Here is a 52,642-nt window from a genome sequence, read left to right as displayed (position 1 = left end):
ACTTTAGAAACCCTAGCTGAGAAGCTGGGGTTTTTTGCATTTAAGCTCCCCTGAGCCAGACGTCTTGGTCGCGGCACTTGCAGTGCGCGTTGACTCCCGTCCACTCCGCCACTACTTTAGAAGCCCTAGCTGAAAAGCTGGGGTTTTTTGTTATTGGGGCGTTGGGGCGATTTGCTTTATAAATAAGCGATCAAACGTCTGAAGAGTAATTGGTGGTGGTAATTTGTCGCGGGATCGCTACAATAGGCACCTATCTACAGGGGTATAGCTCCAATTGGCAGAGCAGCGGATTCCAAATCCGCGTGTTGGGGGTTCGAATCCCTCTACCCCTGCCAAATACCAAAGCATCGACATCGTCGGTGCTTTTTTGTATGTGAATCATCAAGCTTCTCGTAAGCCGATTAAGGGTAGGTGTGAACATACAAACGACAAAAAAGCGTGTTGGGGGCTGGGTCGCCAGCCCGGTCGAATCCCTCTACCCCTGCCAAACATCAAAGCATCGACATCGTCGGTGCTTTTTTGTATGTGAATCATCAAGCTTCTCGTAATCCGATAAGAGATAGATGAGAACATGCAAACGACAAAAAAGCGTGTTGGGGGCTGGGTCGCCAGCCCGGTCGAATCCCTCTACCCCTGCCAAACATCAAAGCACCGACATCGTCGGTGCTTTTTTTGTATGTGAATCATCAAGGTTCTCGTAATCCGATTAAGGGTAGATGTGAACATGCAATCTACACAAAAGCGTGTTGGGGGCTGGGTCGCCAGCCCGGTCGAATTCCTCTACCCCTGCCAAATATCAAAGCATCGGCATCGTCGGTGCTTTTTTTGTATGTGACTCATTATGCTTCTAGCACCCTTGATCCTTTTCCCTTTTTCTTCCTCCTGTTTCTTGTTCACATGTCGCGGTATGATGACTTTTTACCAATCGAAAGGAGCACCCTGTGGTAAGCATATTGTGGGTAGGACTTGGTGGCGCATTAGGGGCGTCTTCGCGTTTTTTAGTTTCAGAGTGGAGCGTCGCGGTGTTTGGTCGAGGATTTCCCTACGGCACCCTAATGGTTAATGTGCTGGGATCATTAGCGATGGGTGTCTTTTTAGCGGCGATGAGCCAAGAACTGATTGCCCCAGTGCCTTGGCGTCAACTGATTGCTATTGGCTTTTTGGGCGCGTTCACCACCTTCTCGACCTTTTCAGTGGATACCTTGCTTCTTTTTCAACATGGTGAGACGGTGAAAGCCTTGTTAAACGTGGGTCTCAACCTTGCGTTATGCTTAGGAGCGGCCGCGATGGGGGCTTGGCTGCTAGGACGCATTACTGGGTAGGTAAAAACATGCTAGTACGTCGCTTGTTGTTGCGGCGGTGATTTCTTATACTGGCGTTGAACTTGTCGGAGTGCCAATTGGCTGAGACCACGTTAAGTGGGATCCGTTGAACCTGATCTGGTTAGTACCAGCGAAGGGAACAAGAGATGCATCAGATCACAGACCGTACGCGTCTGCCAGTTTGCTCACATCTCAATTCAGCGTTTTCCGGCAAGCATTAATTCCCATAATGAACACCGGAGTAATGCTATGTCGACCCGTAAACAGGCCCGTCTTGAGGCCAAATCCTTTATCGATTCTCTCTCTGCGCAAACCTACCCCAACTCGGAAAAAGTCTATGTCGAGGGATCGCGACCCGATATTCGCGTAGGGATGCGAGAAATCCATTTGTCTCCGACCTTTGTGGGTGGCAGTAAAGACAATCCGCAGTACGAGGCCAATGAGTCCATTCGGGTTTATGACACATCAGGGCCTTATACTGACCCACAGAGTGCTATCGATATTTACCAAGGCTTAGCGCCAGTGCGCAAAGCATGGATTGATGAGCGTGCCGATACAGAGTTCCTTGATGCAGTGAGCTCAGACTATGCGCAGACTCGCCTTAGTGATGAAACCTTGGATGATCTTCGCTTTAGTGCCTTACCGTCTATCCGTCGGGCAAAACCTAACCAATGTGTGACCCAACTTCACTACGCACGCCAAGGCATTATCACCCCAGAGATGGAATTTATCGCTATCCGGGAAAATATGGGACGTCAGCAGTATCGTGAAGAGCAGCTAAACCGCCAGCACCCAGGAGAAAGCTTTGGCGCGCATTTACCCTCAAACATCACTCCCGAATTTGTGCGCCAAGAAGTTGCTGAAGGGCGTGCGATTATTCCGGCCAACATTAACCACCCAGAAGCGGAGCCGATGATCATTGGGCGTAACTTTCTGGTGAAAGTGAATGCTAATATTGGTAACTCGGCGGTGAGCTCCTCCATTGAAGAAGAAACTGAAAAACTGGTGTGGGCGACCCGTTGGGGCGCGGATACGGTGATGGATTTATCGACCGGACGCAATATCCACGAAACCCGCGAGTGGATTTTACGTAATAGCCCAGTCCCGATTGGCACTGTGCCTATGTATCAGGCGCTTGAGAAAGTGAATGGCATTGCCGAAGACCTGACTTGGGAAGTGATGCGCGATACCTTGATAGAGCAAGCCGAGCAAGGGGTCGACTACTTTACCATTCACGCTGGGGTGCGTTTGCACTATGTGCCCATGACTGCCAATCGCGTGACTGGGATTGTCTCGCGTGGCGGGTCGATTATCGCCAAATGGTGCTTGGCGCATCATCAAGAAAGCTTCCTCTATACCCATTTTCGTGAAATCTGCGAGATTTGTGCCGCGTATGATGTATCGCTGTCGTTAGGCGATGGATTGCGCCCAGGCTCAGTAGCTGACGCGAACGACGAAGCCCAGTTCAGTGAGTTACGTACCCTGGGCGAGCTAACCAAGGTGGCATGGGAATACGATGTGCAGGTGATGATTGAAGGCCCCGGCCATGTGCCCATGCACATGATCAAAGAGAATATGGACGAGCAGCTCACCCATTGCCACGAAGCGCCCTTTTATACTTTAGGCCCGCTGACTACCGATATCGCGCCTGGTTACGACCACATCACCTCCGGGATTGGTGCGGCGATGATTGGCTGGTTTGGGTGTGCGATGCTTTGCTATGTCACGCCCAAAGAACATCTGGGTCTGCCCAATAAAGAGGATGTTAAAACTGGGCTTATCACTTACAAGTTGTGTGCGCACGCCGCCGACTTAGCCAAAGGACATCCGGGCGCGCAGGTGCGAGATAACGCCATTTCCAAAGCGCGCTTTGAATTTCGCTGGGAAGATCAGTTTAACCTTGCATTAGATCCAGTGACGGCGCGTGCTTATCACGATGAAACACTGCCTCAAGAGTCGGGCAAGGTCGCGCATTTTTGCTCCATGTGTGGGCCAAAATTCTGCTCTATGAAGATCAGCCAAGAAGTCCGCGATTATGCCAAAGAAAATGGCTATGCCGCTGCGGGCGAAGCGATTGATGTCACCATGCTGGAAGACCCGTTAGCAGGCATGCAGCAAAAATCGCAAGAGTTTCGAGCAAAGGGCAGTGAGCTCTACCTGCAAAAATCCCATCATTCGTTACCACAAGGCGCTGAGGTAGCGGACAGCGATAAGGTGGAGTCATGAGCCTGACCCCGTTTGCATCTATGTCTGAAGGTATAGGCCCATTATATCCGGTGGTAGACGATGTGGATTTGCTCGAACGCTTGCTTTGCTTGGGGGTGAAAACCGTGCAACTGCGTGTGAAGCAGCCGGGGCATCCTCAATTGGCGGATTGGGTACAGCGTGCGGTGGCGTTGGGCCGCGCGCACCATGCCCAGGTGTTTATCAACGATCACTGGCAGCTCGCGCTTGAGGCTGGCGCCTATGGCGTTCATCTGGGCCAGCAAGACATACAAGAGGCGGATCTTGACCTGCTCGCACGACAAGGCGTGCGCCTTGGCGTATCGACACGCAGTCCCGAACAACTTGCTGCAGCGATTGCGCTCTCGCCCAGTTATCTCGCCATCGGCCATATTTTTCCCACTACCACCAAACAGCTCGCCGAGCCGCCGCAAGGCATTTCTGCGTTAGCGCAGCAGGTAGCGACTGTGGATGGCCGCTTCCCGACGGTGGCGATTGGCGGTATTGATCTCAACCGTGCTCCTGACGTTTGGCGCACTGGCGTGGACGCCATTGCGGTGGTCCGTGCCGTGACGCAAGCGCCTGATTTAGCGGCGCTCATTGACGCATTTAATCGCTGTCTTAATCCATCAAGACAACAAGGAGGGCGTGATGCTATCGGACAGTGAATACCTGCGTTATAGCCGGCAAATCATGCTGCCGGAGGTTGGAGAGTGCGGGCAGCAGGCACTTAGCAAGGCGCGCGTGTTAATGGTCGGTGCCGGTGGGCTTGGAACCACCGCGGGCCTCTATCTTGCAGGCGCTGGCGTGGGTAAGTTAGCGATTGCTGACTCGGACCACATTGAGCTATCTAACTTGGCGCGTCAGGTGGCGTATCGGGAGGCGCAAATCGGCACCGATAAAGCCGCGTCGCTAGCCGCTAACTTGGTCGCGCTGAATCCACATTGCCAGTGCCGAGCCATCAATGCCTATCTAGAAGGTGAGCGTCTGGCGCTCGAAGTAGCGATGGCGGATGTGGTCCTTGATTGCAGTGATAATCTCGCCACCCGTCATGCGGTCAACCAAGCCTGTGTAGAGGCTGGTACGCCGTTGGTGAGCGCAGCGGCGATCGGTTGGCAAGGCCAGTTATTGGTTTATCAACCGCATAGCGCATGTTATGCGTGCGCCTTCGCAGACGTGACGCTTTCTGAACCCACACGCTGTGCAGAATCCGGGGTAATGGGACCTGTGGTCGGCATGATGGCCACCGCGCAAGCGCTGGAGGCAATAAAGCTGTTATTAGGGCAGGCGGTCAGGACCAATCGCTTGTCACGACTGGATGGACAAACCATGACATGGCAGCACTTTTCGCTGCCCGTGGATCCGCATTGTGCGGTTTGTCAGCCAAAGCGGGAGGTAAGCGATGCAGTTAACCATTAATGACACGCCGACAGAGGTCAATGCCACGACCGTCGCGCAACTGATTGAGGAGATGAAGGTGCCAGCCGAGTCGGTCGCGGTCGCGCTAAATCAGACCATTATTGCGCGTGATGCTTGGTCATCCACGTCACTCACCGCTGGCGATAGCTTGGCGGTCTTTCAAGCGATTGCCGGAGGATAATTATGTTAACCATTGCGGATACGACGTTTTCATCTCGACTGTTAACCGGCACCGGCAAGTTTGCTAGTCGCAAGACCATGGCCGAGTCACTGGCGGCCAGTGGTACTGAACTGGTCACCATGGCGCTAAAGCGAGTCGATGTCCATGCCATACAAGATGATATTTTAACCCCGCTGCGCGAGCTAGGTGTGCACCTGCTGCCCAATACCTCGGGTGCGAAGAATGCGCAAGAAGCGGTCTTTGCCGCGCGTCTTGCTCGAGAAGCATTGGGAACGCATTGGGTGAAGTTGGAGATTCACCCCGACCCCAAATATTTGATGCCTGACCCGATTGAAACCCTTCAAGCGGCGAAAACCCTTGTGGATGAGGGGTTTGTGGTGCTGCCATATTGTCATGCTGATCCTGTGCTGTGTAAGCGTTTGGAAGAGGTGGGATGCGCGGCGGTGATGCCCCTTGGCTCACCGATTGGCTCCAACCAAGGGCTGGCCTCAATGGCGTTTCTCGACATCATTATCGAGCAAGCCCGTGTGCCGGTGATCATTGATGCCGGCATTGGCGCACCGTCAGATGCGGCGTTAGCGATGGAGCGGGGCGCCGATGCCGTCTTGGTGAACACTGCCATTGCCACCGCCGGCGATCCGATTGCCATGGGCGCGGCGTTTAAACAAGCGGTTGAAGCCGGACACTGTGCGTATCGCGCTGGGCTGGCGGGCTCACATAATCACGCCCACGCTTCTAGCCCCTTAACCGCGTTTCTTGACGCTAAGGAGGCGTGATGAGTTTTTCTGAGCGGTGGGCAGCACTCGATTGGGATCATCATCGCCTTTCGATTTACAGCAAAACGCGCCAAGATGTCGAGCGGGCGCTGGCTAACTCCTCGCGTAATTTGGACGACTTCGCTGCCCTGATCAGTCCTGCCGCTGAAGCCTACCTTGAGGCCATGGCTCAGCAATCTGCGGCGCTGACGCGGCAGCGGTTTGGCTACACCATGGGGTTTTATATTCCGCTGTATCTCTCCAATTTGTGCGCTAACGTGTGTACCTATTGCGGTTTTTCGATGGAAAACCGAATCAAACGGCGCACGCTGGATGAAGCCGAAATCGCCGCCGAGTGTGAAGCGATAAAAAAAATGGGCTTTGACAGTGTGCTCTTGGTGACCGGTGAGCATGAAACCAAGGTGGGGCTCGATTATTTTCTCCGCGCCTTACCGGTGGTGAAGCAATACTTTCATCATGTGGCGATGGAGGTGCAGCCGCTGGATACCGAGGCGTATCGCGCCTTGGTGGCACAAGGTGTGGATGCGGTGATGGTGTACCAAGAAACCTACCACGCGCCAACCTATGGAGAACACCACAAGCGCGGGAATAAAACCGACTTTCACTATCGGTTGCAAACCCCAGATAGGTTGGCACAAGCAGGGGTTGATAAAATCGGCCTTGGCGCATTAATTGGCCTAGAGGACTGGCGTACCGACAGCTTTTTTACCGCCCAGCATCTCGATTATCTGGAAAAGCAATACTGGCAAAGTCGCTACTCGCTATCCTTTCCACGCTTACGCCCTTGCGCGGGCGCCTTACAGCCGAAATCGGTGATGACCGACAAGCAGCTGGTTCAGCTTATTTGTGCCTATCGGTTGTGGAATCCGCAGGTGGAGCTGTCGCTATCGACACGTGAGTCACCGCACTTTCGCGACAATGTGTTGCCCCTTGGGGTCACGAGCCTATCCGCGGCGTCAAAAACCCAACCGGGCGGCTACGCGAACCCGGAGCCACAATTGGAGCAGTTTGCTATCAGTGATGAGCGCAGCGCGGCAGAGGTAGCCGCCAGCGTTCGTGCCCTCGGTTTTGAGGTGGTGTGGAAAGATTGGGATAACATCTACGATATCGCGCGTCAGGCGCAAATGGCTTCACAAACGGCAGCGGGTTAGCGACAATGCGGGCATGAAACGTATTACTGTATATGTAGGTCCGCGCTGTCCTCACTGTGAGGCGGCCAAAGCTTACTTGGATAAAAAAGGGCTGCGTTATCGTGTTGTCGATACGGCTACGCCCAAAGGCAAGAAGCTGCTGGCGGCAACAGGGTCGCGGGGTGTCCCGGTGATTTGCATTGGCGATACCACCTTGCGCGGCTTTTCGCCTAAAGCGGTCGAGAAAGCCCTGAAAGGGGAATAAAAAAAGCGTCCAATCGGACGCTTTTTGTTTTTTACACTCGGTGAAGACGCGACTTAACGACTTAACGGCGCGGTCGCTTGTTTTAACCAAGCTTGGTCTTGATCATCGAGGTGGGGACTGATTTCATCCCACACGGTTTGATGATAGCGATTCCACCACTGGATTTCCGCCTCGCTGAGTAAGCTCACATCGACCAAACGACGATCGATCGGTGCACGCGTGAGTGAGGCAAACCCGAGCATCGTCATGTCGCCCTCGGTGGGCTTTTCTTCAATCAACTCGAGGTTTTCAATCCGGATCCCAAACGCGTCGGCGCGATAGTAGCCCGGCTCGTTTGATACCACCATGCCCGGCAATAGCGCGACGCTATTGGGCGCTTTGGAAATGCGCTGCGGACCTTCGTGCACGTCCAAGAAATGCCCGACACCGTGACCGGTGCCATGGTCAAAATCATAGCCGTGTTGCCACAAATACTGGCGTGCTAAGGCATCAAGCTGGCTGCCTGAGGTGCCTTTCGGGAACAGCGCGGTGGCCAGCGCAATATGTCCTTTAAGCACCAGCGTGAAGGCTTTTTTGATCTCAGCGCTGCATTCGCCCACCGGCACGGTACGGGTAATGTCGGTGGTGCCGTCATAGTATTGACCGCCTGAGTCGACCAAGTAGACGTTGTTGCTCTCAATCACGCTCGGTTTGGGCTGATTGTTGTGGTTATAGTGACACATGGCCGCATTGCCACCGGCGGCGGAAATGGTATCAAAGCTTAAGTCGACCAGTTGATCGTCTTGTTGGCGGAATTGATACAGGGTGTCTGCGAGCACGGCTTCATCAGGGCGTTCACCGGCGTCGACTTGACGGTCAAACCACGCCAAAAAGCGAGTCACGGCAACACCATCGCGCACGTGACAGGCACGCATACCGGCGATTTCTTGCGGGTTCTTGGCCGCTTTTTCAAGCGCACATGGGTCTTGCGCTTCCACCACGGTGACTTGCGCTTGTTGGAGGGTATCCAGTGTCCACGCATTGGCACCGTTTGGGTCGACCAATACACGTTGACCGCTCAGCGCTTGCAGGGCATCAACCAGACTGTCTGGGTGCGCGACGCTCACGCCTTGGCCCACGTGTGCAGCAAAGCCTTCGGGGAGACGGTCAGGGTCGATAAACACCGTCACGTCACCGGATTGCTTGATAATCGCTTGGGTCAGTACCACGGGTAAACGTGGGATGTCGCGACCACGGATATTGAGCAGCCAACAGACGGCATCGGGTTGAGTGAGTACCGCGGCATCAAGATTCTGATCGGCTAACTGCTGGCCAATGGTTTGACGTTTATCCAAGCTGGCGCGGCCGGTTTTCTCTTCACCCAGTAAAATAGCAGGGCTATTAAGCGGGGCGGGGCGATTGTCCCACAAGCTTTCAATCGGGTTTTGCTCAACACTCACCAGTGTCAAAGCCCCATCCAGCGCGCGTTGGGTACGTTTGTACCAAGCAGCGCTATGCATGCGAGCGTCGATAGCCAGCTTGGCACCTTTTGGCAATTGTTGCTGGGCCCATTGTACCGGTGGCTCATCAATCAGGTGGCAGTAGTCAAACAAGCCGGCGGGGACTTGTTTACGGACTTGAACCACATAGCGGCCATCAACAAAAATTGCTGCCTTGTCGCGGGTGATCACCGCAGCGCCTGCTGAGCCGGTAAAGCCGGTCGCCCAGTGAAGGCGTTCGTTGTGCTCAGGCACATACTCACCGAGGTATTCGTCTTCATGGGGGATGAGTAGGGCGTCATAATCGTGTTGAGCCAGCCAGTGTCTTAGCTGCTCAATACGCTTGGTAAGGGTCGCGTCCATTATTCTTCCTTCTTTGTATGGGGTGAACTTGCCATGTTCGGCCACGCGTAAAAAACCAGTGGGTTAGACCCTAGCGCGATTGGCGATAGGCTGCAATTTTGCTGGGCTAAATTGCTGACAGCGTGAAATAATCAAGGCTTTCAGCCATTGGTGCCCCGGGTCATTTTCTTGATTTTGATGCCAAAACAAGGTGTACGCCATCGGCGGTATTGGCGTCGGTAACGGCCTTACCACCAAATTGAGCGACGCGGCAATATAATGCGCAAACTGGCTTGGTGAAGTAAACACCAGGTCGGTATAGGTACACAGGCTCGCCGCACTGTTGAAATCTGGCACGTACATGGCAATGTCACGCTCAATATTACGCTCTGCCAGTTTATAGTCCAACAGCCAGCGGTCATTCCCATYACACTTCACCTGTACATGTCGCAGTCCAAGGTAACGCGCTTCATCCCATGGACCCTTCAGTGCCGGGTGATCAGCGCGCATCAATACACACTGGTGATCTTGGCAAAGCTCTTGGTAGCGTACGCCTTTGGGCGGCATCATGGTCAGCATGGCATCGGCGGGATTTAAATCTTTACCGGTAATGCCAAAGTCGATATTGCCTCGCGCAAGCCCATCAAAGGTGGTTTGATCCCAAGCGGCGGTATTAAGGGTGATAGCTGGGGCCGCTTCTAGCATATCGCCAATAAACTGTGGCAGTAGTAATGGATAGGCGCTCTCGACGAGGGCAAAGCGAAAACAGCGATCGCTTAAGTGCGGCTGAAAGTGATCCGGCTCGGTCATCGCCGCAACATCATTGAGCAAAGCGCGTAATTTGGCCTGTAAGGCTTGCGCTCGAACGGTGGGTTTGAGCCCGTGGGCCGCTCGCGTAAAAAGCGGGTCGTTAAATTGCGCTCTAAGTCGGGCTAAGTTTTTACTCACTGCCGATTGGCTTAAATGCAGCCGTTTTGCCGCGCCCGTGACATTACACTCTTCCAACAATACATGTAAGCACACCAATAAATTAAGGTCGGTGCGCTGCAGCTGGTCCAAATCCATTACAGGTATTCTCCTTGGGAATAACTGCTTTTACTATAAACCATTATGGTTCATATCCTGAAGCCACTATACTGCGTGCCTGTATAGAGGAGTAACCAATGTCACACACTGATTCACCGACATCGAATCGCTTACTGGTCGCCTTAATGGTGTTACTGGTGCTGTTTAGCCCGATGGCGATTGATATTTATTTACCGGCGTTGCCGCATATGGCGGGGGACTTTAACGTTAACCCGACGCTGGTACAGGATACTATCACTTGGTTTATGTTTAGCTTAGGCTTAGGTCAGCTGTTCGCTGGCCCGTTGGCTGATCGCTTTGGTCGCAAACCTGTAGCCGTCATTGGCATACTGCTCTATGGGCTGAGTTCTTTAATGGCGTGGCTCGCCACCTCGATGGATATGATGCTGGTGGCGCGTTTGCTGCAAGGTTTTGGCGCGTGCGCGACTTCCGTGTGTGCATTTGCAGCGGTGCGTGACCGCTTTGGCGCGGAGCGCAGCGGCCACATGATTAGCTACTTAAACGGTGCCATTTGTTTTGTGCCAGCCTTAGCGCCATTATTGGGAAGCTGGCTTACCCAAGTCTTTGACTGGCGCGCTAACTTCACCTTTATGCTCGGTTATGCGGTATTAGGTTTAGTATTAGTCATGGTCTTTTTGCCCGAGACACGCCCTGCGCACACGGACACTTCGGGTCGCCTATTTAGCGTACGCCGCTATTGGCAAGTGCTACGTGTACCAACATTTACCTACCACATCATCCTTTGCATGCTGGCCATGGCGGTGATCTTAGCGTATGTCACCTCCGCGCCTGTATTGCTGATGGATAGGTACGGTATTTCCATGAACAGTTTCACTTTTTGGTTTGGTGCCAACGCGGCATTAAACATTGCCGCGGCGATGCTAGCACCACGCTATATGCAAAAATTTGGTAGCCGCCGTGCGCTCAATATTGGCTTGATGATGCTGGTCGGCTCGGGTGGGCTGATGCTGGCATTAAGCTCTATTGCGACGCCTTGGGCCTTTATGTTGCCGATTTTTACCTCGTCATTTGGCTTTGCTTGGGTGTTAGGCGCGTCAGCCGGCGCCGCTTTAGCCCCATTTTCTGACCGTGCTGGCACAGCGGCAGCCTTGCTGGGATTGTTCCAAATGAGTGGTGCAGGGCTTTTGGTCAGTTTAACCCAGCGCTTGGGGTTATCGGCCAGCGATCTGATGACCGTACATATGTGGCTCTTGTTGCCTGGCCTCGTGATTTTGTGGTCCCCAGTTGGGAAGCAATGGCATGCAGCAACGGTAAAACAGTAAGAAAATCAATAAAAACAACGTCTCAGWTGGCAAAGTATAATAAGACGTGCAAAACGCAGGGGTCTCGACAACCCATCATCCCTTTTCGCTGGCTTCGGCCAGCGTTTTTTTATTTTGCTAAAAGTGCGTGGTTCGGAGTATATTTACTAAGCAAATCGAATTAACGCTCATTCCTTTTCGTTTTTATCTCAAAGGTCAGTTACACACTATGTCATTATCGACAATCGAAATGGCGCGCGTCCTCGAACAACTTGAGGAATCGCCAGAAAAAATCATGTTTGGCAAATTACTGCAAGAATTAGGTAGCCAAAGTGAAGAGCGTGTACGCAGTGCTGCACGTCAAGTGCCACTGAAATACTTGCGTGAACTGGTTTACCAATTTAATTCTGTGATTGAAGAGCGCCGTTCTGAGCGCATTGAAGAAATCACCCAAGGCTTACTGCAAGATGGTCTCTCTGCTGACGAGCTCTATCAGTACATGACACAGCGTAAAGTTGGCTAACCCCTAGTCCACACTGTGTGATTGTGGCGCCCATAAGGTGACGCCACTGAGCTTTACATGAATGACTATGACGACGCACTGGCAGCGGACGGTTTGTCACGCTTGCCTGTGCGCTGTTGAATTAATAATCCCACCACAATACACATCAAACCAATTAAAGTGCTTAGATGAATGGTCTCACCAATAATGGTGGCGAGTAATAGCAGTGAAATAAACGGTGATATAAATATCAGATTACTGATCCGAGAGGTATTCTGAGTATATTTCATCGCGCTCAGCCACAGCATAAATGTCACGCCCATTTCAAACAGACCGACGTAACTCACGGCGAGCCACCCTTGCCATGGAATGCCTTGCCACGATGCGGTTAGCCCCGCCAAAGTAAGAGAAATGGGTAGCGAAAGGACAAAGCTTAATAATATCCCGACCACTGGATCGGCAGCGTTTTTAGTATTTAATATCCAGTAGCCTGCCCATAGTAGTGTCGATAATAATGCCAACCCAATCCCCAATGGGCTATCAAATTGCAGCGAAAATAGTTGTCCCTTGGTGGCAATAATTACCACGCCGAAATACCCCAATGCCGCAGCAATCCAATCTTGACGACGAATCGTCTGCCCTAAGAAAAGCGCTGCCATCAACGTTAAGGTAATGGCCCAGCTGTAATTTAAAGGCTGCGCTAATGAGGCAGGTAATAGATCGTACGCCTTAAATAGGACTAAGTAATAAATCAGTGGATTGACGAGTCCTAATACAAGGTAGTAACCCGGTCGCGCGCGAAAGGTTGGCCAGATGGCGCCCAATTTGCCTTGGAGCGTAGCAATGGCGAGTAGGATCACCACAGAGACGACACTGGCGGCGGCCAGCATCTGTATGGGCGACATATAGCGTAGCGTTATCTTAAATGCGGTGGCGACGGTCGACCAAAGTAAGACGGCTGATAGGGCGAATATCAGCGCCTTGCGCTCATCATGCATGCTGCGTCCTTGCGATTATGCCAGTGTTTTTAGGCAGTCTACGGGATCCCATGTCTCTGAGATAGACTGGACATTTATCCAGTGTGCGATTAGCCTTTGCTGACATAACTGACTGTAAAATAGAGACCTCGCTATGCTGGATGGCTTGTCGTTAACCTCATTGCATTTTATTGCGTTTTTACTCGGGGCGGGCGGTACCTGTGTGCTCGGTTATGCGGTGCATCGACGCGTGCTCGCGCAATACCAACATTGGTATCAGGCGCAGCAAGATCAGCAGCAAATAGCCTTTGAGGCACAACGCGAACACTGGCAACAACAACAGGCACATCAACAGCAAGAGCTGGATAACCTAGATGTTGAGCGCGACCGCTTAAGCCAAGAGCTACGCCACTATTACGGCAAGCTCACGTCGGCAGCTGAAAAATTGCGACAGTTGGAGCAGCTGCGGCAACATAACCAAAGTTTGGAGCAAAAACTTGATAGCTTGCGGGATGAAAAGGCCGAATTACTGGCTGAGCTTCGTGAAGTGAAAGCGAGCGCAGAACAACAATTACACGCTGCACAAGAAAAACAAGCGTTGCTCGAAAATGCAGAAGAACGCTTACGCGCCCAATTTGAGCAGCTTGCCAATCAAGTGTTTGAACAAAAAGTCCACTCCGTCGATGAGCAAAACAAAATGAGTCTCGAGACTTTACTCGGGCCGCTGAAATCGCAACTGGAAGGGTTTAAAAAGCAAGTGACTGACAGTTTTGGCGAACAAGCCAAAGAGCGTCATACCCTGATTCATGAAATCAAAAATCTGCAGCAATTAAACGCAGATATGACCCGCGAAGCCCATAACCTGACCCAAGCCCTTAAAGGGGATAACAAACAGCAAGGCAACTGGGGCGAAGTGGTATTGGCGCGTGTGTTAGAAGAATCTGGCTTGCGTGAAGGACACGAATACCATACTCAAGTGAACCTTGAGAATGAGCAAGGCAAACGCTATCAACCAGACGTGATTGTCAAACTGCCGCAAGACAAAGATGTGGTGATAGATGCCAAGATGGCATTGGTGGCCTACGAGCGTTATTACAATGCGGAGTCCATTGTTGAGCAAGATGCGGCTTTGAAAGAGCATGTGCAAGCGATCCGTGCCCACATCCGTGGCCTTGGACGCAAAGACTATCACCAATTGCATGGCGTGAAGACGCTGGATTATGTGTTGATGTTTATCCCTGTGGAGCCTGCCTTCCAAATTGCCATTGAAGCCGATCCGAGTCTGATTCGTGAGGCGATGGATAACAATATTATGTTAGTCAGCCCCACCACCTTGCTGGTGGCGTTACGTACCATCAATAACCTTTGGCGCTACGAATACCAAAACCAGAACGCCAAACAGATTGCAGAGAAAGCCAGTAAGCTCTACGACAAGGTGCGTTTATTTGTCAGCGACATGGAAGGGTTGGGGAGCGCATTGGGTAAAGCGAACGACAGTTATCATGGCGCGATGAATAAGCTCAGCCAAGGTCGAGGCAATATTCTTCGCCAAGCCGAGGGCTTTAAAGCCCTTGGCGTCGAGGTAAAGCGCGATATCAGTCCAGCACTTGCGAATGCGGCATTAACTTCTTTTTCTCCCCAAGGCGCAGACGAAGACGATCCGGTGTCTGACATCTCGTCTGTGAACAAATAGAAGAAACTTGGTCCCGCGCTTGGAGTCCGGATGGGCGATAAAGTAAACTAGGTCCAACACGTTAGGGGATTAACATGACAGATAAACAAACGCATCAGGACCAAGAGACCATCGACTTTGGCTTTCAGCAAGTTAAACGCCAAGAAAAAGAAAGCATGGTAGCCAATGTATTTCACTCGGTGGCCGCAAAATATGATCTGATGAACGACGTCATGTCGATGGGCATCCATCGGATATGGAAGCGTTTTACCATTGACTGCAGTGGCGTGCGCGCAGGGCAGAAAGTCCTCGACTTAGCCGGCGGAACGGGCGATCTGACCGCCAAATTCTCGCGTCTGGTCGGCGAGAGCGGTGAAGTGGTACTCGCCGATATCAATAACTCCATGTTGAAAGTGGGCCGTGACAAACTGCGTGATAAAGGCATTGTGGGCAATGTCAGTTACGTACAAGCGAACGCAGAAGCGTTGCCATTTCCCGATGATCACTTTGATTGCATCACCATCGCGTTTGGCCTGCGTAATGTCACCGATAAAGATGCGGCCTTGCGTTCGATGTTCCGTGTGCTCAAACCGGGGGGACGTCTGTTGGTATTGGAATTCTCTAAACCAGTCGTTGCGCCGCTTTCCAAAGTGTATGACGCCTACTCATTCCATGTCTTGCCGAAAATGGGCCAGCTTATTGTCAACGATCCAGATAGCTACCGCTACTTGGCCGAGTCGATTCGCATGCACCCTGATCAAGAAACATTAAAAGGAATGATGGAACAAGCCGGGTTTGAACAAACCAGCTACCACAACCTGACCGGTGGCATTGTCGCCCTGCACCGCGGATTTAAATTCTAAGGAGCCAGTATGGCCTTTGATTCTCTCGTGTGTGCCGCCTTGGAGACAGCATTAAATGGCGTGATCACACGCGATGCTGATAGCCAGCGCCGTTTGGCGCGCCTCAAAGGCCGTACGATTCGCGTTTCTTTGCAAGAGTGGAATAAGCAATTTGTCTTCGCGTTCAGCCAACGTGTGGATGTGCTCAGCCACTACGAAGCACAGCCTGACTGTGCACTCTCTCTCTCGCTTGCCGCGCTGCCTAAACTGCAACAAAAGGCCAATATTACCGCGCTGATCAAAGCCGATCAGCTGACCCTTGATGGCGATATCGATGTCGCACAGCAATTCTCGCAACTGCTCAGCGGATTGCAGTTTGATATTGCCGAGTGGCTCTCGCCCTATATGGGGGATGTGATGGCACATACTGTGGTGAGTCACGCCCAAAAGCGCTGGCAGCAAGCGAACCAACTCGCCTCGCGTCAGCAACGCTACCTTGGCGAGGTATTAACCGAAGAATGGTGCGTGGCTCCGGGGCCATTGGAAGTGGCCTATTTTTCGGATCAGGTCGATGAGATCCGCAGTGATGTTGCCAGACTTGAGGCACGTTTTAAGCAGTTGGCTGAACGGATGGAGTCCTAATGACGCTCAGTGAAATTCGTCGTTTATATTTTATTATTCGCACCCTGCTGCTTTATGGGTTAGACGCCTTGTTGCCTAAGCAGCCAATTACCCGCTTAGCACACTTGGGGCGGCAGTCTTTATTTTGGTTGAAAAACCAGCACCCCGATAAGCCGGTGGGTGAGCGACTGCGTTTGGCGCTGCAAAGCTTGGGCCCGGTGTGGGTGAAGCTTGGCCAGATGATGTCGACGCGCCGTGATCTTTTTCCCGCCGATATCGCCAACGAGTTGGCTCAGCTACAAGATAAAGTCGCGCCGTTTGATGGCCACAAAGCTAAGGCGCAAATCGAAGCCTCGCTGGGTGGGCCATTAGAGACTTGGTTCAGCGACTTTGATCCTAACCCGCTCGCCTCCGCGTCGATCGCGCAAGTGCATACTGCCACCTTAAAATCGAATGGGCGTGAAGTGGTGCTGAAGGTGATCCGTCCCGATATCTTGCCGGTTATTCAAGCTGACTTGCGCTTGATGTATCGCGTGGCACGGCTGGTGGCGCGTTTTCTGCCCGATGCCCGCCGGTTAAAACCGGTCGAAGTGATCCGCGAGTATGAAAAAACCTTGCTTGATGAACTGGACTTAATGCGCGAAGCGGCCAACACCATTCAGCTGCGCCGCAACTTTGAAAACGACCCCGCGCTGTATGTGCCCGAAGTATTCAGTGACTACWGCCGCAAAGACGTAATGGTGTCTGAGCGTATCTATGGCATTCAAGTGTCGGATATCGAGGCGCTGGAGGCCAATGGCACTGACATGAAATTGCTGGCCGAGCGTGGGGTTGAGGTCTTCTTTACCCAAGTATTCCGAGACAGCTTTTTCCATGCGGACATGCACCCGGGCAACGTGTTTGTTTCCTACGAACACCCGCATGACCCGCAGTGGATTGGGCTCGATTGCGGGATTGTCGGTACCTTAAATCGCGACGATAAACGCTATTTAGCAGAAAACTTTATCGCGTTCTTTAACCGTGATTATCGCAAAGTCGCTGAGTTGCACGTCGATTCTGGCTGGGTGCCGCATGACACTAATGTGGATGATTTTGAATTTGCCATCCGCACCGTGTGTGAGCCCATTTTCGAAAAACCGCTGTGCGAAATCTCGTTCGGTAACGTTTTATTGAACCTATTTAACACCGCGCGACGTTTTAATATGGAAGTGCAGCCACAGCTGGTACTGTTACAAAAAACCTTGCTCTACATTGAAGGACTGGGGCGTCAGCTCTACCCGCAGTTGGATCTCTGGACCACGGCTAAGCCGTTTTTAGAGTCGTGGATGAAACAGCAAGTAGGGCCACAAGCGGTGTGGGCGGCGGTCAAAGAGAAAGCGCCATTTTGGGCTGAGAAGCTACCCGAGATCCCAGAGCTGGTGTATGACGGATTGCGTCAAGGGCGACAAATTAACCAACGGCTCGATGCTTACTATCATGGTTATTTGCAAACACGGCAACGTCATTCACGCGCCACCTACATGCTCGGTATTGGCGCCACCTTGCTACTGACAGCAACCATACTGTTTGCCAATCAGGTAGAGGTCTTACCTTCGGTCGCAGCCGGCGGCGCGGTGATTTTTTGGTTGTGGGGTTGGCGACTTTGTAATAAAACCTGTAATAAATAGCAGCTACACTGCTGCGCTCAATTGATGTAAACCAACACGTGGAAGGGAACCAGTATGGGTGGAATTAGTATTTGGCAGTTGCTGATTATCGCAGTGATTGTGGTATTGCTATTTGGCACGAAAAAGCTTCGTAACATGGGCGGCGATTTAGGCTCAGCGGTGAAAGGCTTTAAAAAAGCCATGAACGATGACGAAGACAGCCAAAAAGGCAAAGACGCAGACTTCCAGCAAAAGACCCTCGATGATACTGGGGCTGAGACGTCAACAAACGAGCAAGCACGTAAAGATAAAGAGCAGGTATAACCGTGTTTGATATAGGTTTCTGGGAACTTGTGCTGATCGCCGTGATTGGCTTAGTGGTACTGGGCCCAGAGAGACTGCCCGTCGCGATACGGAATGTGTCGCGTTGGGTGGGGGCAGCGAAGCGTATGGCGGGCTCTGTCCGAGACGAGCTCGAGCAAGAGCTTAAAATTAAAGAGCTGCAAGACAACTTACGCAAAGCCGAGCAGGCTGGCATGAAAGACCTTGACCCTGAGCTGCAGCAATCGGTGGATACCTTGCGTCAGCATGCTGCGGATGTCCAACGCCCTTATGCATCGTCGACAGAGACACCGCGCCCTGAGGCACCGTCTTCAGAGCCGTCGCCGACCGATAAGCGATAAACGAGCAAGGCTACTATGTCCTCCGTAAATGATACCCAACCGCTAATTAGCCATTTGATGGAGCTGCGCAACCGCTTGTTGCGAGCGATCATTGCGATTCTCGTCGTCTTTATTGGCTTGGTTTATTTTGCTAACGATATATACAGCGTGGTGGCACAGCCGCTGATTGATAAGCTGCCAGAAGGCGCGAGCATGATCGCCACGGATGTGGCATCACCGTTTTTCACGCCGATAAAGCTGACGTTAGTGATATCGGTGTTCGTGGCCGTACCAGTGATTTTGTACCAAATTTGGGCGTTTGTGGCTCCCGGTTTATATAAGCATGAACAGCGGTTGGTATTGCCGTTATTGGTATCGAGTTCGTTGCTTTTCTACGCGGGGGTCGCGTTTGCGTACTGGGTGGTGCTGCCATTGGTGTTTGGTTTTTTCACCTCGATAGCGCCCGAGGGGGTGCAAGTGGCAACCGATATTGCCAGTTACCTCGACTTTATCTTGGCACTGTTTTTGGCGTTTGGAATCGCGTTTGAAATTCCCATCGCCATTATTTTGCTGGTTTGGACCGGCGCGACCAGTGCACAAAGCCTGCGTCAAAAACGCCCATACGTTATCGTCGCCGCGTTCGTCGTCGGTATGATGCTGACGCCACCGGATATGATTTCGCAAACCTTGCTCGCGATTCCCATGTGTTTATTGTTCGAATTGGGCGTGTTGCTATCGCGCTTTTACGTGCCACGTGCATCATCGGAATCACAAGAGGCCAGTGAATGATCGATATTGGCGTGAACCTGACCAGTGCGCGGTTTGATAAGGACAGAGACGCGGTGGTTGCGAGCGCGCAGCAAGCGGGCGTTACCGGTATGCTGCTGACCGGCACTAATCTGGAAGAAAGCCAAGCAGCGGCGGATCTCGCCACCCATTATCCGGCGTTTGCCTATGCCACCGCTGGCGTCCATCCGCATGATGCCAAGTCTGTCGACCCCGCGGATTTATTCGTTATCCGGCAGTTAGCGCAGCGCGCCGAGGTAGTGGCGATCGGTGAGTGTGGGCTCGATTTTAATCGGGATTTCTCGCCACGGCCGCAACAAGAAGCGGTCTTTGATGCGCAGCTTGCGCTGGCGGCTGAGCTGTCGATGCCTGTATTTATGCACTGTCGTGATGCGCACGATCGCTGGTTCGCGATTTTACGCCCTTGGCTCGATAAACTGCCTGCGGCGGTGCTGCATTGCTTTACCGGCGATGATCGCGCATTGCGTGAGTGTTTGGACGCTGGGTTATACATCGGCGTCACTGGATGGGTGTGTGATGAGCGTCGTGGACAAGCCTTGCAGCAGCAAGTTGGCTGGATCCCAGATGATAGGCTGATGATAGAAACCGACGCGCCGTATTTGCAGCCCCGTGATATACGCCCTCGGCCGAAAAGCAGCCGTAATGAGCCTAAATATTTGCCCCATATCGCACAAACTGTAGCACGACTTCGCCAACAGTCTGTCGAACATGTTATTGACTGTACAACAAAAAACACCCTGCGCTGTTTTTCGATTCAGTGACGGGGTGAACAACCCAGTGAGGCAGTCATCTGCCCCAAAGCCCAGGTCTGCAACATWAAGGAGGATACMGTGRSCGTATCCATTCAAGGCGCCTTTCCTGCTCGACGCCTGCGTCGTACACGCAAAACTGACTTTAGCCGCCGTATGGTGGCGGAACATTCATTGTCCGCGAGCGATTTGATTTACCCTGTTTTCATTTTGATGGGCAAAAATCGTCGTGAGCCGGTGGAGTCGATGCCCGGTATTGAGCGGATGTCGATTGACCTGCTGTTGTATGAAGCGGATTACTTGGCCAAGCTAGGCGTGCCGGCGATTGCACTATTCCCGGTGATCCCGAAGGAATTTAAAACCGCCTGTGCCTCTGAAGCCTTTAACCCCGAAGGGCTGGTGCCACGCGCGGTCCGCTTGCTCAAAGAGCACGTGCCACAAATGGGTGTGATCACCGATGTGGCGTTGGACCCTTACACCATCCACGGCCAAGACGGGATCATTGATGACGACGGCTATGTGATGAACGAGCCCACCACCGAAGTGCTGATCAAACAAGCTTTGTCACACGCCGAGGCGGGTGTGGATATTGTTGCGCCGTCAGACATGATGGATGGGCGCATCGGTCGTATTCGAGACGCACTAGAGAAAAACGGCCACATCAATACCCAAATCATGGCGTACTCCGCCAAGTATGCCTCTAACTATTATGGCCCGTTCCGCGATGCGTTAGGTTCTGCGGCGAACCTGAAAGGGGGCAATAAAGCCAATTACCAAATGGATCCGGCCAACAGTGACGAAGCGCTGCATGAAGTAGCGATGGATATTGCTGAAGGTGCAGATACCGTCATGGTTAAGCCGGGGATGCCGTATTTGGATGTGGTGCGCCGGGTGAAAAGTGAACTCAAAGTGCCAACCTTTGCTTACCAAGTCTCTGGTGAGTACGCCATGCACAAAGCGGCGATCGATAATGGCTGGTTAAAAGAGCGCGAGACAGTGATGGAATCACTCTTGTGCTTCAAGCGTGCGGGTGCAGACGGCATTTTGACTTACTTTGCTAAACAAGTTGCCGAGTGGCTTGCTGAAGATGCAGGTGCGCCGCTGCCGCCACGCCCTGAAGAAACCGTGGGTTAAAACGAACGCGCGATCAACCACGCCCTGGCTATTTGGTCAGGGCGTTTTTGGTTGTATGGCGGTTGCGTCATGATAGATACAGGGATAAAGCGTATCACCACGCAAAAAYTAGGGGATTACGTTGCGGTTGATGGGGTTCTGTAGTGAGATCAGCGTTTCGGTGGATTGGACTTCATCGATGGCTTGTAGCTTGTCAATCAGCACAAACTGTAACTCTTCAATGGAGCGGCACATCAACTTCACAAAGATGTTATAGGCGCCGGTGGTATAGTAAGCCTCAACGACCTCATCAAGCTGATTCAGCTTATCGAGCGCAGAGTGATAGTCCCGCGCGGCTTTGAGGTTGATGCCAATAAAGCAGCACACGTCGTAGCCAAGCTTTTTGGTGTTCACCAATATTTCGGTACCTTCGATAATGCCAGCTGCTTTCATTTTCTCCACGCGCACGTGAACTGTCGCGGGGCTCACTTGAAACTGCTTGGCCATTTCCGCGTAAGGCACGCGCGCATCGTCGAGGAGTGTGGACAGAATACGACGATCGAGATCATCCAGTTTGGGTAAATCGTTCATTGTTGTCGTCTTGTAGTTGTAGCTAAGCCATGTTTTCCGCTGTCTCAGTTGCTTGACAGTCAATTGAGCATCTAATGTAGGGTATCGCGTTGTCTATGAAGATACCAATAAACCAACAGGAAGTGGGCGTGGGGATCAAATACCTTTTTGGCGTGTTAATACTGATGTGTACCTGCGCCGTGAGTGCAGCTCAACAACAAGTCTTGGTCGTGCACTCCTATCATCCCGGGTTCTTTTGGAACCAAGCGTTGGTTGAAGGATTAAATACGGCAACCCAAGGGCACGATATCGACTTTCAGCATACTTACTTAGAAAGTAAGCGTTACCAATCAGAAGCCTATCGTGAACAGCTGAAAAAACTCTACATCCAAAAACTCGCCAGCCAGCGTTTCGATGCCATTTTAACCACGGACAACGCAGCCCTATGGTTGATGCACGAGCTCCACGACTACGTAGGAGACACGCCGGTGGTGTACGCCGGGCTGAATAACTTTGGCCGCCAGCATTACCCGCTGCTACCGCGTGTGACTGGGGTGAAAGAAGAAGTCGACTTACCCCGCAATTTGGCGTTGATGAAACGTCTCCATCCTGATTTAGAACGTGTTTACCTATTGCTGGATAACACCTTTTCAAGTCGTCAGTACTGGAATGTGGTGCAAGCGCAGCTGGCGCACAGTGATTTGTCGGGTCTCGAAGTGGTTCGCCTATCAGACTTATCGTTTCAGGCACTGCATGACCGTATCCAAGCGATGCATGAGGGTGAAGGCGTCTTTTATCTTTCTTACTTTCGCGACAACCAAGGCGGCTTTATGACCCGTCAAGAATACCTCGAAACCATTGTGGGTGAAGCACCCGTTCCTGTATACGGGGCGATGAGCTTTATGCTCGGCCACGGGGTGATTGGCGGTGTGGTGATTGATGGGGTTGAACAGGGTAAGACCCAAGGTGAGTTGCTACTGAAAGTGCTGGCGGGTGAGCTGCCCGCTGAGCGCGACAGCACTAATGTCACCATGTTTGATTACCCTTTGGTCAAACGGTGGGATCTGGACATTAGCGATCTACGTTCAGCGGTGATCACTAATCGTCCGCAATCGTTATGGCAGGCCCATAAAATTACCGTACAAGCGGTGTCTTTGTCTGTGTTGGTGTTGGGTAGCATCATTGTCATGCTATGGGCCAATGTGCGCCAGCTGCGTCGTAGTGAGTCGGCATTAATGCGTCACCGCGCCATGCTCAAAGGGGTGTTCGACCAGAGTAATCAGTTTATCGCCTTGCTTGATGGTAACGGGATTCTGCTGTCGGGCAATTCCAGTTTTAATCAACTGGTTGATGTAACTCGCCAATATCAGGCAAGGCCGCTCTGGTTTTGGCCGATATGGCGTAACCCTGCACGCCTAGAGTCGCACCTAAAGTTAACTGAAACGACCCAGCCCCGGCGTTTTGAACTGTGTTTGAGTGAGGCGCACCGCGAAGTGATCTTGGATGTGGCGGTCAAAAGCTTTCCCGGTGAATCAGGCCAACCCCGTATTCTGTTTGAAGCGCGCGATATTACCCAACGTAAGCACACCGAGGAGAAACTGCAACGCAGTGAAATTGAATACCGGATGCTTTACGAACAGCAACCGGTGATCTTACTGACCGTCGATCAGCAAGCACGGATCCAATCTATCAACCAATATGCGGCGGAGCTTTTCGGTTATAACAAATCAAGCCTCCTTGGCCATAAAATCACTGAATTGTATGCCGAGCAGCATGAGCCGCCCCACCGCATGGTGCGCCGCCCACAAGACCAAGACCATGACGAGCAACTTTGGCGCCGAGAGATCCCTTATCGTTCGAAAAAAGGCCAGATCTTGTGGGTGCGAGAGACGGTTCGTGCCATGCACACTCAGGCACAGATACTGGTGGTTGGCGAAGACATCACCGCGCATCGAGAGATGGAAAGCCAACTGGTGTACCAAGCGCATCATGACTACTTAACCGGTCTCTATAACCGCAGCTATTTTGAACAGAAGCTAGCCGATGCCTTAATTCAGGCCCGCGAAGATGATCAGTGCCATGCGATGTTCTATATCGATATGGACCAATTTAAACTCATCAATGACACCGCAGGCCATGAAGCCGGGGATGAAGCCTTAAAGCAAGTGGCGCTGATTGTAAGTCATCACTTACCTTCTGGCGCGGTACTATCAAGGCTTGGGGGCGATGAGTTTGGTGTTTTGGTGTATCACTGCGATGCTACCCGTGCAGTGAGTTGGGGGAAATCATTGCTGGCTGCCTTGGCACGAAGTGAGTTCTTTTGGCATGACAGCCGGATGCGGTTGGAGTGTTCATTGGGTATCCGCTTACTGGACCGCACCGCTGGCTCTCCGCAGCAAGTGCATGCTCAAGCTGATACAGCCTGCTATGCTGCCAAAGATGAGGGGCGAAACCGACTTCATCTTTATCATCCGGATGATGAAGAACTTAAACGTCGTGAGCAAGAAATGGCCTATGTCAGCCATATTCATGAAGCCATTGCCGCAGATCGCTTTGAAGTGTATGCCCAGCGTATTGTGAATACTAGTGGCGCCCCCCAGCGCAAACTCTATATGGAAGTCTTGGTTCGGATGCGTGATGCGCAAGGAGCCTGGATCTCTCCTGGGCTGTTTGTTCCTGCCGCAGAGCGCTACAACATGGCGCATCAGCTCGATACGGTGGTGGTAAAGAAAACCTTAGGCTGGTTCGCCGCGCATCCCGAGCACGTTGATAAGCTGGGTATGGTGTCGATTAACCTATCCGGCCGCTCTATTGCGCAAAAGGAGTTTGTGCAATTTTTGGTACAAGCTATCAAAGACAGTGTGATACCCAGCCGACGTATCTGCTTAGAGATCACCGAAACGGCTGCCATCGGTAACATGACCAGTGCGATGGATTTATTCTCACGTCTTAAAGCGCTGGGCTGCTTTATTGCACTGGATGACTTTGGTGCGGGCATTTCATCGTTTGGTTACTTGAAGCGTTTACCGGTCGATATCGTGAAAATTGATGGCCAATTTGTGCGTGACATTGCCAATGACGACACCGATTTTGCGATGGTGAAAGCCATTAACGATCTTGCCAAGCAAATGGGCAAAAAAACCGTGGCTGAGTTTGTTGAAAATAGCGAGATTTTAGAGAAATTGCGTTTACTGGGGGTCGATTACGCACAAGGCTATCACTTTAGTGTACCAGCGCCGCTGGAGCAGCAAGTGAGAGGCTGGCCCGAGACACAGAACAGCGTGAAGGAAAAAATCCATCTCTGATATACTCGGCCAATCATTGGCTGTGGAGATCCAACGTGCAACTGACCCTTATCTGTGATGTCGCAGAGAAACAACAAGAATTTGAAAGGCTAACAAGTAAGTGGTCACTCACTCATGAGAATGATTCACCGTTTGCGTTGGTGATGACAGAGACACGGTTGGAGCTTCGCAAACAAGATGAGCCTAAATTAGGGGCGGTCTACGTTGATTTTGTCGACGGGGCGGTCGGCCATCGCCGTAAGTTTGGTGGTGGCAAAGGCCAAGCGATCGCGAAAGCGGTTGGATTAAATAAAGGCGTGACACCGCGTGTCCTTGATGCCACCGCAGGGCTTGGGCGTGATGGGTTTGTTCTTGCCTCGCTTGGCTGTGAGGTGCAGTTGATTGAACGTCATCCTGTGGTGGCAGCGCTGTTGGACGATGGTCTGCAGCGCGCTTATCAAGATGCAGAAATTGGTACTTGGATGCGCGCACGCATGACCTTGTTGCATGCAAGCAGTGCGCAGGCTCTCACCGAGATGGCGCAAACACCCGGGCTACAGCGGCCAGATGTGGTTTATCTTGACCCCATGTATCCGCATAAGAAAAAGGCCGCGCTAGTCAAAAAAGAAATGCGTGTCTTTCAATCCTTAGTCGGGGCGGATACAGATGCGGATAGCCTGTTAGATCCCGCACTGGCACTGGCACGCAGTCGTGTGGTGGTCAAACGCCCAGATTATGCTGAGCCGTTAGCCGGCATAGCCCCTCATTCGAGCATTGCGACAAAGAAAAACCGCTTTGATATGTATATCAATGCAGCACTTACGGTGGATCATTAGGTGGCTAAGTCGCTGTGTAAGTGGCGTCGCGGAGACGTGGATGCTGAGTTAGAGCTGCTCGCGACGATTGTCTCGCCGCCTTGCGTGGCGTGCAGCAAATGTGCGCGTGTGGCCAGAGATAAAAGCTATCTGTGTCGGCCTACGCCTTTGCCTGCATCGTCTGAATCAGTGACGAAAAAGGTGAAGAAAAAAGCCAAGGATGAAAAGCTAACCAAAAAAGCCCTGAAAAAGGGTAAAAAAGGCAAAAAGACGGCAAAAAGCAAAAAAGAGAAGAAAAAGGCGAAAGCCAGTAAAAACGCCTAGCCTGAAGGTAAAGGAACAGACTCCATGGTTACCCATGGAGTCAGCGGTGATTAATCGAGGCCTTTAACCATCAACACGGTCAACAGACCAGTGATAACGGAAACGATCAGGCCAGAAACGATTAACCAAGGCAACATATCCATCATGATTCGCACTCACTTCTATTATTGATATTGGGGGAAAAGCGAGCATGATTGGACCTGAGTTTTGCCACATCTACAATGTGCTAGACGCAGGCGTTTAAGCTTAGTAACGATTAGAAACAAGGTGATGACAAGCTAATCAACAAGCCCTTGTCGCTTGTAGGTGAATCACCGTTTTCAGTAAAAGGATTGAGCATGAGTGACAGCCACGGAAAGACAGATCACGACGCAAGCGTGTGGKACAAAGAGGAAGCCTTAAGTCGGTTGATGGATAGCCAAGCCTTGCTTGATGAAGCCTGTACCATCTTTGTCGAAGAGACTGAGGAGCAGCTTCCAGCCATGGCACAACAGATTGCAGCGGCAGATTTTGCTAACTTGGCACGTGAAGCGCACAAGCTAAAGGGTAGTGCCAGTAACCTAGCGGCGATTGAACTGCAACAACAAGCGTTAGCCTTGGAGCTGGCAGCAAAACAGGATAATGCTGATGCCGCGTCCGTGTTGTTGGATGATATCAAAGAAGGCTTGGCACGCTTTTGCGCGCAGTGGAGTAAATAAAAACGCCGAGCACAGTGCTCGGCGTTGCTCTTACCGATACCGGGTTTAGCGCATGGTAACAAACTCTTCTGAACCGGTCGGGTGAATCGCGACCACACTGTCAAAATCTGCTTTTGTCGCTCCCATTTTCATTGCCACGGCAAACCCTTGGATCATTTCATCGACGGTGAAGCCGATACCGTGAAGGCCCACGACTTTTTCATCGTCACCGGCACACACCAGTTTCATTTTACAAGGTTGGCGGTGCTGGGTGACGGCCGTATACATTGCCGCAAACGTCGAGGTGTAGACCTTGATATTGTCATCCCCATATTTGGCGCGCGCTTCGGGCTCGGTCAAGCCAATGGTGCCGATTGGCGGATGGCTAAATACCACGGTTGGGACGAGGTCATAGTCCATTTTTGCCTCGCTCTGGCCATTGAATAGGCGCTCCGAGAGCAGACGACCTGCTTTTACCGCCACAGGGGTGAGCTCAATGCCACCATCCATAATGTCACCGACACAGTATATGCCCGGCACGCTGGTGGTTTGGTAAGCATCTACCTTGATGTAGCCGTTCGCGGTGGTTTGTACATCGGTCGCGGCCAAATTGATCTTGTCGGTGGTTGGATGGCGGCCAATCGCCCAGATCAGTGTGTCTGTGTTATGCGTGGTGCCGTTCTCGAACGCAAGGGTCAGGCTGCCGTCGCTTTCTTTGGTGACAGAGACAGGCACCGACTGGGTATGCAGCGTCGGGCCTTCTTTTTCCATCACTTCGACCAAGGTGTCAGTCACCAAGGGGTCAAAGCTTCGCAGCGGACGGTCTTTGCGCACAAACAAGTGGGTATCGGACCCTAGCGCATGCAGTACGCCTGCGATTTCAACCGCAATATAGCCAGCACCGACTACGGCGACACGCTTAGGTTGTTCGGTGAGGGCAAAGAAACCATCTGAGTCGATGCCATGTTCAGCACCGGGAATGTTCGGAATCGTGGGGGTGCCACCAACCGCAATCAAGATATGATCGGCGGTGTAGTGTTCGCCGTCTACCTCGACGGTTTTGTTATCGACAAAGCGCGCAAAGCCGTGAATGACATCAATGTTGTTTTTACCCAACACGTTTTCGTAGGCTTTGTGGATACGGCCGATGTAGGCTTCGCGGTTATTGATCAAGGTTGACCAGTCAAAGCCTTTCACTTCAACATCAAACCCATAATCCGGGGCATAAAGATTGAGGGCTTCGGCAACTTGCGCACCATGCCACATCACTTTTTTGGGCACACAGCCCACGTTTACACAGGTTCCACCGAGGTGTTTTGCTTCAATCAGGGCGACTTTGGCACCGTGCATCGCGGCACGGTTGGCAGAGGCAATACCGCCGCTGCCGCCACCGATACRGATGTAGTCGAAATGCTTCGCCATGTCTTTCTCCATCTTATACGCACGAGCGTGCTTCTGGCTTTTGTTTCGTGGTCAGCTTGTCGCGTTTCAGGTCGCTTGTAAAGTGGCGCCGCGCTGACCATTGAGGTTGAGTGAATGTAAGCTTATCAAACCTGTGGTGTGGCGGCAGTCTCAGAATCATTTTGTAACGGTCGCAATCTGTATAAGTTGGAGTGCAGGGATTGAAAAGCGTTCTCACAGACGGCATATACATGAGGTCACTTATCGTTTAGACGCGCGAAGCACGGGCGTCTCGTCAGCAAAAAGGAAGGCATTATGTCCAACCCGCTACTTCAATTTGAGGATTTACCTCCATTTTCAGCGATCAATCCAGAGCATGTTAAGCCGGCAGTGGACGCCGCGATTGCCGATTGTCGCCAAGCGGTCGAGCAGGCAGCTGAGCAAGCGTCGCCAAGTTGGGAGACGGTTTGTGCGCCGCTCGCCGAAGTCGAAGATCGCCTCAGCCGTTTATGGTCGCCAGTAAGCCATATGAACGCCGTGGTCAACAGCAAACCACTACGTGAAGCCTACGAAAGCTGTCTGCCGCTGTTGTCGGAATATTCGACGTGGCGCGGTCAGCACAAAGGTTTGTATCACGCCTACAAAGCCATCAAAGATAGCGCGGACTTTTCATCACTCGATACGGCCCAGCAAAAAGCCATCACCGATGCGCTGCGTGATTTCGAGCTGTCTGGCATTGCGCTGCCTGCCGATCAACAACACCGTTTTGGTGAAATTCAAAAACGCTTGTCGGAGCTTTCTTCTTCATTTAGCAACAATGTGCTGGATGCCACTATGGGGTGGAGCAAGCTGGTGAGTGATAAAAGTGAGTTAGCGGGCTTGCCCGAATCAGCGCTGAACGCAGCGAAAGCGCAAGCTGAGAGTAAATCTCAGCAAGGTTACTTACTGACCCTTGATATTCCTTCGTACTTACCGGTCATGATGTACTGCGATAACCAAGCCTTACGTCAAGAAATGTATGAAGCCTTCTCTACGCGCGCCTCTGATCGTGGACCGCAAGCTGGCCAGTGGGACAACACCGAGCTGATGAATGAGTCGCTACGTTTAAAATATGAACTGGCGCGCTTGTTGGGCWTTAACAACTACAGCGAGCTGTCGCTGGCGACCAAAATGGCAGAGAGCCCCGAGCAGGTGATGGGCTTTTTGAATGAGCTGGTCAGCAAAGCCCGTCCACAAGGCGAGCGAGAGTTCGCGGAAGTAAAAGCTTACGCCAAGCAAGAGTTTGGGGTGGAGACGCTGGAGCCTTGGGATATCCCTTACTACAGCGAAAAACTCAAGCAGGCGCGCTATGCGATTTCTGATGAAGCGCTACGGCCTTACTTCCCAGAATCGCGCGTGCTAAGTGGCCTGTTTGAAGTCATGAAGCGTGTGTTTGGCATGACGGTAACCGAACGCCAAGGTGTCGATACGTGGCATAAAGATGTGCGTTTTTATGACATTCACGACAGTCAGGGCACGCTGCGCGGGAGCTTCTATTTAGACTTGTACGCACGTGAGAATAAGCGTGGCGGTGCATGGATGGATGAGTGTCGCGTTCGTCGCCGTAAAACAAATGGCGAGTTACAAACGCCGGTGGCGTACTTGACCTGTAACTTCAACCCACCGGTCGGTGATGATCCTGCGCTGTTTACCCATGACGAAGTTGAAACCCTGTTCCACGAATTCGGTCACGGCATTCACCACATGCTGACACAAGTCGAAGTGGCGGATGTCTCGGGGATCAACGGTGTGCCTTGGGATGCGGTAGAGCTACCGAGCCAGTTTTTGGAGAACTGGTGCTGGGAGCAAGAGGCGCTGAGCTTTATCTCGGGCCACTATCAAACCGGAGAAGCCTTGCCGGACGATATGCTAGAGAAGATGCTGGCGGCGAAAAACTTCAATTCAGCGATGGCGATGTTGCGCCAGCTCGAATTCAGCTTGTTCGACTTTAGCTTGTTCAGTCAATTTGACCCCGAGGTGGGTCCACGGATCATGGAAACGCTTAACGCCGTACGTGAGCAGGTTTCTGTGGTGCCCACGCCGGAGTGGAATCGCTTCCCGCATGCGTTTGGGYACATCTTTGCGGGTGGCTACAGCGCAGGTTATTRCAGCTACAAGTGGGCTGAAGTGCTGTCGAGCGATGCCTATTCTCGCTTTGAAGAAGAGGGGATCTTTAATCGCGAAACCGGTGAAGACTTCCTCAACCATATCCTCAGTCGTGGGGGAAGCGAAGCGCCGATGGCGTTGTTTGTTCGCTTCCGTGGCCGTGAGCCAAGCCCTGATGCGCTGCTGCGCCACAGTGGTATTTCTGCGTAGTCACGCGACGATTGACCAAGTAAGAGCCCGCGCTAGGCGGGCTTTTTTGTGCTCATGAGATGGGCAAGTGCGATTTAGACACCGCCATCAGCGTGGGTGATCACGACCAGCGGTTGACCAAGGCTGGATTGACGCAAGGCTTCCTGCTCCAGCTCGGCACTCAGCAATGGGCTGGTATCCAGCAACGTGGTGTCTAAGGTTAAGGTGAGCGCATCACCGTTTGCACAAAGGCGACTGAGTGGCCGTACGCGGCTGTCTCGGCGGTGGCACAAAATCACCGCCAAACGCAGCAAACGCAGGAGGCGATTGGCACTTTGCGCTGACAAAGCATGTTGGCCATCAATGCGAACCAGTTGCTCACGATAGTAGCGAAGCAAGGTGGCAATCAGCTGCTTTTGAGCGCGCGTAAAGCCGGGTAAGTCGAGATGGGTGATCAAATAGGCCGCATGGTCGCCGTCTTGTTTAAAGCCAATGCTTAAGCCAATTTCGTGCACACAGGCTGCGGCATGAAGCAAGCTACTGGCGTGGGGCTCTGGCACCCAGTCAGGCGGACATTGGTGAAGCAAATCCAACGCCGTTTGTGCCACCGTCATGCCATGCGCTTCATCGAGCTGATAGCGAGATTGAATACTGGCGATGGTGCGCGCACGTATATCGCTGTGGCGCATTGCGGTCATCATTTCATACACCAGACCTTCACGGAGTGCGCCGCCAGCCAGTGTCATGCTGGTGACATCCAAGCATTCAAAAATGGCGATCAGTATCGATAACCCGCTTGGGAAAACCAAGGCGCGTTCAAGCGTGAGGCCGTCAATGTCGAGGGCATCCATTTGTCCGCACGCAATGGCTTGGTCGCGTAGACGATGGAGTTTTTCCAGCGTGATGACTTCGTCCATGCCTTGCKTCACCATAATTTCTTGCAAGGCTTGCACTGTTCCGCTGGCGCCTACGCAACAATCCCATCCGAGGGCGCGATAGGCAGCCATATGAGGCGCTAATTCCGCTTTGGCTCCGGCAATTGCGGCATCGAACGCCGCTTGATTGAGGACACGGTCGGCAAAGTAGTCTTCAAGGAAGGTCACACAGCCCATGTTAAGGCTTTGCAATAGCGCAGGCTCAAATTGTTGGCCAATGATCAGCTCGGTGCTGGCCCCACCAATATCCACCACCAAGCGTTTTCCTGGGCCGCCCGAGGTATGTGCTACCCCTTGGTAGATGGTGCGCGCTTCTTCTTCACCAGAGATGATCTCGATGTTGTGGCCTAATAGCTGGTTCGCTTTGGCGAGAAACACATCAGCGTTCGAGGCTCGGCGTAATGCGGCTGTCGCCACCACCCGAATGTGATCGGCTTCAAAGTCTTGCAAGCGTTCAGCGAAAAGCGCGAGGCATTCCCAGCCGCGCTGCATGGCTTCGTCACTGAGCTGACGTTGTGCGTTCATTCCCGCCGCTAAGCGGACTTTGCGCTTAATTTTGGCCAGTGTTTGCACACTGCCAGCTACTTGACGCACAACCAGCATGTGAAAGCTGTTAGAGCCTAAATCAATCGCCGCATAAAGCGACGATGTGTGAGCGGTGGTTCCATCACGACGCATGGCGCGACCTTACCTCATAACTGCCGAATGTTATGCCGACTTTTGTGGGCGTCGACGTTGACGGTTGCGGTTGTTGCCGCTGTTGTTTTTGCCTGTATTACGACGACTGTTCACCTGACGTTTGGCTATCTTTTTCGGGGCCGGTAAATCCGTGAGCAGTGCGCTGCGATCAAATTCGCTGACCGGAATACTGTGTTCAATGTATTCCTCAATGGCGGGCAAATTGATGGCGTATTCTTCACAGGCAAAGCTGATAGAGCTGCCACTGGCACCAGCACGACCGGTACGACCAATGCGGTGGACATAGTCTTCGGCATCGTCGGGCAAGTCGTAGTTAAACACGTGGGTGACTTGCGGAATATGCAAGCCGCGCGCGGCGACATCAGTGGCCACCAACAAATCAATCTCACCTTTGGTGAATTGCTCGAGGATTTTCACCCGCTTTTTCTGCGGAACGTCACCAGTCAGTAGACCAACGCGATGATCGTCTGCCGCAAGGTGGGCCCAAATTGACTCGCAGCGATGCTTGGTGTTAGCAAAAATGATCGCACGCTCCGGCCAGTCTTCTTCGATCAAGGTTTGCAGCAACGGCATTTTTTCGTTGTTAGAAGGCTGGAAAAGCTCTTCTTTAATGCGATGGCCGGTTTTTTGTTCTGGCTCGATCACCACATGCTCTGGGTTGGTCATGTGCTCGAAGGCCAGTTCTTGAACGCGATAAGACAAGGTGGCAGAAAACAACATGTTCAAGCGCTTGTTAGCCGCAGGCATACGGTTAAACAAGAAGCGAATATCTTTGATAAAGCCTAAATCGAACATGCGATCCGCTTCATCCAACACCACCGCCTGAATGCCATGCAAATCAATCACTTTCTTCTTGTAGAAGTCGATGATACGGCCGCAGGTGCCGATTAAAATATCAACGCCTTGTTCAAGTGTCTGTTGCTGTTTGTCATAACCTTCGCCACCATAGGCAAGCCCTGCGGTAATCGAGGTATTCGCGAGTAATGGTTCCGCATCGTTATAGATCTGAATGGCCAATTCGCGCGTAGGAGCTAATATGATTGCCCGTGGTTGGTTAGTTTTCCGTGACGCTGGTGCGTCAGTGGTTAACAAGTGATGAAACGTTGCAGCCAGAAACGCCAGGGTTTTGCCTGTCCCCGTTTGCGCCTGTCCTGCAATGTCTTGGCCGGTGAGCAGGACCGGCAATGCCTTTGCTTGGATAGGCGTACATTGGGTGAACCCCTTGGCCTCCAAGCTCTTGAGAACATCGGCGTGCAAGCCGAGCTCGGCAAATTTCTGCTCTGTGATATGCGTCATTTTCATCCGGATAGAATATCAGCTTAGGCTTGCAATACGGAAGCGAATCCAGTCAAATAGTGCCATTATTTACTGGTCGCAATTTAGCCAGTAACAAAAACATGTATTGGAGTAGAAGATGAGCGACAAAATTTTGCAGCTAACCGACGACAGCTTTGACGCAGACGTTTTAAATGCTGCAGGACCTGTACTGGTTGATTTTTGGGCAGAATGGTGTGGGCCATGTAAAATGATCGCGCCGATTCTGGACGAAATCGCTGACGAGTACGAAGGTAAAGTCACCATCGGAAAACTGAACATTGACCAGAACGCAGGTACACCGCCTAAGTTCGGCATCCGTGGTATCCCGACATTGCTGCTATTTAAAGATGGCGGCGTGGCAGCAACTAAGGTTGGTGCATTGTCAAAAACTCAGTTGAAAGAGTTCCTTGACGCTAACCTATAATGTTAAGACGGCCGCCACTGCCTCCCAGTGGCGGTCGTTTTTCTGTCAACTAGACGATACCCCATTTTGGTGCTACCTTATTGCACGGAAATTGTACTTCTGTTCATCTCTCGAACATGCCACTGGTCTCGACACGCTAACTAATTTCAGACCTCAACTTTGACAAACAAGACACTCACCACTATGAATCTTACCGAACTGAAGACTCAACCCGTCTCGACGCTGGTTGCGCTTGGCGAAAGCATGGGACTCGAAAACCTAGCTCGCTTGCGTAAACAGGACATCATTTTCTCGATCCTCAAACAGCACGCAAAAAGCGGTGAAGACATTTTCGGCAATGGCGTGCTGGAAATTCTTCAAGACGGGTTTGGCTTCCTGCGTAGCGCAGATAGCTCGTATTTGGCCGGCCCAGATGACATCTATGTGTCGCCAAGCCAAATTCGTCGCTTTAACCTGCGCACAGGCGATACCATCGCGGGTAAAATTCGTCCCCCTAAAGACGGCGAGCGCTACTTCGCGCTATTGAAAGTTAACCAAGTTAACAGCGACAAACCAGACAACGCCCGCAGTAAAATCCTCTTCGAAAACTTAACCCCTTTGCACGCCAGCGAACGTATGGTGATGGAGCGCGGAAACGGCTCGACAGAAGACATCACTGCCCGTGTGCTCGACTTAGCCTCGCCAATTGGTAAAGGTCAACGTGGTTTGATTGTTGCGCCGCCAAAAGCGGGTAAAACCATGCTGCTGCAAAACATCGCGCAAAGCATCGCTTACAACCACCCAGAATGTGAGTTGATGGTGCTGTTGATCGATGAGCGTCCGGAAGAAGTGACCGAGATGCAGCGCTTGGTGAAAGGGGAAGTGGTGGCATCGACCTTTGATGAGCCAGCAAGCCGTCACGTACAAGTGGCCGAAATGGTAATTGAAAAAGCCAAGCGTTTGGTCGAACACAAAAAAGACGTGGTGATCCTGCTGGACTCGATTACTCGTCTGGCGCGTGCTTACAACACAGTTGTACCGTCTTCCGGTAAAGTATTGACCGGTGGTGTCGACGCCAACGCCTTGCACCGTCCTAAGCGCTTCTTTGGTGCGGCTCGTAACGTGGAAGAAGGTGGTAGCTTGACCATTATCGCGACTGCGCTGGTGGATACAGGCTCGAAGATGGACGAAGTCATCTACGAAGAATTTAAAGGTACAGGTAACATGGAACTGCACCTGTCACGTAAGATTGCCGAGAAGCGTGTCTTCCCAGCCATTGACTTCACGCGCTCTGGTACCCGTCGCGAAGAATTGCTGACTAAAGCGGATGAACTACAGAAGATGTGGATCCTGCGTAAGATTGTCCACCCAATGGGGGAAATCGAAGGCATGGAATTCTTGATTGATAAGCTGGCCATGTCGAAGACCAATGATGAGTTCTTTGACGCCATGCGACGTCAAAACTCCTGATCCGGATCGTAATTGTGAAAAGCACTGTCTGCGGGCAGTGCTTTTTTATTGCCTATTGAACGCTGACTTCGCACAATGGTCTCACCCGACATGGATGTAGCCGGATTGCTACAAGTGGTACAGGATTGCAACGGATGGCAAGATGTTTTCGCGTGTTAGTGCTGATAGCATGCCTAGTCGTAGGCACAATGCCCAGCCGCGCAGCGGTCACGGAGGCGTCAACGCCGAGCGGACAAATCGTGACACAGGCGTTTATTGATGGCTTATTAGAGACGCCTTCTACCCAGCAAGCCATGGCGATCGCGTTTCAGCGACAAATGGCTGGTGATATTGACGGATTGCGTGCTCACCTACAAAGCCTGTCGCCGTTGATCCAAGAGGCGACTTTGTTCCGACTCCTTTCCACACCCACACGGTTAGATAACCCCGATTGGCGCACTTTCTTGCGCGATCTTAGTCACCAGCAACCGCATTTTTTGTTACGTCATCAGCAAGACGGCTATTGGGTTACCACTCCCGCTTTCCACTATGCGGCAGCGGCACGTCAGCAATTAAATCGGTATCAGCACGAGCAACTGACCCAGGAGCTCGGCATGCTATTAAGCTATCGCCAGCTGGTGATTGCTGATTGGGTGAAACCTGACGGCCCTGATTATGCGCGGCGCCGTGATGCCTTGGTAGCGATGATTGGTGACTATGAGGCCAATGGTTTGGACTATTTGGCCGATCAATACCTGCATGACCCACGGTTGCTCTGGCTGCCTGACAACGCAATCTTGGCGGTGCTCGCCGAGAAAACGCAGCATCCGGAACTGTACGCGCGATTATGGCGTCGAGGCACGGATGTGTATAGCTTAGAGGCCTTACATGCCCTGAAAGGGCAGGTGAGTGATAGCTTTTCGGTAAGCCAAATGATGGCCGCGGCAAGAAACCCCTCTTTGCGTGCCACCGCGATTCGCCAGCTTGCCAGCTTGTCACCGTTGCCAGCGCCGGTTGCTGATTTTCTCGTGGCACAGCTGTCATTGCGCCAAGGTGATCAGGTAGCGCAACTGCTCGTCGAGGCGGGTAAAGGGGAATGGCTAACCGGCTTACAAGCCGAGTTGGGCCCGCTAGGCCGTCAGCACATTGCATCTGCGCTGTCGTCGCGCTAATGTCACCGCTTCACCGATCCGGATACCGGTTTGCTTGGTATCATTAAGGCGTTTATTAACCCGTTGAGCCTGATATGAAATTTTCCGATCTGCGCGATTTTATCGACTATCTTGAAGCCCAAGGCGAGCTCAAACGCATCGCCCAACCGGTGGATCCTGATCAGGAGATCACCGAGATTTGCGACCGTACCCTGCGAGCGGGCGGTCCGGCGTTATTGTTCGAAAACCCCATTGGCTATGAGATGCCCGTGCTTGCCAACCTCTTTGGAACCCCAAAACGCGTTGCGATGGGCATGGGGCGTGAGGATGTGCTTGAGCTGCGAGAGGTGGGTAAACTGCTTGCCTACTTGAAAGAACCTGAGCCGCCCAAAGGCTTTCGAGATGCGCTCGATAAACTGCCGGTGTTTCGTCAAGTGCTCAACATGCCAGCGAAAACCGTACGGCGTCCGCGTTGCCAAGAGGTGGTGCTGAGCGGCGATGAGGTCGATCTGGATAAGATTCCGGTGATGCGTTGCTGGCCCGGTGATGTGGCACCCTTGCTGACTTGGGGACTGACCATTACCCGCGGACCCAACAAAAAACGGCAAAACCTAGGTATTTACCGCCAGCAAAAGATTGGCAAAAATAAAGTGATCATGCGTTGGCTAGCCCATCGCGGTGGTGCGTTAGATTTGCACGATTGGATGCAAACCCATCCTAATGAACCATTTCCGGTGACCGTGGCTTATGGCGCTGACCCTGCCACCATTCTCGGGGCAGTGACACCGGTGCCGGATACTTTGTCCGAGTATGCGTTTGCTGGCTTATTGCGCGGCAGTAAAACCGAAGTGGCCAAGTGTATCAGCAACGATTTGGATGTACCGGCCAGTGCGGAAATCGTGATGGAAGGTTATATCGACCCCAATGAATACGCGGATGAAGGGCCGTATGGCGATCATACCGGTTATTACAATGAGGTTGAGCGTCACCATGTGTTCACTGTGACGCATCTGACCATGCGCAAAAAACCGATTTACCATAGCACCTACACGGGGCGTCCACCGGATGAACCTGCCGTTTTAGGCGTGGCACTTAACGAAGTGTTTGTGCCGATTTTGCAAAAGCAGTTCCCAGAGATTGTCGATTTCTACCTACCGCCTGAAGGATGCTCGTATCGCATGGCGGTGGTAACCATGAAAAAACAATACCCCGGTCATGCCAAGCGGGTGATGATGGGCGTGTGGTCGTTCTTACGTCAGTTTATGTACACCAAGTTTGTGATAGTGTGTGACGATGACGTCAACGCACGTGATTGGAATGACGTCATTTGGGCGATCACCACGCGTATGGATCCCGCGCGCGATACCGTGATGGTGGAAAACACCCCTATCGACTCGCTCGACTTTGCCTCGCCTGTGGTGGGGCTGGGTTCGAAAATGGGCCTCGATGCTACCAACAAATGGCAAGGGGAAACCGATCGCGAGTGGGGCACGCCCATTGCTAAAGACCCAGACGTGGTTGCGCGCATCGACGCGATTTGGGATGAATTAGGGATCTTAGACTAATCCTATTGGAATGCGCTAGCATTCACCGTAACGATAAAAAACACAGCCCAAGGCGGTAGTGATGCCGCCTCTTATAACCTCATCGGCTGTAGCAAAACGAACAGAGGAACAGAATGTCGATACTATGTGAAGTGACAGCCGTTGAGCCGTTGGCGTGTCACACCTACCGCATTGTCCTGAAACCGCAGCAAGCGGTGCGCTACCAGCCAGGGCAATACGTGATGGCGGTGATGGGCGAAAAAGATAAACGCCCGTTTTCGCTGGCAAGCAGCCCTTGTCGTCAAAATGGCGGTGAACTCGAGCTGCACGTTGGTGCGGCGGACGAGAATCCGTTTGCGTTAGAAGTGGTTGAGAAAGCCAAAGCCGTACTAGAAAGCGGTGAAGCGGGCTTTGAAATTACTGAGCCTGCCGGTGATGCTTGGCTGCGTGAGAGCGATCGTCCCTTGCTACTGATTGCTGGCGGGACCGGTTTTTCTTACGTGCGCAGCATGGTCGATCACTGTATTAGCCATAAGATACAGTCGCCGATCTTTATTTATTGGGGCGCCCGTACCCCTTGTCAGCTTTATGCCCATGACGAGATGCAAGCATTGGCGGAACAGCATCCGCACATTACCTTTATGCCTGTCGTGGAGCAAGCTGAAGGCGAGTGGCGCGGCAAAGTAGGCAATGTGTTAGAAGCGGTGATGGAAGATTTTGTCAGCCTTGGCGCTTATGACATTTATATCGCGGGCCGTTTTGAAATGGCAGGTGTCGCACGCGACATGTTCTGCAAAGAACGCGGTGTGAGTCGTGATCATCTCTACTCAGACGCCTTTGCCTTTATCTGATCGAGCCTTCTTTATCGGCTAAGTAAACAGGCAGGGCTTTCCCTGCCTGTTTTGTACTTGGGAGACTGAGGTCTTTGGAGGGCCCACCTACTGCTGGGCGGCACCCCGCTGGGCGGCACCCCGCTGGGCCTCGACGCGGCGCTTTACCCAAGTTTGGTTAAACCACAGCGCGGCTAAAATCAGTATCCCACCGCTGAGTAGCGGCAGAAGATCCGCATCGCGGTTCCAAATCAGCACGTTCACTACAATCCCGGCTGGGATCAGCGCATTGTTCATCACCGCGAGTGCCCCCGAGTTGACCAGCGTAGCGCCCTTATTCCAAAAGAAATAGCCCAGCCCTGACGCGATAGTGCCTAGATAAATTAATACACCCCACTGGGTTGGCGTAGCAGGCAGTTTGTCGCTATTGCCCAACAGTGCGAAAGCCAGCACGCCCACCACTAAGGCGCCAAGATAAAACCAACCGAAGACCGCATGTTGGGGAAGGGGCGTTTGCTCCTTCTCAATCAGGTATTTGTAACCGACTTGGCCAATCGCAAAGCAAAGGTTCGCACCTTGTACCACCAAAAAGCCGACCAGAAAGTCTGGATTGACGGTGGCGTAGCGGATCACCACGGCGCCGAGCACCGCTATCGCGGCGGTGACCAGATACCACGCGCTAAACTGACGCTTCAAGGCATCGTAAATCAAGGTGACGTAAAGCGGGGTAAAGACGGTAAACAGCAGCACCTCTGGCACGGACAAGAATAGGAAAGACTGATAGAAGAAGCAGTACATGATGCCGAGCTGACATGCCCCGACCAGCATCAGTTGAGCGGCAAAGGCCGGTCTTACTTGGCGAGGACGCAAGAAGGGTAAAAATACCAGCCCGGCGAGTACAATGCGCATCATGACCGCGAAATAACTGTCCACTTGGCCGGCGAGATACACCCCAATCAAACTAAATGAAAAGGCCCACAGCAGTGTGACCCCGCTAAGATACCCCATGACTCGGTTCCTTCGATATTGTAAATAAAAAGGCAGTGTACCGTTTCATCGCGGGGACGCAATTGGTTCGCTGAACACAGTGCAATAAGGTCAAAAAGAAGGCGGAGTGACCGCCTTCATCGCCCTGTGTGACGTCAGAGATTAGTCGCGGATCGGCACCATCAACAGATCGACCGGTGTTTTGTTGAGCAGCTGCTTGGTAGATGAGAGCAGCGAGCTCCAAAAGTCTTGGTGATGGCCAACGACAACCAAATCAATTCCCATGTTTTGAATCGATTCTGTGATCTCTTCAGCAAGGTCGCCGCTGCTAACCAGGGTATGCGTCACTGGCACCTGTGCGTTGCCCGCCAGTTGATTCAGTTTGTGCTGAGCTTCTTCAATGACGCGGTTACGCGATTCGACCAAGTTAATATCGATAAGTCCGGTATAAAGCTCGGCGTAATTCACATCGATGTGGACCAGCGATAATTTCGCGCCGACAGCTTGGGCAAGAGAATCGGCTTTGGCCACCAAACGTTCGCTGTCTTCCGACAAATCAACAGCAACTAAAATATGCTTATATGACATATAGTTATCCTTTTTATGTGAGGTTGTCATCGCAGTCTAGCGAGCTTGCGTATTAAAAACAGTCACTGCGATCGCATTCCGATTAAGAATTCGACAATGATGTTTGTCATAAATTCGGCAGATGACTCGGCACCACACACGTTTGTCGGCGATATCCGCTTGAAAAGGGACGTGCTGCTGGTCAGAATGACAGCTAACCCCAAATAAAGAGGACGTTTTATATGTTAGCACCCGCCATGGTTGACAGACTCAATGAGCAGATCAATTTGGAGTTTTTCTCATCAAATCTATACTTACAAATGAGTGCTTGGTGTGAAGACAAAGGATTTGAAGGCGCTGCGCGATTCCTCCATAAGCACGCGCAGGAAGAAATGCAGCATATGCAGCGTCTTTTCACCTACGTGAGCGAGACTGGTGCGATGCCTATTTTGGGCTCAATTGACGCACCGCGCCACGAGTTCGCATCATTGGGCGAAGTATTCCGTGAAACCTATCAACACGAGCGTTTAATCACGGAAAAGATCAATAGCCTAGCGCACGTTGCGTTTACAACTCAGGATTACTCAACCTTTAATTTCCTGCAGTGGTACGTGGCTGAGCAGCACGAGGAAGAAAAGCTGTTTAAAGGCATACTCGATAAGATCGAGTTGGTGGGCGAAGATGGCAAAGCCTTGTTCTTTATTGATAAAGACTTGTCTGCCATGGCTCAAGAGGACTCATCGTCAGTGATGGACGGCACCGCAGGGCTGTAAGTTTATCTTTCTCCCTCGGCCGCCTCACTGGGTTGCGGAGGGAGATGTATATGAACGGTGATATCCTAATTGTGGCAGTGTTTACCGTCACATTGGTTAATTTTGCGCGCTACTTGTCTTCACTACGCGCATTGGTTGTGATGTTACGCGACGCCAATCCATTGCTTTATCAGCAAATTTGTCGTGGAGATAACAACTTTTTCTCACTCTCACCCCAAGGCGATATTTCTCGTCAAAAGCGCCTGTACCAGTACATTCGTAGCCAAGAGTACTTGCACCATCATGACGAGCTGTTTGTGGGTAAGTGCAATAAAGTCCGTCACCTGTTTATGCTTAATGTGGCATTGTTCGGTGCTTTGCTCGCGACCTTTTTTCTTGTCGCTTTTGCGGGCTGGTAAGCGAACGCTCTCATATCCAACAAAATGCTGACTCAGGTCAGCATTTTTTTTGTTAGGCTGACAACATTCTGAGAAAAACCGTCTGTTGAGGAAAGCATGCAAAGCCTGATTGACTGGTGGCAGACCCTACATCAAGCCGCCGCGTGGGAATGGATTTCCGATGTGGTCACTTTAACTGGTTTTAGTGCTATCGCGTGGGCGATTTGGCATGTATTAGTGGGGCGACTCAAAGCGCTGGCGGAAAAGACCATTACCCGCTGGGACGATATTATTTGGCCGGCTATCGATACACCGCTAAGTGTGCTGATTTGGCTATGGCATGCCTCGCACTCCATTGAAATTATCATCGATAATACCGCTGGCGATGTCTCGCTCAGTTGGCTCACCTTGGTGCAAGACTTGGTGGTGGTGTGGGTGGTCATTTGGATTTTGCTGCGCTTGGTCAACAGCGGTGAAGAAGTCATGATTGAAACCGGCAATCGTGATCACACCACCATCAACACCATGGGCAATATACTGCGTGCGCTGTTTGTGTGCGTGGGGATTATTTCTTTGCTGCAAAGCCTCGGGGTCAGTGTTTCTGGCCTACTGACCGTTGGTGGGGTCGGGGGTTTAATTGTTGGTTTTGCCGCCAAGGACTTACTGTCGAACTTCTTTGGTGGGGTGATGATTTACTTTGATCGCCCATTTAAAGTGGGCGACTGGGTACGCTCTCCCGATCGCAATATTGAGGGCACGGTGGAAAAAATTGGTATTCGCATGACGGTGGTACGCACCTTTGATTTGCGCCCTTTATACGTTCCTAATTCAGTATTTAGTAACGTAGTGGTGGAAAACCCCTCGCGGATGCTCAACCGCCGCATCTATGAAACCATCGGACTACGTTACCAAGACGCCGATAAAATCAGCGCGGTGATTGATGATGTCTATGCCATGCTTGAAGCCCACCCAGACATTGAAACCCGACAAACCTTGATTGTGAACTTCAACAGCTTTGGCCCACACTCGCTCGATTTCTTTATTTACACCTTCACCAAAACGGTGAACTGGCAACGTTATCACCGCGTGAAGCAAGATGTGTTGCTGCAAGTGATTGGTATTATTCATCAGCACGGTGCGGATATTGCCCTCCCAACCCGTACGTTGCATATGGACCCTCGGATGATTGAGCAAAACGTAGGTGCCATGATGGCACCACCTGAGGTGCAGGCGCGTTAAATCGCGCTTGCCGCTCACGTGCGGGCTGCTACAATGCCGCTCCCACAGGGTGAGCAGAGAATAAACAGGTAAGCGTGTGACTAAGTATGATGTAATTGTGATTGGCGCCGGTGCGGCAGGATTGATGTGTGCGGCACAAGCTGGCCAACGTGGCCGCCGTGTTTTGGTGGTGGACCATGCCAAAAAACCGGGCCGCAAGATCCTGATCTCAGGCGGCGGGCGCTGCAATTTCACCAACTATGACGTCACCGCCAATAACTTCTTGTGTGAGAATCCGCACTTCGTCAAATCCGCATTGGCGCAATACACCCAATGGGACTTTATTGGATTGGTGGCCACCCATGGTGTGGCCTATCACGAGCGTGACCACGGCCAGCTATTTTGTGATGACAGCGCTAAAGATATCGTTAACCTGCTGTTGGCCGAATGCGACCAAGCCACCATCAGTCAACGCTATCGCTGTGAAGTGCATGATATCGAAAAAGAAGAAGCCGGCTTTCGCCTTAAACTCAATGGAGAGCCGGTACGCTGCCAGTCGTTGGTGGTCGCCACGGGCGGCCTTTCGATGCCCAAGCTTGGCGCCACCCCTTTTGGTTACCAGCTTGCTGAGCAATTTGGTCTAAAAGTGCTGCCCACTCGCGCCGCCTTGGTGCCGTATACCTTGCACCAAGAAGACAAAACGCGCTTTGCCGATATTTCCGGGGTGTCGGTGCCATGTTCGATCACCACCGAATCGGGGGTGTGTTTTACCGAGAACCTGCTCTTTACCCACCGCGGCTTATCGGGACCGGCGGTGTTGCAAACCTCCTCGTTTTGGCAGCCGGGCGAAGCGGTCACCATCGATTTACTCCCTAGTGAGTCGCTAAAAGACGTGCTGGTGGCGATGCGTGATAAGCATCCCAACCAAACCTTAAAAACCTCACTGTCTCGCCTATTCCCCAAACGTTTGGTCGAGGTCTTGATTGCGCGCGATAGCTTGCCGGATAAACCGCTCAAGCAGCTCRATGACAAGCAGCTCGATCAACTTCATCACTACTTTCACCAGTGGTCTATTGCCCCAAACGGCACTGAAGGTTACCGCACTGCAGAAGTGACGCTTGGTGGGGTGGATACCCACGCGATTTCCTCGAAAACGCTTGAAGCGCGAGATATTCCCGGCCTGTATTTTATCGGTGAAGTGCTAGATGTCACCGGCTGGCTCGGCGGCTATAACTTCCAATGGGCCTGGAGCTCCGGCTGGGTGGCCGGACAGCATGTATAAAAAACGTGACCAAATGCACGTTATCCTACTGAATATATTACTTAATCTCTAATCACATAGAGAATCTGCTGCGGGGTGGATAAAGGATGGAAACGCCCCGTTTTTCCTTAAGCAGAACCAAGGAGTGGTTGAGTGATTTCTTTTCTTAGCGTGAGAGAGATATGCCGTGGTATATCGAATAAAAACACGCTCTATACGTTTCTATTTGTGCTGCTTCATCAGTCTTCGATTGCTTTTTCTATTTTCGCCTCTGTGATGGTCTCAGGCTATATTCTTGAAATTAATCAATATTATGAAGCATTGAAGCTCTGGGTGTTCCTATATATTGTCGCGATGATTCTTCCCCATATAATCGGCTACTTTTCTGATGTGTATAAAGAAAAGTGGTTGTGTGAATCACTGAGTCGATTTTGGCAATCCGCGACTAATCGCTATCAATCTTGCACTGACAGTCGCACTGTCGACCATACGCTGGGCGTGTACGTTTCTCAGGGGAAGAGTGCGATTTCTGACTTTATTGGCTATGCCTTTTGGGGGATGTCGTCTGGGCTCAACTTCTTCCTGAGTCTGCTAATGATCACCGCTTTTATTGATTGGCGTTTTTTTGTCAGCGTTATGATCAGTGTGCTGCTTATCTTGGGGTTCAATAAAACCATTTCCTCGCACCTAGAAAAGAACGCTGTTACCACCCATAAAGCGGGTTCATCACTGACATCAACGTTATCGACTATCCATGACAATGTACATTTTGGTTCGTCGGTGAATGCATTGGCTTATCAAACGCGCTTCGAGGAAGGGAAAGCGAAATACTTAGGGCTGAGAATCAAAGAGGCTGWGTTTAGGTATAAGGCATTGTTGGTCTCTTCCTTACTCGCGCTTGCGCCAACTTCCTGTGTATTACTGTTCATTTTTACGTCTAGCAGTGTCCCGATGGAGGTAAAAGTGGCGTCGATTGTTAACCTCACACGCATTTATCATCTTTTAAATTCTGCGTCTGATATTGTTAGCTTGTTAATCTCTTTTCCGTCTATCAAAGGCCAGCTGTCGGTGATGACGTGTTTTTCGAAACGTAAGTCACTTTACCAACCACAATGGAATGTCGCGATCCTTAAAGATAACGAGAGCGTTGATACTGTGAACCTTACTCAAGCGCAGGAGGGCCGTTTTCGCGTTGTTGGAGAAAACGGATCTGGGAAAACGTCTTTCTTAAGGCACCTCTGTGCCAAAAATGATTATCTCTACTTCAACCCGTCTAAGCGCTTACTGTGGCCTTGGGATGATTCAGCAATACTGTCTGATGGTATGTACTCYGCCAAGAGTATTCAGTGGTTACTGGAAAATAGTTCGGGTCACTTGATTCTGGATGAATGGGATGCGTTTCTCGATTCAGAGAATACGAAAAAGATAGGTGCGCTGATTGATTCATATGCAGATAGCCGAGTTATTATTGAGGTCCGCCAATAGGCCGCGTTTCTGTAGGTCTTGCGAGGAGTGCTTAATCCTCAGATGCTTGCTTTTGTRTTGTTTGCAACAAACTGCGTATCATAAGCGATGGTTGGTTTATGTGATCTTTGTTCTAAATATTCTCTAGTTGACTGTTTTTTGTCTAAAAAATGGCAATCTTTGTTGCGCGCTGTTACATTAGCGCGCGCTTGCCATGTCGGATAAAAATTATCCGGCGCTGTGAACCCGCGACGCGCAGGATGGGCTCGCGGTACCCTAGGGACGGGGTGACGGCTGTTCACTATTGCTACCTCGGTTATCGGGGAGTTTGGAATTAACCTGTCGTTGCTTTGAGAGCCGTTCCCATGCAGTTATCACTAAAACAAAAATTAATTGGGGCATGCTTATCTGCTGTATTGCTGATGGCCGCCTTTCTCACCTGGCTTGCTGTAAGCCAAATTCAAGCCCAAACCCAGTCGAGCATCTATAGCCGCGTCAGTGGTATCGCCGATGCGGCGACCGAATCGATCAGCGGTTGGGTGCAAATCCGTGCCGATATCACCAGTGCCTTTACCGATTACACCAGCAGTAGCCATCGTGTGAGCTATTTACAGCAAGCACGTGAGGCCGGTGGGTTTGACGATATCTATTATGGTACTCCAAAAGGCGCCATGTATCGCTCGCGCCCAGAGCGCAACCGCGATGATTATGACCCTCGCGCCCGCCCGTGGTACAAGCAAGCCGTGAGCGCGGGTAGCCCGATTATTACCACCGCATACAGTGATGCGATTACTGGTGCGATGCTGGTGACCTTGGCCGAGCCGGTGCGTCGTAATGGCGAATTAATCGGTGTGGTGGGCGCAGATGTGTTGATTGACCAGCTGATCCGTGACGTGACCCAATTAAAAGTGGGCAAAARTGCGAACGCGATGCTGTTAGGTGCTGATGGCACTTTTCTCGCCCACAAAGACAAAGCGCGCCTGCTAAAACCGTATCGCAGCCTGTCTCCTGAGCTGAATGAAAACCGCGTGCGTCAGGCGTTGGCACAGCAATCGCTAGTAGAATTGCCTGTCGATGGGGTTGATAAACTGTTTTATTTTGCGTCGGTTCCTAACACCGATTGGGTAYTGGCGATTGAGCTGGATAAGCGCACTGAATACGCAAGCCAGCGTGATACCTTGTTCAATCTGGTGCTGACCGCGGTGGTGATCACTTTGCTGGTGGCCGGTGCCGTGACGTGGTTGATGTACGTGTTGTTCCGTGACTTGCTCAATGTATCCGCCGCGCTAGAAGAAATTGCCTCCGGTGAAGGGGATTTAACCCAGCGCCTTGAGCCACACAGTAATGATGAAATTGGCAAACTTGCCAACAACTTCAATCGCTTTGTCGGCAACATGCACACTATGGTGTCACACTTACGTCAGCTGTCTGGCTCGCTCAAGCAACAAGCCGAGCTGACCGCAGCACAAGCGGAAGAGCGCTCCACCCGGATTGGTCATCAGCAAGATGAAATCAATATGGTGGCGACCGCTATCCATGAAATGGCCTCGGCGACCCAAGATATTGCCGGCAATGCCGATAACACCGCGCGCACCGCCCAAGAGACTGAAAGCGTTGCCAACGATGGCGGCCAGCAAGTGGAGCAAAGTAAGCACTCGATCACCGAGCTTGCCCGTGAAGTGGAAGCGGCGACCGGTGTGATTGGTGAGCTGGATCAGCATGCGCACAGCATCACCAGCATCTTGTCGACCATTCAAGAAGTGGCTGAGCAAACCAATCTGCTGGCATTGAATGCCGCGATTGAAGCAGCACGCGCCGGTGAGCATGGCCGTGGCTTTGCGGTAGTGGCCGATGAGGTTCGGATTCTGAGCCAGCGTACTCATGCTTCAACCACCGAGATTCAGCAGATGATTGATACCTTGCAGCAGGCAACCGGTCGCGCGGTGACCATGATGCAAGACAGCCAGCAGCGTGCTCATGCCAGTGTGGAAGATGCTAGCGCGGCGAACGAAAGCTTGAGCCAGATTGTCGCGGCGGTGAGCCAAATTAGCGATATGGCTACCCAAATTGCCTCGGCAGCGGAAGAGCAATCGAGCGTCACTGCGGAGATCACCCGTAACTCAGAGGGCATTCGCGATGTGTCCAATGAGCTATCGACCGAAGCGGATGAAGCCGCGCGTCAAGCCGCGATGTTATCCGAGCTTTCTCATAGCCTCGAGCAAGAGATCAGCCGCTTTAAGCTGTAGCCCATAAACGACGTAAACGCCGAGCATGGCAGCGCGCTGTGCTCGGCGTTTTTTTGTTCACGCGTTTGACGTCAGCATCTTGGGGGCGGGGAGCGGTGTAGTGTGATGGTGGCGATCGGCTTCGTAGCTCTCCATAAAGTGGACAAGAAAATGGTCCAGCTGCGTGGCGGCGTTCACGTCGCCTTGGCTTCGTAGTAATGCACTCACCGCTTCACTGGTACACAGGTGTCCCGGTGGTTGGTTGCGCCTAAGCGTATATTGTGAGGCGGTAGTCGACGGCAAACTGACCCGTGGCAGACCATTGAGCCACGGACTTTTATTGAGCATTTTTCGCGCCTGCTGCCAAGTGGCATCCAGCACCACAAACTGTAACGGCGCGCGAGGTGCATTGGTGGCGGCTAACGTCTCCGTGCAAGAGACAGACCGAGCCGCGTCAGCGAACAGTCTATCGGCGGGGATAGCATCATCACTGGGAAACAACAACCAAGGTGACACATCACCGCGCGCCCAGCTGTCGAGCAAGGCTTGCGGTGGTTGTTTGCGTTGCCAAATCTCTATCTGAGTGTGGGGCAGCGCYGCTTTAACCAGTTTGCCGGTGTTGGATTGGCGCGCCGCTTCGTYTTCGTGCATCACCAGYACRCATTGCAATTGGCTTTCCAGCGGCCAATAGCAGTGACAGATACAGTGATAGGTAAAACCGCATTGGCGGCAGGGCGAACGGGCCATCATTGTCTCCTTTGTTAACAGCGCGCTATTGTGCGCAAGCCCAGCCACGAATGCCAGGTTATTGTTGGCTGCTGTCTGGGTTCCTCACTTGGCGTTTAAGTGTTAACCCCTTTGTGCCCAAAGGATACGTGTTGCCATTAAAGGTTTCCTCGGAGGCGGTGAGGGTAAACCCGTTGCGTGTATATATGCGCTCAGACACCACCATTTGCTCACCACTGCGGGTAGTGAGCACTTGGACTTGATTCTCCCCGACTGGCTGCCAAATCCCGGTTTCTTTGGTCACCGCTTCCCCTTGCGGGTGGTAGCTGGTGATGGCGCTATGATCAGGCAGCAAGGTAAGCTGTGTGGTTAAAACCGGCTGACCGGGACTTTGACTTTGCCCTTGATATTCGCCCGCCCAATGCTGCGAGTGATCATACGAGGGCAGCAGAGCACAGCCTTGGTAGGTGCGTTGGGGCGTTTTTAGGGTCGCGCGCCAACCGTACAAGGTAGTATTACTTTGCTGGCAGCCAGTTGCGGTTAGCGTTAATGCGGCATTGCGCGCACGAAAATGGGCGGTGGTGTCATCCCTCTGCTTGCCTGTCAGCGGTATCTCTTGGCTATCCCCGTCGCTTTCCCACGCCATATTATGTTCGCCAACGGCGGCAGACCACATGCGTGGTGATTGTCCGTCCGCTAAGACGGCATGGCGGGGTTGCGCGCAGCTATTGAGTTCGGTAGTGACTAGATTGATACGCGTCATGGTGACTGACGCAGGATAGTCCGCGCTAAAACCGCGGCTTTCCACTGGGGTAAAGAAGCCTTCAAATTCACCATACACAGGCCCACCCAGCTGATCGAGTGCCGTGCGTTGCTCATGGCTTAAGTTCAGCCAGTATTGCTTTTGACTGCCACAGGGTGTGAAGCTGGCCGTTTCAGGGCTGACAGAGACCATACCACTGAGCATAAACGGGGTCGGTGTATGGCTTAGCCCCGCGTCTAGCATGTCACTGCGATGACCCAGTTCAACAGGGCCTTTCGATGAGGTACAGCCGACTAACGTGAGTAGGCTAGCGGTGGTGATCACCAGTAAACGATGGGGACGTTGCACACGACACTCCTTGTGAATAGTGGGCTCGTGCCAGACTTGCACCGATACACACTGACGGGCAAGATTGCCGACAACTGCATCGAATGAGAGTGAGCCAACATGGGTTATTGGTTATTTAAAACAGAGCCAGATACGTTTTCGATAGACACCTTAAAGCAGCAAAAGGTTTCATGCTGGGAAGGGGTGCGCAATTATCAAGCGCGTAATATGTTGCGTGATGAGGTTAAGGTAGGCGATCAGGTGTTGATTTACCATTCCTCTTGTAAGCATGTTGGGGTGGCTGGTGTGGCGACCGTAACTCGCGAGTGTTATCCCGACCATACCCAATTTGAGCCAGACAGTGGCTACTTTGACCCTAAAGCCACCCCAGAAGCCCCGCGTTGGTTTATGGTGGATGTGGCGTATCAGCGTCATTTACCGTTGATTACGCTGGCGCAGATGAAGCAAAACCCTGCGCTGGCTGAGATGCCGTTGGTGAAAAAAGGTAACCGGCTGAGTGTGATGCCGGTTACCGCAGCGCAATGGCAGACCATTCTGACGATGGCGGGGGAGTCGTGCATCGTCAGATGACATCCTTGGCTCACACTGTGAGCCAACCGCTTAGTATTGTGGTGCGAGCAGGTGCGCGTTTAAGTAGCGCGCGACTGCCTCATCGGCATGGCTGCCAATAATCGCGTTGTCCGACAAGGTGGCTTTGACGCGCGCTTGTGCGGTAGCCATCACCAAGCCGCGACCGGCGGCGCGCAGCATCTCGACATCGTTCATGCCATCGCCAAACGCGATACAGTCGGCCAGATTGAGCTGATGACGACGCGCGACTTCCTCGAGTGCGGCGCCTTTGGATACCCCATTGCCCATCACTTCCAAGCAGAAGGGGGTCGAGAAAGCGATACTGATGCTATCGCCGTATTGCGACAAAAACTGATGCTCATATTTGAGTAAGTGGTCGTGATCGTGGCGAATAAAGAAAATCTTCGCGATGTTATCGACCGGTGGGTTGTCCACATCAAACTCCTTAGCGTTAAAGCCAGAGTCTTGGTGATAACGTGCGAGCTCTTCATCCATTTTGCTCAACAGCCAATCATTATCGCGATACAGGTGAATGGTGACGGTTGGATCGTGCTTCACCTCGTTAATCAGGCTTGCGACGATCGCGGGATCAACGTTGTGCTGATACACCAGCTGGTCATTGCTGTCGTGTACACGGGCACCGTTWGAAGTGATCATATAAGCAGGGATCCCCACGGTTTCACGAATGCTTGCCACATCAACATGATGACGTCCGGTGGCGAACACAAAGTGAATGCCTTGCTGGTGAAGTTGTTGCAGCACCTGCTTGGTATAGGGGGCGATACGGTGCTCGGGGGTTAGCAAGGTACCGTCCAAATCAGAAGCGACGAGTTTGTACATCATGTCCTCATTGGTTCAGGCGATCATAATCACAGTATGCTCTGAGTCTACTGCAACTTATTGGGGTTAAAAAGGGAACAGTATCACTGTCTTTTTTCCGCTTTTACTCGCCAACATAGCGCGAGAAAAAGGCATCAATCTCACGCAGTGCTGTGACTCTGTGATTATCCGTTTCGAATAAAATTTCATGCCGAGCACCGTCGAACGTTCGCCATTGGCTGGGTTGACCGGCTTGTTTACGTACGGCGTGAAATTGCGACATCGCAGGGTTAGAAACGATCAACTCTTCGCCCGCTTGGCAGATAAACGTCGGGGTGGTCAGCGAGGGAGCAAGGGCCAGACAGCGCGTCCCCGCGGCTAATCCTTCCGCTATCCAACGCGCGCTGGGTCCACCGATTTGTAGCTGTGGCTGGTTGATATAAAGCTGGCGAAACCACGCATAGCGGGCACGAGAATGAGTGAGGCGATTTTGCTCAAAGGGTACATGGCGATAGCCGACTTGGCCGGGTCCAAAGCGTGGTGGATGTTGGTAGCGCGCTAAGGAGCGACATAGCCAAGGGGCGATACGCCCAAGCCAAGGGCTAACTTGCACACCAAACATGGGGGCCGTCAGGGCGATAGCTTGCACAGCCCCCGGATACTGGTGAGCGTATAGGGTGGCAATTGCCCCGCCCATTGAATGGCCGAGCATAAACCAATCATCATAATGACGGTGGGCACGGACTTGTTGCATAAATGTCGCCACATCCGCGACATAATCATCAAAGCGTTCGACATGGCCCAGATCGCGTGGCTTTAAGACCAAGCGTTGAGACAAGCCTTGGCCGCGGTGGTCAAAGCTGTAGACGTCATAGCCCATCTGAAAGAGATCGTAGAAGATCTCTTGGTATTTCATCACGCTTTCAATCCGGCCATTAATCACCACCACCGCTTTGGTGTGTTTTGGGTGAGTAAAACTGCACCAATGCAGTCTTAGGCCGCCTTCGCCATGAAATGTGCCCTGTTCGCGCTGTTGCCAAAAGGGGGTAATGGCGTCTTTAAAGGCATCGGTAAATTGGGCTTCCCGCGCCATTGCGTCAGGGTCAAAGGCCGCCGGTTTGTCGGCATGAGCTGGGGTTGTCATTGTCATTGCTTACCATCGCTGTGATAAAGCTACTATAACCGCCTTCGGGTAGGGATGAAAATGACGGGATAATGAAAAGAAAAAGGCAAGCATGACTGCATGCTTGCCGAAACCATCCCGCTGGGGGAATTACTGATTGAAGTTGTAATACGTTTCTGCGCCGGGGCCGACAGGCAAACCTAGCACGAAAACCCATACGTAGAATAGGATGCTCCATCCCACCATAAAGATCATCGAATAAGGCAACATGGTGGCAATCAAGGTGCCTATGCCAAGGTTTTTCACATAGCGACACGCCACCGCCAGAATCAGCCCGAAGTAACTCATCATCGGGGTAATGATGTTGGTGACGGAGTCGCCAATCCGATACGCCGCTTGAATCGTCTCTGGGGCATAACCGACCAGCATCAACATAGGTACAAAGATGGGGGCGGTGATGGCCCACTGCGCCGATGCCGAGCCGACCGAGAGGTTAATCAGGCCACACATCAAGATGAAGGCAAAGAATAATGCTGGCCCGGTTAAACCGATGGTTTGCAAAAAGTCAGCGCCGCCGACCGCAATCACTTGGCCAAAATTGGTCCACTTAAAG

Annotated in this window: 49 protein-coding genes, 1 tRNA gene, 1 pseudogene and 1 riboswitch; of the genes and pseudogenes, 37 read left to right on the top strand and 14 right to left on the bottom strand. The window is 52.1% G+C overall.

Going from position 1 to position 52,642, the window contains the following annotated elements:
- The first annotated feature begins 258 nt into the window (after nt 1-258).
- The 9 genes from BZG83_RS04925 (at nt 259) to BZG83_RS04885 (ending at nt 7,316) form a co-directional block, all read left to right on the top strand.
- Nucleotides 259-335, top strand: a tRNA-Trp gene (locus BZG83_RS04925).
- Nucleotides 336-941: 606 nt separating this feature from the next.
- Nucleotides 942-1,322, top strand: coding sequence for a fluoride efflux transporter CrcB (crcB, locus tag BZG83_RS04920; RefSeq protein ID WP_069586806.1), 381 nt, complete (start codon nt 942-944; stop codon nt 1,320-1,322).
- Between the two features lie 56 nt (nt 1,323-1,378).
- Nucleotides 1,379-1,478: riboswitch (TPP riboswitch) on the top strand.
- A 93-nt stretch (nt 1,479-1,571) separates the two neighbouring features.
- The gene (gene thiC / locus BZG83_RS04915; protein ID WP_077479581.1) at nt 1,572-3,548 is read left to right on the top strand and encodes a phosphomethylpyrimidine synthase ThiC; all 1,977 of its coding nucleotides are present in this window, start codon (nt 1,572-1,574) and stop codon (nt 3,546-3,548) included.
- Nucleotides 3,545-4,213, top strand: a complete 669-nt coding sequence (gene thiE, locus BZG83_RS04910; protein ID WP_077479580.1) for a thiamine phosphate synthase — start codon at nt 3,545-3,547, stop codon at nt 4,211-4,213. The genes thiC and thiE overlap by 4 nt, the downstream gene beginning before the upstream one ends.
- Nucleotides 4,197-4,964, top strand: coding sequence for a HesA/MoeB/ThiF family protein (locus tag BZG83_RS04905; protein ID WP_077479579.1), 768 nt, complete (start codon nt 4,197-4,199; stop codon nt 4,962-4,964). The genes thiE and BZG83_RS04905 overlap by 17 nt, the downstream gene beginning before the upstream one ends.
- A complete protein-coding gene (gene thiS, locus BZG83_RS04900; RefSeq protein ID WP_046074603.1) occupies nt 4,948-5,145 on the top strand; it encodes a sulfur carrier protein ThiS in 198 nt (65 codons plus the stop codon). Before BZG83_RS04905 ends, thiS begins: the two co-directional genes overlap by 17 nt.
- Nucleotides 5,146-5,147: 2 nt before the next feature.
- Nucleotides 5,148-5,921 carry a thiazole synthase gene (locus BZG83_RS04895; RefSeq protein ID WP_077479578.1) on the top strand — a complete coding sequence of 258 codons (774 nt, stop codon included), beginning with the start codon at nt 5,148-5,150 and terminating at the stop codon, nt 5,919-5,921.
- On the top strand, nt 5,921-7,072 hold the full coding sequence (thiH, locus tag BZG83_RS04890; RefSeq protein WP_077479577.1) for a 2-iminoacetate synthase ThiH: 1,152 nt from the start codon (nt 5,921-5,923) through the stop codon (nt 7,070-7,072). Before BZG83_RS04895 ends, thiH begins: the two co-directional genes overlap by 1 nt.
- A gap of 13 nt (nt 7,073-7,085) precedes the next feature.
- Nucleotides 7,086-7,316: a glutaredoxin family protein gene (locus BZG83_RS04885; protein ID WP_069361819.1), complete on the top strand. Its 231-nt coding sequence runs from the start codon at nt 7,086-7,088 to the stop codon at nt 7,314-7,316.
- Between the two features lie 53 nt (nt 7,317-7,369).
- On the opposite strand, the gene BZG83_RS04880 is transcribed toward BZG83_RS04885, so the two are convergent.
- Both BZG83_RS04880 and BZG83_RS04875 read right to left on the bottom strand, forming a co-directional pair.
- On the bottom strand, nt 7,370-9,157 hold the full coding sequence (locus tag BZG83_RS04880) for an aminopeptidase P family protein (protein ID WP_077479576.1): 1,788 nt from the start codon (nt 9,155-9,157) through the stop codon (nt 7,370-7,372).
- A gap of 63 nt (nt 9,158-9,220) precedes the next feature.
- Nucleotides 9,221-10,201: a LysR family transcriptional regulator gene (locus BZG83_RS04875; RefSeq protein WP_077479575.1), complete on the bottom strand. Its 981-nt coding sequence runs from the start codon at nt 10,199-10,201 to the stop codon at nt 9,221-9,223.
- 98 nt (nt 10,202-10,299) lie between these two features.
- On the opposite strand from BZG83_RS04875, the gene BZG83_RS04870 reads away from it, so the two are divergent.
- A complete protein-coding gene (locus tag BZG83_RS04870; protein ID WP_077479574.1) occupies nt 10,300-11,505 on the top strand; it encodes a multidrug effflux MFS transporter in 1,206 nt (401 codons plus the stop codon).
- A 208-nt stretch (nt 11,506-11,713) separates the two neighbouring features.
- Nucleotides 11,714-12,007: an H-NS-like global regulator TsrA gene (tsrA, locus tag BZG83_RS04865; protein WP_069588237.1), complete on the top strand. Its 294-nt coding sequence runs from the start codon at nt 11,714-11,716 to the stop codon at nt 12,005-12,007.
- Nucleotides 12,008-12,072: 65 nt separating this feature from the next.
- Here the strand turns inward: tsrA and BZG83_RS04860 are convergent, their stop codons facing one another.
- Nucleotides 12,073-12,984, bottom strand: a complete 912-nt coding sequence (locus BZG83_RS04860) for a DMT family transporter (RefSeq protein WP_077479573.1) — start codon at nt 12,982-12,984, stop codon at nt 12,073-12,075.
- 133 nt (nt 12,985-13,117) lie between these two features.
- Here BZG83_RS04860 and rmuC point away from each other — a divergent pair, with 133 nt between their 5' ends.
- The 9 genes from rmuC to hemB all read left to right on the top strand — a co-directional run bounded on the left by rmuC (nt 13,118) and on the right by hemB (nt 21,096).
- Nucleotides 13,118-14,656, top strand: coding sequence for a DNA recombination protein RmuC (gene rmuC / locus BZG83_RS04855; RefSeq protein ID WP_077479572.1), 1,539 nt, complete (start codon nt 13,118-13,120; stop codon nt 14,654-14,656).
- Between the two features lie 74 nt (nt 14,657-14,730).
- Nucleotides 14,731-15,498, top strand: a complete 768-nt coding sequence (gene ubiE / locus BZG83_RS04850; RefSeq protein ID WP_069588234.1) for a bifunctional demethylmenaquinone methyltransferase/2-methoxy-6-polyprenyl-1,4-benzoquinol methylase UbiE — start codon at nt 14,731-14,733, stop codon at nt 15,496-15,498.
- A 9-nt stretch (nt 15,499-15,507) separates the two neighbouring features.
- A complete protein-coding gene (locus BZG83_RS04845) occupies nt 15,508-16,119 on the top strand; it encodes a ubiquinone biosynthesis accessory factor UbiJ (protein WP_077479571.1) in 612 nt (203 codons plus the stop codon).
- Nucleotides 16,119-17,765 (top strand): ubiquinone biosynthesis regulatory protein kinase UbiB, encoded by a 1,647-nt coding sequence (gene ubiB / locus BZG83_RS04840; protein ID WP_077479570.1) that lies wholly within the window; start codon nt 16,119-16,121, stop codon nt 17,763-17,765. The genes BZG83_RS04845 and ubiB overlap by 1 nt, the downstream gene beginning before the upstream one ends.
- Nucleotides 17,766-17,819: 54 nt before the next feature.
- Entirely contained in the window at nt 17,820-18,068 is a 249-nt protein-coding gene (gene tatA, locus BZG83_RS04835) for a Sec-independent protein translocase subunit TatA (RefSeq protein WP_069588228.1), read from the top strand.
- A gap of 2 nt (nt 18,069-18,070) precedes the next feature.
- Nucleotides 18,071-18,427 (top strand): Sec-independent protein translocase protein TatB, encoded by a 357-nt coding sequence (gene tatB, locus BZG83_RS04830; protein WP_069588226.1) that lies wholly within the window; start codon nt 18,071-18,073, stop codon nt 18,425-18,427.
- Nucleotides 18,428-18,442: 15 nt separating this feature from the next.
- Nucleotides 18,443-19,195, top strand: a complete 753-nt coding sequence (gene tatC, locus BZG83_RS04825; RefSeq protein WP_069588224.1) for a twin-arginine translocase subunit TatC — start codon at nt 18,443-18,445, stop codon at nt 19,193-19,195.
- Nucleotides 19,192-19,974, top strand: coding sequence for a TatD family hydrolase (locus tag BZG83_RS04820; protein ID WP_077479569.1), 783 nt, complete (start codon nt 19,192-19,194; stop codon nt 19,972-19,974). Before tatC ends, BZG83_RS04820 begins: the two co-directional genes overlap by 4 nt.
- A gap of 69 nt (nt 19,975-20,043) precedes the next feature.
- A complete protein-coding gene (gene hemB / locus BZG83_RS04815; protein WP_077479568.1) occupies nt 20,044-21,096 on the top strand; it encodes a porphobilinogen synthase in 1,053 nt (350 codons plus the stop codon).
- A 108-nt stretch (nt 21,097-21,204) separates the two neighbouring features.
- On the opposite strand, the gene asnC is transcribed toward hemB, so the two are convergent.
- Complete coding sequence (gene asnC / locus BZG83_RS04810) at nt 21,205-21,666, bottom strand: transcriptional regulator AsnC (protein ID WP_069588218.1); 462 nt, start codon at nt 21,664-21,666, stop codon at nt 21,205-21,207.
- A 95-nt stretch (nt 21,667-21,761) separates the two neighbouring features.
- Between asnC and BZG83_RS04805 the strand changes: the two genes are divergently transcribed.
- From BZG83_RS04805 to BZG83_RS04790, 4 genes are all read left to right on the top strand, one after another.
- Nucleotides 21,762-24,950, top strand: a complete 3,189-nt coding sequence (locus tag BZG83_RS04805) for an ABC transporter substrate binding protein (protein ID WP_241825747.1) — start codon at nt 21,762-21,764, stop codon at nt 24,948-24,950.
- Between the two features lie 35 nt (nt 24,951-24,985).
- Nucleotides 24,986-25,765 (top strand): class I SAM-dependent methyltransferase, encoded by a 780-nt coding sequence (locus BZG83_RS04800; protein WP_077479567.1) that lies wholly within the window; start codon nt 24,986-24,988, stop codon nt 25,763-25,765.
- Entirely contained in the window at nt 25,766-26,068 is a 303-nt protein-coding gene (locus tag BZG83_RS04795; protein WP_077479566.1) for a hypothetical protein, read from the top strand.
- Nucleotides 26,069-26,406: 338 nt separating this feature from the next.
- The gene (locus BZG83_RS04790; RefSeq protein WP_077479565.1) at nt 26,407-26,766 is read left to right on the top strand and encodes an Hpt domain-containing protein; all 360 of its coding nucleotides are present in this window, start codon (nt 26,407-26,409) and stop codon (nt 26,764-26,766) included.
- A 45-nt stretch (nt 26,767-26,811) separates the two neighbouring features.
- Here the strand turns inward: BZG83_RS04790 and gorA are convergent, their stop codons facing one another.
- Nucleotides 26,812-28,167, bottom strand: coding sequence for a glutathione-disulfide reductase (gene gorA, locus BZG83_RS04785; RefSeq protein WP_077479564.1), 1,356 nt, complete (start codon nt 28,165-28,167; stop codon nt 26,812-26,814).
- Between the two features lie 294 nt (nt 28,168-28,461).
- On the opposite strand from gorA, the gene prlC reads away from it, so the two are divergent.
- The gene (prlC, locus tag BZG83_RS04780; protein ID WP_077479563.1) at nt 28,462-30,501 is read left to right on the top strand and encodes an oligopeptidase A; all 2,040 of its coding nucleotides are present in this window, start codon (nt 28,462-28,464) and stop codon (nt 30,499-30,501) included.
- 74 nt (nt 30,502-30,575) lie between these two features.
- Here prlC and gppA read toward each other — a convergent pair whose 3' ends face one another.
- Complete coding sequence (gene gppA / locus BZG83_RS04775) at nt 30,576-32,093, bottom strand: guanosine-5'-triphosphate,3'-diphosphate diphosphatase (protein WP_077479562.1); 1,518 nt, start codon at nt 32,091-32,093, stop codon at nt 30,576-30,578.
- Between the two features lie 30 nt (nt 32,094-32,123).
- The gene (gene rhlB / locus BZG83_RS04770; protein WP_077456815.1) at nt 32,124-33,416 is read right to left on the bottom strand and encodes an ATP-dependent RNA helicase RhlB; all 1,293 of its coding nucleotides are present in this window, start codon (nt 33,414-33,416) and stop codon (nt 32,124-32,126) included.
- 112 nt (nt 33,417-33,528) lie between these two features.
- Between rhlB and trxA the strand changes: the two genes are divergently transcribed.
- The 5 genes and pseudogenes from trxA to fre all read left to right on the top strand — a co-directional run bounded on the left by trxA (nt 33,529) and on the right by fre (nt 38,829).
- Complete coding sequence (gene trxA / locus BZG83_RS04765) at nt 33,529-33,855, top strand: thioredoxin TrxA (protein ID WP_069590219.1); 327 nt, start codon at nt 33,529-33,531, stop codon at nt 33,853-33,855.
- Nucleotides 33,856-34,038: 183 nt separating this feature from the next.
- Nucleotides 34,039-35,304: a transcription termination factor Rho gene (gene rho / locus BZG83_RS04760; RefSeq protein WP_069590220.1), complete on the top strand. Its 1,266-nt coding sequence runs from the start codon at nt 34,039-34,041 to the stop codon at nt 35,302-35,304.
- A 188-nt stretch (nt 35,305-35,492) separates the two neighbouring features.
- A complete protein-coding gene (locus tag BZG83_RS04755) occupies nt 35,493-36,455 on the top strand; it encodes a hypothetical protein (RefSeq protein WP_077479561.1) in 963 nt (320 codons plus the stop codon).
- Nucleotides 36,456-36,529: 74 nt separating this feature from the next.
- Nucleotides 36,530-37,981: pseudogene (ubiD, locus tag BZG83_RS04750) on the top strand (4-hydroxy-3-polyprenylbenzoate decarboxylase); the annotation flags it as partial.
- A 131-nt stretch (nt 37,982-38,112) separates the two neighbouring features.
- Complete coding sequence (gene fre / locus BZG83_RS04745) at nt 38,113-38,829, top strand: NAD(P)H-flavin reductase (RefSeq protein ID WP_077479560.1); 717 nt, start codon at nt 38,113-38,115, stop codon at nt 38,827-38,829.
- Between the two features lie 87 nt (nt 38,830-38,916).
- On the opposite strand, the gene BZG83_RS04740 is transcribed toward fre, so the two are convergent.
- Together BZG83_RS04740 and BZG83_RS04735 are read right to left on the bottom strand one after the other, a co-directional pair.
- Nucleotides 38,917-39,816, bottom strand: coding sequence for a carboxylate/amino acid/amine transporter (locus tag BZG83_RS04740; RefSeq protein WP_077479559.1), 900 nt, complete (start codon nt 39,814-39,816; stop codon nt 38,917-38,919).
- Nucleotides 39,817-39,957: 141 nt separating this feature from the next.
- Nucleotides 39,958-40,383, bottom strand: coding sequence for a universal stress protein (locus BZG83_RS04735; RefSeq protein ID WP_077479558.1), 426 nt, complete (start codon nt 40,381-40,383; stop codon nt 39,958-39,960).
- A 221-nt stretch (nt 40,384-40,604) separates the two neighbouring features.
- Here BZG83_RS04735 and ftnA point away from each other — a divergent pair, with 221 nt between their 5' ends.
- The 6 genes from ftnA to BZG83_RS04705 all read left to right on the top strand — a co-directional run bounded on the left by ftnA (nt 40,605) and on the right by BZG83_RS04705 (nt 47,701).
- Nucleotides 40,605-41,135, top strand: a complete 531-nt coding sequence (gene ftnA / locus BZG83_RS04730; protein ID WP_069590230.1) for a non-heme ferritin — start codon at nt 40,605-40,607, stop codon at nt 41,133-41,135.
- A gap of 50 nt (nt 41,136-41,185) precedes the next feature.
- Complete coding sequence (locus BZG83_RS04725; protein WP_077479557.1) at nt 41,186-41,533, top strand: universal stress protein UspB; 348 nt, start codon at nt 41,186-41,188, stop codon at nt 41,531-41,533.
- Nucleotides 41,534-41,629: 96 nt separating this feature from the next.
- Nucleotides 41,630-42,751, top strand: a complete 1,122-nt coding sequence (locus tag BZG83_RS04720) for a mechanosensitive ion channel family protein (protein ID WP_077479556.1) — start codon at nt 41,630-41,632, stop codon at nt 42,749-42,751.
- 76 nt (nt 42,752-42,827) lie between these two features.
- A complete protein-coding gene (locus BZG83_RS04715) occupies nt 42,828-44,012 on the top strand; it encodes an NAD(P)/FAD-dependent oxidoreductase (protein ID WP_077479555.1) in 1,185 nt (394 codons plus the stop codon).
- A 132-nt stretch (nt 44,013-44,144) separates the two neighbouring features.
- Nucleotides 44,145-45,476, top strand: coding sequence for an ATP-binding protein (locus BZG83_RS04710; RefSeq protein ID WP_077479554.1), 1,332 nt, complete (start codon nt 44,145-44,147; stop codon nt 45,474-45,476).
- Nucleotides 45,477-45,820: 344 nt separating this feature from the next.
- The gene (locus BZG83_RS04705; RefSeq protein WP_077479553.1) at nt 45,821-47,701 is read left to right on the top strand and encodes a methyl-accepting chemotaxis protein; all 1,881 of its coding nucleotides are present in this window, start codon (nt 45,821-45,823) and stop codon (nt 47,699-47,701) included.
- Between the two features lie 57 nt (nt 47,702-47,758).
- Here BZG83_RS04705 and BZG83_RS04700 read toward each other — a convergent pair whose 3' ends face one another.
- Nucleotides 47,759-48,430 (bottom strand): tRNA-uridine aminocarboxypropyltransferase, encoded by a 672-nt coding sequence (locus BZG83_RS04700; protein WP_077479552.1) that lies wholly within the window; start codon nt 48,428-48,430, stop codon nt 47,759-47,761.
- A gap of 55 nt (nt 48,431-48,485) precedes the next feature.
- The gene (locus tag BZG83_RS04695; protein WP_077479551.1) at nt 48,486-49,517 is read right to left on the bottom strand and encodes a hypothetical protein; all 1,032 of its coding nucleotides are present in this window, start codon (nt 49,515-49,517) and stop codon (nt 48,486-48,488) included.
- Between the two features lie 99 nt (nt 49,518-49,616).
- On the opposite strand from BZG83_RS04695, the gene BZG83_RS04690 reads away from it, so the two are divergent.
- Nucleotides 49,617-50,087, top strand: a complete 471-nt coding sequence (locus BZG83_RS04690; protein WP_077479550.1) for an EVE domain-containing protein — start codon at nt 49,617-49,619, stop codon at nt 50,085-50,087.
- Between the two features lie 30 nt (nt 50,088-50,117).
- Here the strand turns inward: BZG83_RS04690 and BZG83_RS04685 are convergent, their stop codons facing one another.
- From BZG83_RS04685 to BZG83_RS04675, 3 genes are all read right to left on the bottom strand, one after another.
- Nucleotides 50,118-50,927 carry a Cof-type HAD-IIB family hydrolase gene (locus BZG83_RS04685; protein WP_077479549.1) on the bottom strand — a complete coding sequence of 270 codons (810 nt, stop codon included), beginning with the start codon at nt 50,925-50,927 and terminating at the stop codon, nt 50,118-50,120.
- A 103-nt stretch (nt 50,928-51,030) separates the two neighbouring features.
- Nucleotides 51,031-52,050 (bottom strand): alpha/beta fold hydrolase, encoded by a 1,020-nt coding sequence (locus BZG83_RS04680; protein ID WP_158011463.1) that lies wholly within the window; start codon nt 52,048-52,050, stop codon nt 51,031-51,033.
- Between the two features lie 129 nt (nt 52,051-52,179).
- On the bottom strand, nt 52,180-52,642 hold a 463-nt coding region (locus tag BZG83_RS04675; protein WP_158074932.1), incomplete at its 5' end, for an AbgT family transporter.

This window comes from Salinivibrio sp. PR919 (genome assembly GCF_001995355.1).
Taxonomy (GTDB): domain Bacteria; phylum Pseudomonadota; class Gammaproteobacteria; order Enterobacterales; family Vibrionaceae; genus Salinivibrio; species Salinivibrio proteolyticus.
This window is presented reverse-complemented; position numbering and strand designations above follow the sequence as displayed.

Bases quoted from the DNA above. Each gene is read 5' to 3' on its own strand.
- thiC (WP_077479581.1), top strand. From the start codon at position 1,572: ATGTCGACCCGTAAACAGGCCCGTCTTGAGGCCAAATCCTTTATCGAT.
- thiE (WP_077479580.1), top strand. From the start codon at position 3,545: ATGAGCCTGACCCCGTTTGCATCTATGTCTGAAGGTATAGGCCCATTA.
- BZG83_RS04905 (WP_077479579.1), top strand. From the start codon at position 4,197: ATGCTATCGGACAGTGAATACCTGCGTTATAGCCGGCAAATCATGCTG.
- thiS (WP_046074603.1), top strand. From the start codon at position 4,948: ATGCAGTTAACCATTAATGACACGCCGACAGAGGTCAATGCCACGACC.
- BZG83_RS04895 (WP_077479578.1), top strand. From the start codon at position 5,148: ATGTTAACCATTGCGGATACGACGTTTTCATCTCGACTGTTAACCGGC.
- thiH (WP_077479577.1), top strand. From the start codon at position 5,921: ATGAGTTTTTCTGAGCGGTGGGCAGCACTCGATTGGGATCATCATCGC.
- BZG83_RS04885 (WP_069361819.1), top strand. From the start codon at position 7,086: ATGAAACGTATTACTGTATATGTAGGTCCGCGCTGTCCTCACTGTGAG.
- BZG83_RS04880 (WP_077479576.1), bottom strand. From the start codon at position 9,157: ATGGACGCGACCCTTACCAAGCGTATTGAGCAGCTAAGACACTGGCTG.
- BZG83_RS04870 (WP_077479574.1), top strand. From the start codon at position 10,300: ATGTCACACACTGATTCACCGACATCGAATCGCTTACTGGTCGCCTTA.
- tsrA (WP_069588237.1), top strand. From the start codon at position 11,714: ATGTCATTATCGACAATCGAAATGGCGCGCGTCCTCGAACAACTTGAG.
- BZG83_RS04860 (WP_077479573.1), bottom strand. From the start codon at position 12,984: ATGCATGATGAGCGCAAGGCGCTGATATTCGCCCTATCAGCCGTCTTA.
- rmuC (WP_077479572.1), top strand. From the start codon at position 13,118: ATGCTGGATGGCTTGTCGTTAACCTCATTGCATTTTATTGCGTTTTTA.
- ubiE (WP_069588234.1), top strand. From the start codon at position 14,731: ATGACAGATAAACAAACGCATCAGGACCAAGAGACCATCGACTTTGGC.
- BZG83_RS04845 (WP_077479571.1), top strand. From the start codon at position 15,508: ATGGCCTTTGATTCTCTCGTGTGTGCCGCCTTGGAGACAGCATTAAAT.
- tatA (WP_069588228.1), top strand. From the start codon at position 17,820: ATGGGTGGAATTAGTATTTGGCAGTTGCTGATTATCGCAGTGATTGTG.
- tatC (WP_069588224.1), top strand. From the start codon at position 18,443: ATGTCCTCCGTAAATGATACCCAACCGCTAATTAGCCATTTGATGGAG.
- BZG83_RS04820 (WP_077479569.1), top strand. From the start codon at position 19,192: ATGATCGATATTGGCGTGAACCTGACCAGTGCGCGGTTTGATAAGGAC.
- BZG83_RS04805 (WP_241825747.1), top strand. From the start codon at position 21,762: ATGAAGATACCAATAAACCAACAGGAAGTGGGCGTGGGGATCAAATAC.
- rhlB (WP_077456815.1), bottom strand. From the start codon at position 33,416: ATGAAAATGACGCATATCACAGAGCAGAAATTTGCCGAGCTCGGCTTG.
- trxA (WP_069590219.1), top strand. From the start codon at position 33,529: ATGAGCGACAAAATTTTGCAGCTAACCGACGACAGCTTTGACGCAGAC.
- rho (WP_069590220.1), top strand. From the start codon at position 34,039: ATGAATCTTACCGAACTGAAGACTCAACCCGTCTCGACGCTGGTTGCG.
- BZG83_RS04755 (WP_077479561.1), top strand. From the start codon at position 35,493: ATGCCCAGCCGCGCAGCGGTCACGGAGGCGTCAACGCCGAGCGGACAA.
- fre (WP_077479560.1), top strand. From the start codon at position 38,113: ATGTCGATACTATGTGAAGTGACAGCCGTTGAGCCGTTGGCGTGTCAC.
- BZG83_RS04740 (WP_077479559.1), bottom strand. From the start codon at position 39,816: ATGGGGTATCTTAGCGGGGTCACACTGCTGTGGGCCTTTTCATTTAGT.
- BZG83_RS04735 (WP_077479558.1), bottom strand. From the start codon at position 40,383: ATGTCATATAAGCATATTTTAGTTGCTGTTGATTTGTCGGAAGACAGC.
- ftnA (WP_069590230.1), top strand. From the start codon at position 40,605: ATGTTAGCACCCGCCATGGTTGACAGACTCAATGAGCAGATCAATTTG.
- BZG83_RS04725 (WP_077479557.1), top strand. From the start codon at position 41,186: ATGAACGGTGATATCCTAATTGTGGCAGTGTTTACCGTCACATTGGTT.
- BZG83_RS04720 (WP_077479556.1), top strand. From the start codon at position 41,630: ATGCAAAGCCTGATTGACTGGTGGCAGACCCTACATCAAGCCGCCGCG.
- BZG83_RS04690 (WP_077479550.1), top strand. From the start codon at position 49,617: ATGGGTTATTGGTTATTTAAAACAGAGCCAGATACGTTTTCGATAGAC.
- BZG83_RS04680 (WP_158011463.1), bottom strand. From the start codon at position 52,050: ATGACAACCCCAGCTCATGCCGACAAACCGGCGGCCTTTGACCCTGAC.